Annotated in this window: 45 protein-coding genes and 5 pseudogenes (1 of these 50 running past the window's edge); 25 read left to right on the top strand and 25 right to left on the bottom strand. The window is 62.1% G+C overall.

Features of this window, described 5'->3' with window-relative positions:
* The 5 genes and pseudogenes from INT12_RS14730 to INT12_RS14750 form a co-directional block, all read left to right on the top strand.
* A pseudogene (locus INT12_RS14730) lies at positions 1 to 176 on the top strand (4-hydroxy-2-oxovalerate aldolase); the annotation flags it as partial.
* Positions 177 to 260: 84 nt separating this feature from the next.
* Positions 261 to 1,466 carry a 3-(3-hydroxy-phenyl)propionate transporter MhpT gene (mhpT, locus tag INT12_RS14735; RefSeq protein WP_126586895.1) on the top strand — a complete coding sequence of 402 codons (1,206 nt, stop codon included), beginning with the start codon at positions 261 to 263 and terminating at the stop codon, positions 1,464 to 1,466.
* Positions 1,467 to 1,541: 75 nt separating this feature from the next.
* Positions 1,542 to 2,813, top strand: coding sequence for an OprD family porin (locus INT12_RS14740; protein ID WP_193058895.1), 1,272 nt, complete (start codon positions 1,542 to 1,544; stop codon positions 2,811 to 2,813).
* Between the two features lie 258 nt (positions 2,814 to 3,071).
* On the top strand, positions 3,072 to 4,133 hold the full coding sequence (locus tag INT12_RS14745; protein WP_046483772.1) for an aromatic ring-hydroxylating oxygenase subunit alpha: 1,062 nt from the start codon (positions 3,072 to 3,074) through the stop codon (positions 4,131 to 4,133).
* A gap of 29 nt (positions 4,134 to 4,162) precedes the next feature.
* Positions 4,163 to 5,113, top strand: coding sequence for a PDR/VanB family oxidoreductase (locus tag INT12_RS14750; RefSeq protein WP_193040954.1), 951 nt, complete (start codon positions 4,163 to 4,165; stop codon positions 5,111 to 5,113).
* A 6-nt stretch (positions 5,114 to 5,119) separates the two neighbouring features.
* On the opposite strand, the gene INT12_RS14755 is transcribed toward INT12_RS14750, so the two are convergent.
* The 6 genes from INT12_RS14755 to INT12_RS14780 form a co-directional block, all read right to left on the bottom strand.
* The gene (locus tag INT12_RS14755; RefSeq protein WP_017847928.1) at positions 5,120 to 5,833 is read right to left on the bottom strand and encodes a GntR family transcriptional regulator; all 714 of its coding nucleotides are present in this window, start codon (positions 5,831 to 5,833) and stop codon (positions 5,120 to 5,122) included.
* Between the two features lie 80 nt (positions 5,834 to 5,913).
* Positions 5,914 to 7,668, bottom strand: a complete 1,755-nt coding sequence (locus INT12_RS14760) for an acyl-CoA dehydrogenase family protein (protein WP_193040953.1) — start codon at positions 7,666 to 7,668, stop codon at positions 5,914 to 5,916.
* A gap of 42 nt (positions 7,669 to 7,710) precedes the next feature.
* Positions 7,711 to 8,952: a thiolase family protein gene (locus tag INT12_RS14765; protein ID WP_046483778.1), complete on the bottom strand. Its 1,242-nt coding sequence runs from the start codon at positions 8,950 to 8,952 to the stop codon at positions 7,711 to 7,713.
* Positions 8,949 to 10,823 carry a feruloyl-CoA synthase gene (locus INT12_RS14770; RefSeq protein ID WP_193040952.1) on the bottom strand — a complete coding sequence of 625 codons (1,875 nt, stop codon included), beginning with the start codon at positions 10,821 to 10,823 and terminating at the stop codon, positions 8,949 to 8,951. The genes INT12_RS14765 and INT12_RS14770 overlap by 4 nt, the downstream gene beginning before the upstream one ends.
* Positions 10,824 to 10,885: 62 nt before the next feature.
* Positions 10,886 to 12,334, bottom strand: coding sequence for an aldehyde dehydrogenase (locus INT12_RS14775; protein ID WP_046383962.1), 1,449 nt, complete (start codon positions 12,332 to 12,334; stop codon positions 10,886 to 10,888).
* Between the two features lie 108 nt (positions 12,335 to 12,442).
* Entirely contained in the window at positions 12,443 to 13,273 is an 831-nt protein-coding gene (locus INT12_RS14780; RefSeq protein ID WP_017847933.1) for a p-hydroxycinnamoyl CoA hydratase/lyase, read from the bottom strand.
* Between the two features lie 213 nt (positions 13,274 to 13,486).
* On the opposite strand from INT12_RS14780, the gene INT12_RS14785 reads away from it, so the two are divergent.
* Positions 13,487 to 13,975, top strand: a complete 489-nt coding sequence (locus tag INT12_RS14785; RefSeq protein WP_193041207.1) for a MarR family winged helix-turn-helix transcriptional regulator — start codon at positions 13,487 to 13,489, stop codon at positions 13,973 to 13,975.
* 4 nt (positions 13,976 to 13,979) lie between these two features.
* Here the strand turns inward: INT12_RS14785 and INT12_RS14790 are convergent, their stop codons facing one another.
* Entirely contained in the window at positions 13,980 to 15,305 is a 1,326-nt protein-coding gene (locus INT12_RS14790) for an OprD family porin (protein WP_193041206.1), read from the bottom strand.
* Between the two features lie 312 nt (positions 15,306 to 15,617).
* On the opposite strand from INT12_RS14790, the gene mhpT (INT12_RS14795) reads away from it, so the two are divergent.
* Positions 15,618 to 16,847, top strand: coding sequence for a 3-(3-hydroxy-phenyl)propionate transporter MhpT (gene mhpT, locus INT12_RS14795; protein ID WP_017847936.1), 1,230 nt, complete (start codon positions 15,618 to 15,620; stop codon positions 16,845 to 16,847).
* On the opposite strand, the gene INT12_RS14800 is transcribed toward mhpT (INT12_RS14795), so the two are convergent.
* The 3 genes from INT12_RS14800 to INT12_RS14810 form a co-directional block, all read right to left on the bottom strand.
* Positions 16,844 to 17,791 carry a transporter gene (locus INT12_RS14800; protein WP_193041099.1) on the bottom strand — a complete coding sequence of 316 codons (948 nt, stop codon included), beginning with the start codon at positions 17,789 to 17,791 and terminating at the stop codon, positions 16,844 to 16,846. The genes mhpT (INT12_RS14795) and INT12_RS14800 overlap by 4 nt on opposite strands.
* A gap of 81 nt (positions 17,792 to 17,872) precedes the next feature.
* The gene (locus INT12_RS14805; protein ID WP_057005578.1) at positions 17,873 to 18,640 is read right to left on the bottom strand and encodes a coniferyl-alcohol dehydrogenase; all 768 of its coding nucleotides are present in this window, start codon (positions 18,638 to 18,640) and stop codon (positions 17,873 to 17,875) included.
* A gap of 57 nt (positions 18,641 to 18,697) precedes the next feature.
* Positions 18,698 to 20,173 carry a benzaldehyde dehydrogenase gene (locus tag INT12_RS14810; protein WP_193041100.1) on the bottom strand — a complete coding sequence of 492 codons (1,476 nt, stop codon included), beginning with the start codon at positions 20,171 to 20,173 and terminating at the stop codon, positions 18,698 to 18,700.
* A gap of 270 nt (positions 20,174 to 20,443) precedes the next feature.
* Here INT12_RS14810 and INT12_RS14815 point away from each other — a divergent pair, with 270 nt between their 5' ends.
* Together INT12_RS14815 and INT12_RS14820 are read left to right on the top strand one after the other, a co-directional pair.
* On the top strand, positions 20,444 to 22,216 hold the full coding sequence (locus tag INT12_RS14815) for a sigma-54-dependent Fis family transcriptional regulator (RefSeq protein ID WP_193058896.1): 1,773 nt from the start codon (positions 20,444 to 20,446) through the stop codon (positions 22,214 to 22,216).
* Between the two features lie 98 nt (positions 22,217 to 22,314).
* Positions 22,315 to 22,926 carry a TetR/AcrR family transcriptional regulator gene (locus tag INT12_RS14820; protein WP_017847941.1) on the top strand — a complete coding sequence of 204 codons (612 nt, stop codon included), beginning with the start codon at positions 22,315 to 22,317 and terminating at the stop codon, positions 22,924 to 22,926.
* 26 nt (positions 22,927 to 22,952) lie between these two features.
* Here INT12_RS14820 and INT12_RS14825 read toward each other — a convergent pair whose 3' ends face one another.
* The 4 genes from INT12_RS14825 to INT12_RS14840 all read right to left on the bottom strand — a co-directional run bounded on the left by INT12_RS14825 (position 22,953) and on the right by INT12_RS14840 (position 29,207).
* Positions 22,953 to 24,056 carry a polyamine ABC transporter substrate-binding protein gene (locus INT12_RS14825; protein WP_017847942.1) on the bottom strand — a complete coding sequence of 368 codons (1,104 nt, stop codon included), beginning with the start codon at positions 24,054 to 24,056 and terminating at the stop codon, positions 22,953 to 22,955.
* Between the two features lie 40 nt (positions 24,057 to 24,096).
* The gene (locus INT12_RS14830) at positions 24,097 to 25,434 is read right to left on the bottom strand and encodes a hypothetical protein (RefSeq protein ID WP_046383971.1); all 1,338 of its coding nucleotides are present in this window, start codon (positions 25,432 to 25,434) and stop codon (positions 24,097 to 24,099) included.
* A gap of 116 nt (positions 25,435 to 25,550) precedes the next feature.
* A complete protein-coding gene (locus INT12_RS14835) occupies positions 25,551 to 26,813 on the bottom strand; it encodes a serine hydrolase domain-containing protein (RefSeq protein WP_104903486.1) in 1,263 nt (420 codons plus the stop codon).
* A gap of 183 nt (positions 26,814 to 26,996) precedes the next feature.
* Positions 26,997 to 29,207 carry a TonB-dependent receptor gene (locus INT12_RS14840; protein ID WP_193040895.1) on the bottom strand — a complete coding sequence of 737 codons (2,211 nt, stop codon included), beginning with the start codon at positions 29,205 to 29,207 and terminating at the stop codon, positions 26,997 to 26,999.
* A 116-nt stretch (positions 29,208 to 29,323) separates the two neighbouring features.
* On the opposite strand from INT12_RS14840, the gene INT12_RS14845 reads away from it, so the two are divergent.
* From INT12_RS14845 to INT12_RS14875, 7 genes are all read left to right on the top strand, one after another.
* Positions 29,324 to 30,568: an MFS transporter gene (locus tag INT12_RS14845; RefSeq protein ID WP_193040894.1), complete on the top strand. Its 1,245-nt coding sequence runs from the start codon at positions 29,324 to 29,326 to the stop codon at positions 30,566 to 30,568.
* A gap of 135 nt (positions 30,569 to 30,703) precedes the next feature.
* A complete protein-coding gene (locus INT12_RS14850; protein WP_026140148.1) occupies positions 30,704 to 31,219 on the top strand; it encodes a sigma-70 family RNA polymerase sigma factor in 516 nt (171 codons plus the stop codon).
* The gene (locus INT12_RS14855) at positions 31,220 to 32,197 is read left to right on the top strand and encodes a FecR domain-containing protein (protein ID WP_193040893.1); all 978 of its coding nucleotides are present in this window, start codon (positions 31,220 to 31,222) and stop codon (positions 32,195 to 32,197) included. It begins immediately after the preceding gene.
* 114 nt (positions 32,198 to 32,311) lie between these two features.
* Positions 32,312 to 34,687, top strand: a complete 2,376-nt coding sequence (locus tag INT12_RS14860) for a TonB-dependent receptor (RefSeq protein ID WP_193058897.1) — start codon at positions 32,312 to 32,314, stop codon at positions 34,685 to 34,687.
* 20 nt (positions 34,688 to 34,707) lie between these two features.
* Positions 34,708 to 35,877, top strand: a complete 1,170-nt coding sequence (locus tag INT12_RS14865; protein ID WP_193040116.1) for an ABC transporter substrate-binding protein — start codon at positions 34,708 to 34,710, stop codon at positions 35,875 to 35,877.
* Positions 35,874 to 36,935, top strand: coding sequence for a FecCD family ABC transporter permease (locus INT12_RS14870; RefSeq protein ID WP_046383977.1), 1,062 nt, complete (start codon positions 35,874 to 35,876; stop codon positions 36,933 to 36,935). The genes INT12_RS14865 and INT12_RS14870 overlap by 4 nt, the downstream gene beginning before the upstream one ends.
* Entirely contained in the window at positions 36,929 to 37,684 is a 756-nt protein-coding gene (locus INT12_RS14875) for an ABC transporter ATP-binding protein (RefSeq protein ID WP_017847952.1), read from the top strand. Before INT12_RS14870 ends, INT12_RS14875 begins: the two co-directional genes overlap by 7 nt.
* Positions 37,685 to 37,807: 123 nt before the next feature.
* Here the strand turns inward: INT12_RS14875 and INT12_RS14880 are convergent, their stop codons facing one another.
* From INT12_RS14880 to INT12_RS14895, 4 genes are all read right to left on the bottom strand, one after another.
* Positions 37,808 to 38,509 (bottom strand): VacJ family lipoprotein, encoded by a 702-nt coding sequence (locus INT12_RS14880; protein WP_193040125.1) that lies wholly within the window; start codon positions 38,507 to 38,509, stop codon positions 37,808 to 37,810.
* 86 nt (positions 38,510 to 38,595) lie between these two features.
* Positions 38,596 to 39,990, bottom strand: a complete 1,395-nt coding sequence (locus INT12_RS14885) for an efflux transporter outer membrane subunit (protein ID WP_193058898.1) — start codon at positions 39,988 to 39,990, stop codon at positions 38,596 to 38,598.
* Positions 39,987 to 43,121, bottom strand: a complete 3,135-nt coding sequence (locus INT12_RS14890; RefSeq protein ID WP_046383980.1) for an efflux RND transporter permease subunit — start codon at positions 43,119 to 43,121, stop codon at positions 39,987 to 39,989. Before INT12_RS14890 ends, INT12_RS14885 begins: the two co-directional genes overlap by 4 nt.
* 2 nt (positions 43,122 to 43,123) lie before the next feature.
* Entirely contained in the window at positions 43,124 to 44,308 is a 1,185-nt protein-coding gene (locus INT12_RS14895) for an efflux RND transporter periplasmic adaptor subunit (RefSeq protein WP_046383981.1), read from the bottom strand.
* 144 nt (positions 44,309 to 44,452) lie between these two features.
* On the opposite strand from INT12_RS14895, the gene baeS reads away from it, so the two are divergent.
* Together baeS and INT12_RS14905 are read left to right on the top strand one after the other, a co-directional pair.
* Positions 44,453 to 45,838 (top strand): sensor histidine kinase efflux regulator BaeS, encoded by a 1,386-nt coding sequence (baeS, locus tag INT12_RS14900; protein WP_046383982.1) that lies wholly within the window; start codon positions 44,453 to 44,455, stop codon positions 45,836 to 45,838.
* A gap of 3 nt (positions 45,839 to 45,841) precedes the next feature.
* Positions 45,842 to 46,525 (top strand): response regulator, encoded by a 684-nt coding sequence (locus tag INT12_RS14905; RefSeq protein WP_193040118.1) that lies wholly within the window; start codon positions 45,842 to 45,844, stop codon positions 46,523 to 46,525.
* A gap of 86 nt (positions 46,526 to 46,611) precedes the next feature.
* Here the strand turns inward: INT12_RS14905 and INT12_RS31280 are convergent.
* The 4 genes and pseudogenes from INT12_RS31280 to adhP all read right to left on the bottom strand — a co-directional run.
* Positions 46,612 to 46,850: pseudogene (locus INT12_RS31280) on the bottom strand (short-chain dehydrogenase); the annotation flags it as partial.
* A gap of 145 nt (positions 46,851 to 46,995) precedes the next feature.
* Positions 46,996 to 47,175 (bottom strand): annotated as a pseudogene (locus INT12_RS14910) (transposase); the annotation flags it as partial.
* Positions 47,176 to 47,223: 48 nt separating this feature from the next.
* Complete coding sequence (locus INT12_RS14915; protein WP_046383985.1) at positions 47,224 to 47,841, bottom strand: LysE family transporter; 618 nt, start codon at positions 47,839 to 47,841, stop codon at positions 47,224 to 47,226.
* Between the two features lie 178 nt (positions 47,842 to 48,019).
* A complete protein-coding gene (gene adhP, locus INT12_RS14920) occupies positions 48,020 to 49,030 on the bottom strand; it encodes an alcohol dehydrogenase AdhP (protein ID WP_017847956.1) in 1,011 nt (336 codons plus the stop codon).
* A gap of 489 nt (positions 49,031 to 49,519) precedes the next feature.
* Here adhP and INT12_RS14925 point away from each other — a divergent pair, with 489 nt between their 5' ends.
* The 3 genes and pseudogenes from INT12_RS14925 to INT12_RS14935 all read left to right on the top strand — a co-directional run.
* The gene (locus tag INT12_RS14925) at positions 49,520 to 50,911 is read left to right on the top strand and encodes an NAD-dependent succinate-semialdehyde dehydrogenase (RefSeq protein WP_046383987.1); all 1,392 of its coding nucleotides are present in this window, start codon (positions 49,520 to 49,522) and stop codon (positions 50,909 to 50,911) included.
* Between the two features lie 46 nt (positions 50,912 to 50,957).
* Positions 50,958 to 51,410 (top strand): VOC family protein, encoded by a 453-nt coding sequence (locus tag INT12_RS14930; RefSeq protein WP_017847958.1) that lies wholly within the window; start codon positions 50,958 to 50,960, stop codon positions 51,408 to 51,410.
* A gap of 212 nt (positions 51,411 to 51,622) precedes the next feature.
* A pseudogene (locus tag INT12_RS14935) lies at positions 51,623 to 51,775 on the top strand (erythromycin esterase family protein); the annotation flags it as partial.
* A gap of 17 nt (positions 51,776 to 51,792) precedes the next feature.
* Here the strand turns inward: INT12_RS14935 and INT12_RS14940 are convergent.
* The 3 genes and pseudogenes from INT12_RS14940 to INT12_RS14950 form a co-directional block, all read right to left on the bottom strand.
* Positions 51,793 to 52,452, bottom strand: a complete 660-nt coding sequence (locus tag INT12_RS14940) for a dienelactone hydrolase family protein (RefSeq protein WP_026140150.1) — start codon at positions 52,450 to 52,452, stop codon at positions 51,793 to 51,795.
* Positions 52,453 to 52,498: 46 nt separating this feature from the next.
* A pseudogene (locus INT12_RS14945) lies at positions 52,499 to 52,795 on the bottom strand (phosphoribosyltransferase family protein); the annotation flags it as partial.
* A gap of 56 nt (positions 52,796 to 52,851) precedes the next feature.
* Positions 52,852 to 53,748, bottom strand: coding sequence for a universal stress protein (locus INT12_RS14950; protein WP_193040119.1), 897 nt, complete (start codon positions 53,746 to 53,748; stop codon positions 52,852 to 52,854).
* A 416-nt stretch (positions 53,749 to 54,164) separates the two neighbouring features.
* Between INT12_RS14950 and INT12_RS14955 the strand changes: the two genes are divergently transcribed.
* The 4 genes from INT12_RS14955 to INT12_RS14970 form a co-directional block, all read left to right on the top strand.
* Entirely contained in the window at positions 54,165 to 54,731 is a 567-nt protein-coding gene (locus INT12_RS14955; RefSeq protein WP_193040120.1) for a phosphoribosyltransferase family protein, read from the top strand.
* A gap of 583 nt (positions 54,732 to 55,314) precedes the next feature.
* Entirely contained in the window at positions 55,315 to 56,133 is an 819-nt protein-coding gene (icmH, locus tag INT12_RS14960) for a type IVB secretion system protein IcmH/DotU (RefSeq protein WP_046483801.1), read from the top strand.
* 29 nt (positions 56,134 to 56,162) lie between these two features.
* Positions 56,163 to 56,420, top strand: a complete 258-nt coding sequence (locus INT12_RS14965; RefSeq protein WP_026140151.1) for a PAAR domain-containing protein — start codon at positions 56,163 to 56,165, stop codon at positions 56,418 to 56,420.
* Positions 56,421 to 56,445: 25 nt separating this feature from the next.
* Positions 56,446 to 57,671: the 5' portion of a type VI secretion system Vgr family protein gene (locus INT12_RS14970; RefSeq protein ID WP_193040121.1), read on the top strand. It continues 1,141 nt past the right edge of the window; only the first 1,226 of its 2,367 coding nucleotides appear in the window; its start codon is at positions 56,446 to 56,448; the stop codon falls past the right edge of the window.

The following is a 57,671-nucleotide window of genomic DNA, read 5'->3' on the forward strand; positions in this document are numbered from 1 at the left end:
CCCTGGCGCTGGGGTATGCCGGGGTCTATTCGAGCTTCCTGCGCCATGCCGAAATCGCTGCGGCCAAGTACGGTTTGAAGACCGTGGACATCCTCGTCGAGCTGGGCAAACGCCGGATGGTCGGTGGTCAGGAAGACATGATCGTCGACGTCGCGCTGGACCTGCTCAAACGCTGAACCGTGCATCTCCCCGTCCGGTCGCCCACGCAGCGGCCGGACGGTTTTGCTGTGCCCATTACAACAATAAAACGGGTATTTCCCATGACATCGCTAAACGTGCTGACACCGTTGTACATGGCGCGGACCATCGGTCTGTGCTTCCTCGTCGCCCTGATGGAAGGCCTCGACCTGCAAGCCTCGGGCATCGCCGCCCAAGGCATGGCGGCAGCGTTCCAACTGGACAAACTACACATGGGCTGGGTCTTCAGCGCCGGCATTTTCGGCCTGCTGCCCGGAGCGTTTCTCGGCGGTTTGCTGGCTGATCGCATCGGCCGCAAACGGGTGTTGATGGCCTCGGTTGCGCTATTCGGATTGTTCTCGCTGGTCACGACCATGGCCTGGGACTTCAACAGCCTGCTGGTTGCGCGCTGCCTCACGGGCGTCGGCCTGGGCGCGGCATTGCCTAACCTGATCGCGCTGACCAGTGAAGTGGCTGGCCCGCGCCTGCGTGGCAGCGCCGTGAGCCTGATGTATTGCGGCGTGCCCCTGGGCGCGGCGCTGGCGGCCAGCATTGGCATCGCGCAACTGGCCGGCGGCTGGCAAGTGGTGTTCTACGTCGGCGGTATCGTGCCGTTGCTGATCGTGCCGCTGCTGGGGGTTTATCTGCCGGAATCCGCGGCGTTTCGCAGCGTGCGCGACGCCGCGCCGATCAGTGTGGCCAGCGGGCTGTTCCGCGGGGGCGCGGCATGGCCGACCGTGATGATCTGGGTCAGCTACTTCTTTACGCTCATGGTGGTTTACATCCTGATCAACTGGCTGCCGAGCCTGTTGGTCGGCCAGGGCTTCAGCGGTTCTCAGGCCAGTTGGGTGATGCTCGCGCTGCAATTTGGCGCGGCGGCCGGCACGTTGTTGCTGGGCTGGGTCATGGATCGCCTGCCGGCCTGGGCGTTGTCGGCGCTGATTTACCTCGGCATCCTCGCGTCACTGACTGCGCTGGGCATGGCCACCCAATTGCACAGCATGCTGGCGGCCGGCTTCGTCGCCGGTTTCTTCGCCACGGGCGGGCAATGTGTGCTGTATGCCTTGGCCCCGCATTTCTATCGTCCGTCAATTCGCGCCACGGGCGTCGGCAGCGCCGTCGCCATTGGCCGGTTGGGTGCGATGAGCGGCCCGTTGGTGGCCGGCAAGATGCTCGCACTGGGCACGGGCACCACGGGCGTGATGATGGCCTCGGCACCCGGCATTGTCATCGCCGCGCTGGCGATGTTTTACCTGTCGGTACGCCGCAACCGCTGCCCGGCTGACTGAGCGCCAATCCGTACTCGCCTTCCGCGCCACGATGGCGCGGGGCTTACCCCTACAACAATAAAAGTGAACACTGCCATGCTCAGGAACTTCTTTCGGGGCGTCAGCGCCTGCACCTGCGTTTTTTTCGTAGACCAGGCCTGCGCCGCCGGTTTTGTCGACGACAGCCAGGCCGATCTGGTGATACGCAACTATTACTTCGATCGCAATTACGTGAACGCCACGCCGCAGGCGGCTGCCCGCGAGTGGGCGCAGGGCTTCATTCTCAACATGCGTTCGGGCTATACCGAAGGGCCTGTCGGCTTCGGCCTGGACGCCCAGGGTTTGCTGGGCGCACGTCTGGACTCCTCGCCCGCACGCCCGGGCACCGGCCTGCTACCGTACAACCACCAGACCCGTGAACCGGCCAGCGAATATTCGGAGCTGGGCCTGACCGCCAAGGCCCGGGCCTCGAAGAGCGAGTTGCAACTGGGGACCATCAGCACGTTTCTGCCAATCGCCTTCGCCAGCCCTACCCGCCTGCTGCCGCAGACCTTCCGCGGCACGTACCTCAAGTCCCAGGAGATCGACAACCTGACCCTGCACGTCGGCTGGCTCGACCGCATCAACCTGCGCGACTCCACCCACTACCAGAAAATGTCGGTAGCCTCGCCCAACGGCCGCTTCAATGGCGCCGCCGAATCCGACCGTTTTACCTTCCTCGGCGGCGACTATGCCTGGTCGCCGCAACTGACGCTCAAGTACTACCACGCCGAACTGGCTGACCTTTATCGCAAGGATTTCTACGGTTTCGTCGACAATCGCCCGATGGGCCCCGGCCGCCTGAAAAGCGACGTGCGCCTGTTCGTCACCGCTGAAAACGGTGCCGCCAAGGCCGGCCCCGTGGACAATCGCAACGCCGCCCTGATGCTGACGTACAGCCTGGGCGCGCACAAATTCGGCGCCGGCTACATGCAACTGACCGGCAAGACCGCCATGCCTTACCTGTTCGGCACCGAGCCGTTGGTGATCACCGAAGGCACGCTGAGCTCGGAGTTTCTCAACCCCAAGGAGCGCAGTTGGCAGGTGCGCTATGACTACAACTTTGCCGCGCTGGGCTTGCCCGGGCTCAATGGCATGCTGCGTTACGTCAGCGGCGACAACATTGAGTTACCCAAACTGGGCGGCAGCAACCTGAAGGAAAGCGAAAAAGATATCGAACTGAACTATGTGCTTCAGAGCACGCCCCTTAAAGGCCTGAATCTGCGCGTGCGCAACGCATGGTACCGCAATGATTTCGCCGCCCAGGCCAGCCATCGGGATGACAATGAGCTACGGGTGAATGTCGATTACACCTGGAAGCTATGGTGAATGACCGCCCAGTGATTCACCTGGGCTGGGCGGATCGTTCAAATGTGGCCGTCGCATAGGCCTTCTGGAGCAACACAAACCCGGCCTCGGGCCGGGTTATCAGCCGACAAAAATGCAATCAGTGGATCCATAACAAACAGATGATCGATAATCGCCCAAATAAAACGCAATAAAACCGCAGATCATGTTGACTCAAAGTGACGCACTTCATTTAATGGATCCATTAAATAAGAACAATCACTCGCCTGGAGAGTCACCATGTACCCCAAGAACACGTGGTATGTCGCCTGCACCCCCGATGAAATCGCGCAAAAGCCGCTGGGTCGGCAGATCTGCGGGGAAAAAATGGTGTTTTATCGCGGGCTGGAAGGCGCCGTCGTGGCTGTCGAGGACTTCTGTCCGCACCGCGGCGCGCCGCTCTCGTTGGGCTATGTGGAGAACGGCAAGCTGGTCTGCGGCTACCATGGCCTGGTCATGGGGGACGACGGCAAGACCGTCGAAATGCCCGGGCAGCGGGTGCGCGGGTTTCCCTGCAACAAGACCTTCGCTGCGGTGGAACGCTACGGTTTCATCTGGGTGTGGCCCGGCGATCAGGCCCTGGCCGACCCGGCGTTGATCCACCACTTGGAATGGGCCGTGAGCGACCAGTGGGCCTATGGCGGCGGTCTGTTTGACATCCAGTGCGACTACCGCCTGATGATCGACAACCTGATGGACCTGACCCACGAAACCTACGTCCACGCCTCCAGCATCGGCCAGAAGGAAATCGACGAAGCGCCGCCCGTGACCACGGTCGAAGGCGATGAAGTCGTCACCGCCCGCCACATGGAAAACATCATGGCCCCGCCGTTCTGGCGCATGGCCCTGCGTGGCAATAACCTCGCCGATGACGTGCCGGTGGACCGCTGGCAGATCTGCCGCTTCACCCCGCCCAGCCATGTGCTGATCGAAGTCGGCGTGGCCCACGCCGGCAAGGGCGGCTACCACGCCGCGCCCGAGCACAAGGCCGCGAGCATCGTGGTGGACTTCATCACCCCGCAAACCGAGACATCGATCTGGTACTTCTGGGGCATGGCGCGCAACTTCAACCCTCAGGACCAGGCACTGACCGCCAGCATTCGCGAAGGCCAGGGCAAGATTTTCAGCGAAGACCTGGAGATGCTTGAACGCCAGCAACAGAACCTGCTGGCCCACCCGACGCGCAATCTGCTCAAGCTCAATATCGATGCCGGTGGCGTGCAGTCACGCAAGGTCCTCGAACGGCTGATCGCCAAGGAGCGCGCCCTCGCGCCGCAACTGATCACCACGACCCGCGCCTGAACCGCGCGCTAACGCTACGAGGACTGAACATGATCGATGTGGTGGTGGTATCCCGCAACAACGAAGCCCAGGACATTTGCAGCTTTGAATTGGCCCGCGTCGATGGCCAGGCGCTGCCGGCCTTCAGCGCTGGCGCGCATATCGACGTGTGCCTGCCCGACGGCGTGGTCCGTCAGTATTCCCTGTGCAATCATCCGGAAGAACGGCATCGCTACCTGATCGGCGTGCTCAACGACCCGGCCTCCCGTGGCGGCTCCCGTTGCTTGCACGAACACATACAGACGGGCGCCCGCCTGCAGATCAGCGAACCGCGCAACCTGTTCCCGCTGGCGCACGAAGCCCGACGCAGCCTGCTGTTCGCCGGCGGCATCGGCATCACCCCGATCCTGTGCATGGCCGAGCGCCTGGCCCATGTCGGGGCTGACTTCGAACTGCATTATTGCGCCCGCGCCAGTGAACGCGCCGCTTTTGTGCAACGCCTCAAGGACTCATCGTTCGCCGAGCGCGTGTTCCTGCATTTCGACGAGCAGCCCCATACGGCAATGAACACCGCCCAGGTGCTGGCGGCGCCCGACGCCAACGTCCACCTGTATGTGTGCGGCCCCGGCGGTTTCATGCAGCATGTGCTCGACAGCGCTCGGGCCCAGGGCTGGCAGGAGGAATGCCTGCACCGCGAATACTTCGCTGCGGCGCCGCTGGACAGCAGCCTCGACGCGGGGTTTTCGGTGAAGCTCGCCAGCAGCGGCCAGGTCTTCGACGTACCCGCCGACCGGAGCGTGGTCCAGGTCCTGGAAAGCCACGGTATCGAGATTGCCGTGTCGTGCGAACAAGGGATTTGCGGAACCTGCCTGACCCGCGTGCTCGAAGGCATACCGGAGCACCGCGACCTGTTCCTCACCGAGCAGGAACAAGCGCTGAACGACCAGTTCACCCCCTGCTGCTCGCGCGCGAAAACCCCGCTGCTGGTGCTCGATCTCTGAAAGGCGTCACGCCGTGGGCAAAATGACCTTCATCCGCGCGTTGGCGGTCGCGGAACCGAAGATCTCGGCATAGCGCAAGGTCGCGTTGGCGTGCTCGCGCATGATCGCTTCGGCCCGCGCGCCCTGGCGATTGACCAGGGCATCGAAGACCGAGTGATGTTGCATGTGGGCATAGTTGAAACGCCGGTATTCGCGGACCATGTCGTCGCGATCCACCGCCAGCGCGGTGACCGATGCGAACGGCAGGTGATCATTGCGTGCCAGTGCGTCGGCGATCGCCGGGTTGTGGCTGCCTTCCACAATGACGCGGTGAAAGCGCATGTTCAGGTCGTGATAGACCTCAAGGTCGTCCTCGGTCACGTACCCTTTGTCGAACAGTTGATCGCCTTCCACCAGGCAGCGCTCGAGCGTGGCACGCGCCGCGTCGGACAACCCGCGCTCGGCGGTTTGACGCGCAGCCAGGCCCTCGAGCACGCCACGCACTTCGACGGCGCCGGCAATGTCGTCCGGGCTGACCGAACGCACCTGATACCCACGCCCGCCAAACGGCACCAGCAGCCCTTCCTGCTCAAGGGTACGGAACGCCATACGCACGGGCATGCGTGACACACCGAACAGTTGCGCCGTGGGAATCTCCATCAGCCGCTCGCCCGCCGCCAACTCGCCGCTGGCGATCATCTTGCGCAGTGCAACCAGCACCAATTGACCGGGTTTACTCATCCAGGCAACTTCCAGAAAACGTGGGTCGCCATAGTACCGCTAGTAGTACCGCAAGTAGTACCGTAAGCATCCGCCCCCCGTCAGACGAACGCCAACGCCGCGCGTGCCGCGTCTATCGCGCCCAGGTGCTGCGCCAACCGGGACGGCAGGTAATCGAAAAAGAACCCGGCGCTTTGCAGCTTGGCGGCGCGCAACGGATCGTCCTCGGGCAATGCCCGGGAAACCCGAGCGGCCCGCGCCCATGCCAGGGCCAGCAGGGCCACGCCGCATAACTGGAGAAAGTCCGGCGCGGCCCGATAGGGGTACTCGCTGTCTTCCAGCGCCCGTTCACGTATGGCCTCGACCACACGGGCCAGTGCGTCACACAGGTTGCCCAGCGCTTCGGCGAAACCTGCACACGCGGCGCATTGGTCGCCCTGCCCGGCCTCGGTGCGCAGCACTGCCAGCAGCAAGTCGAAGGCTCGCCCCTCATCGCCCAGCACCTTGCGCAGCAGCAGGTCATTGGCCTGGATCTCGTTGCTGCCCTCATAGATCATCGCGATGCGACTGTCGCGCAGCGTTTGCTCGATGGCGAACTCGGCGACGTAGCCGTAACCGCCGAAGACCTGCAAGGCATTGCTCGCCTGACGAAAACCCTGCTCGGTGAAAAACGCCTTGATGATCGGCGTCAGCAACTGCGCCAGTTGACCGGCGCACGCTCGCGCTTGCGGGTCCGGGTCGTGCTCGGCCTGATCGAGTAAATGCGCGGCCCAATAACCGATGGCCCGCATCCCCTCGCTGGCCGTGCGCAACTCCAGCAACACGCGGCGCATCGCCGGGTGATAACGGATAGGGTCAGCCGCTTGGGTCGATACCCCTTGCGGCCTCGACGGCGCACGCATTTGCACGCGCTCGGCGGCGTATTGCGCAGCGTTCTGCCAAGCCGCCTCGACATGCCCCAGGCCTTGCAGGCCGACATGCAGGCGCGCCGAGTTCATCATCACGAACATCGCCGCCAGGCCGCGGTTGGCGTCGCCGATCAGCCAGCCTTGGGCGCCGTCGAACACCAGCGAGCACGTGGCGCTGCCCTTGATGCCCATCTTGTGTTCAATGCCGTCGCAATGCACTGCGTTGGCCTGGCCGTCGTCCAGTCGCTTGGGCACTAGGAACAGTGAAAGGCCGCGACTGCCCGGCGGCGCATCGGGCAGGCGCGCCAGTACCAGGTGCAGGATATTGGGCGTGAGGTCGTGCTCGCCGCCGGAGATAAACAACTTGTTACCCTGCAGGCGATAACGGCCATCGCCCTCGGGGGTCGCGCGACAGCGCAGCAACCCGACATCGCTGCCGGCCTGGGGCTCGGTCAGGCACATGGTGGGCAAGGCATGCCCACTGACGATCTCGGGCAAGTAACGCGCCTGCAACCAGGGCGCGGCGTGGGTCTTGAGGCAGAGGTAGGCGCCGTGGGCGATCCCGGTGTACATGGCCCACGCGTGGTTGCTGGCGTAGAGCATCTCTTGCAGCGCCGCGTCGAGCAGTTGCGGCAACCCCTGGCCGCCCTGCCCTTCGGCGCACGCCAAGGCCGGCCAGCCACCATCGACATAGGCGCGATAGGCCTCGGCGAAACCGTCCGGCGTGCTGACCTGGCCGGCGTTCCAGCGACAGCCTTGACGATCGCCGCTACTGTTCAGGGGCGCCAGCACCCCCTGGCTGAAGCGCGCCGCTTCCTCCAACACTTGAACGGCGAGAGACATGTCCAACGCTTCGAACGCCGGAACATGGCTCCACGCCTGGGGGGCTTGCAGCCAATGTTCAAGCACAAATTGCATATCGCGCAGCGGCGCCTGATAGCTCCACATGGCAAACCTCATCGAATAAAAAGGAGTTACACCGTTGAACGCTCAACCGCGATAGGCCGGGTTCTCGATCAACAACGCCATGCCCTGCCCACCGCCGACGCACGCAGCGGCAATCCCGTAGCGCAGGTTGTGCCGGCGTAATTGCCCGGCCAGCGTCATGACCAAGCGCAGGCCGGTGGCAGCCAATGGATGCCCCACCGCCAGCGAACCACCCTGGACGTTGAGCCGGGTGCTGTCCAGCTCCAGTTCCTGGGCCACCGCCAATACCTGGGCCGCCTGCGCTTCGTTGATCTCGAAACGGCCGATGTGATCCAGGCTCAACCCGCTGCGATGCAGCAGCAAGCGGATCGCCGGCGCCGGACCGATGCCCATGAACTCCGGCGCCACACCGACCACCGCGCTGGCCAGCAGCCGGGCCAGGGGCGCACGCGGGCAGGCCGAGGCGCGCCCGACCAGGGCTGCCGCTGCACCATCGACCACCGCGCAGCTGTTGCCAGCGGTTTGCACGCCATTGGCATGCACGGCGCGCAAGCGTGCCAGGGCCGCAAGGTCGGTGGGCCGTGGGTGGCTGTCCTGGGTGACGGCAGCGGCGCGGCGTGCCAGGCTGATGCCACGCGGCTGATACCCCTCCAGCTCGAACACTTGGTTATCGACCGTCACGATCTCTTCAGCCCACGCACCGTCACGCTGCGCCTGCAACGCACGCTGATGGCTCGCGCAGGCGTAACGGTCCACAGCCTCGCGGCTCAGGCCATGGCGGCGCGCCAGGTGGTCGGCGGTGGCGATCATGTCCAGCCCCGGAGCCGGGTCGTATAGGGCTTCCCAGAGAAAATCCTTGAATTGCACTTCGCCACCGAGACGAAACCCATCCCGGTGGGTGTAGGCCGCAATCGGGTTGCGGGACATCGACTCACTGGCCACGCACAAGGCCAGTTGCACCTCGTCGCGCAGTTGCTCAGCGGCCTGGCGCAACAGCTCGAAACCCGTGGCGCAGATGCGCTGCACCCCCAGCGCCGGCACCGATTGCGCCACGCCGCTGTACAACCCGACATGCCGCGGCAGCAAATAGGCATCGAAGCTGGCCTGGGCCATGGAGCCGGCCAGCACGCTGTCCACCGCCAGCGGGTCGATACCGGCACGGGCCAGGACTTCACGGCCGACCTTGATCCCCAGGTCGATGGGCGAGACCAGGGACAAGGCGCCACCGAGGTCGACCCACGGCGTGCGTAGCGCCTCGTAAATCGCCACGTCGGCAAACGCCGAATACTGCCCCACGCCGCTCAAGGCTTGGGCTCGGCACGCAGGATCGCAGCATCTTCACCGCGATACAGCGCCTCGACCTTGGCCGCGCGCCATTGCAGTACTGCACGCTGGTTGATCGACCCCTTGTCGGTAATTTCCCCACGGTCGATAGACGCCGGCTCGTCGAGCAAGGCAATCCATTCCAAACGGCTGGCATTGCCGGTGGCGTCGCGATTGAGGCGCTGCAACCAGTCGCCGAACCATTGGCGCACCGGCGCGCTGGCGAGTACGTCGGCGTCGCTCGCGTCGGCGTTCAAGCCCGCCAGCCGGCGGCATTCGTAGAGCCTGGGGAAGACCAGGGCGCCCAGGCATTCGCGGTCCGGCGCGGCAATCACCAGGTCCTGCACATACGGCGAGCCTTCCAGCACCGCGCGATTGCGCAACGGCCCGACGCTGACAAACACCCCGGAGGACAGTTTGAAATCCTCGGCGATGCGCCCGTCGAACATCAGCCCCAGTTGCGGCCGATTCGGGTCGGCGAGCTTGATCGCGTCCCCTGAACAATAGAAGCCGTGCGGGTCGAACACCTCGGCGGTTTGTTCCGGTGCCCGCCAGTACCCCGGCATGATGTGCGGCCCGCGGAAGCGCCCTTCGAACTTGCCGTCCACCGGCACCAGGCGCACCTCGCAGCCCGGCGCGGGCAAGCCGATATAGCCGGCCATGGACAACGGCCCGGTGGTGAAGGTGCAGGATGGCGCGGCTTCGGTCATGCCCAGCCCCGCCATCATGCGGATGCGTTCTCCGCAGTGCTGTTCGGCCACCCGGTCGAGGCGGTCCCAGACACTTTGCGACAGGCCCGCGGCGGCGAAGAAAAACAATTTCATTCGCGCAAAAAAGCACTCGCGCAACTCGGCATCCTGCTCCAGGGCGCTGACCAATTCTTCCCAGCCCTTGGGCACCGTCAGATAGGCCGTGGGCGACACCTCCTTGAGGTTGCGCAGGGTCTCGGCAAACCCCTGGGCCGTGGGCTTGCCAGCGTCGAGGTAAAAGGTGCCGCCGTTGTAGAGCACGATGCCGACGTTGTGGCTGCCGCCGAAGGTGTGATTCCACGGCAACCAGTCCACCAGCACCGGCGGCTCTTCGCCGAACACCGGAAACGTCTGCAACAACATCTGCTGGTTGGCGCAGAGCATGCGTTGCGTGGTGATCACCGCCTTGGGCAATTTGGTCGAGCCCGAGGTGAAAAGAAACTTGGCGATGCTGTCCGGGCCGGTGGCATTGAACGCCTGATCGGCCGCACTGCCGCCCGGGGTTTGCAGCAGGCTCGCGAAGCTGACCTGGGTGCGTCCCGGCACATGGCCGCGCACGCAGATCAGCGGCGTCTCGGCCGGCAATACCGCGTCGAGCGCGCGCTGGTAGGCCGCCGCATCGCTGACGAACACCAGCCCCGGCTGCAGCAGGTCGCATACATGCCGCAGCTTGGCGAAGTCCTGGGACAACAACGAATACGCCGGCGACACCGGGCAGTAAGGGATACCGGCGTACATCGCGCCGAGGGCCAGTTGCAGATGCTCGATGTCGTTGCCCGACAGCAACGCCAGCGGCTTGTCTGCTGACAGGCCGTAACTCAGCAAGGCCTGGGCAATCGCCCGCACGCTCTCAAGCATCTGCGCGTAGCTGACGCGACGCCAGTCACCATCGGCCTGGCGTGCGGCAATGAAGGTCTGCTCGGGACGCACCCGGGCCCAATGCACCAGACGATCGAGCAAGCGCGCCGGCAACTCGGCCAATGGCTCCAGGGAACGCATATGCAGCACGCCCTGCTCTTCAGTGACCGCCACCGGGGCGTGGCCGATGGAGACCTCGCGGTAGCGCGGTGCGGGCTGGGGTTGCGGTCTGAATTCGGAACTCACAAGGGTGTCCTCCAGCAAGGCGGATCACAGCCGCCTTGTTATTGTTATGTCGCGACGCCTGCTCAGATCGGGTAATGCCGCGGCCCGTTCTGCAAGGTCACCCAGCGCAATTGCGTGAAGTGTTCAATCGACGCCTTGCCGCCAAAGCTGCCGTAACCGCTGGACTTGACCCCGCCAAAGGGCATCTGCGCCTCGTCATGCACGGTCGGCCCGTTGATGTGGCAAATGCCCGACTCCACCCGCTGCGCCAGCGCCAGCGCACGCCCGGTGTCGCGGCTGAAGATCGCCGCCGACAGGCCGAACTCGGAGTCGTTGGCCAGGCGCAGCAGTGCTTCATCACCGTCACCGCGCAGCAACACCGCCACCGGGCCGAAGGATTCTTCGCGGTACAAGCGCATGTTCTCGGTGACGCCATCGATCAGGGTCGGCTGCAGGATGCTGCCCTCCAACTGGCCGCCCGCGACCAGCCGTGCGCCCTTGTCCAGCGCATCGTCGATCAGGGCCTTGATGCGCGTACCGGCACTGGCATCCACCAGGGAACCCAAGACCGAATCCGCCGCCGCGGGGTCACCGGCGCGCAGGCTGGCGACCTTGGCGGTCAGCTTGGCGATAAACGCATCGGCGACCTTGGCATCGACAATCAGGCGCTCGGTGGACATGCAAATCTGCCCCTGGTTGAAGTAGGCACCAAACGCTGCCGCGGCAACCGCCGCATCCAGGTCGGCGTCGTCGAGCACCAGGAGCGGCGCCTTGCCGCCCAACTCCAGCAAGGCCGGCTTGAGGTGACGCGCCGAGAGTTCGCCGACAATCCGCCCGACATGGGTCGAGCCGGTGAAGTTGACCCGGCGCACCGCCGGGTTGGCGATCAGCCGTTCGACAATCGCGGCGGCATCGGCCGGTGCGTTGCTGATGACGTTGACCACGCCATCGCCCAGCCCGGCATCCTGCAAGACCTGGCCAATCAGGCGATGCACTGCCGGGCTTAACTCCGAAGCCTTGAGCACCACGGTATTGCCGCAGGCCAGCGGCATGGCGATGGCGCGCGTGGCGAGGATGACCGGGGCATTCCACGGCGCAATCCCCAGCACCACGCCGCACGGCTGACGCAGGGCCATGGCGAAACTGCCGGGGACATCGGAGGGAATCACTTCGCCCGTGATCTGGGTGGTCATCGACGCCGCTTCACGCAGCATGTTGGCCGCCAGGCGCACGTTGAAGCCATACCAGTTGGCCATGGCGCCGGTTTCGCCAGCGGCGGCAATGAATTCGGCGCTGCGCGCCTGCAAGTGTTCGGCCGCCTTGAGCAACCGGGTGCGGCGTTCGTTCGGCGCCAGCGCGGCCCAGCCGGGGAACGCCGCCTGGGCTGCGGCCACGGCGGCGTCGGCATCGTCCAGGGTCGCGGCGGCAACCCGCGAAACCACTTCACCGGTCACCGGGTTGCGACGCTCGAAGGTTCGACCGTCACGGGCGGGGCACGACCGGCCGCCGATCAACAGGGGCACGTCCAGCATGGTGATTCCTCTTTATTGTCTTTATGGGGAATGCATTCAAGCGATGTCACAGTAGCGCCAGGGTGAGGCGGCGAACAGCGGGATGCGCCCGCCATTCGCCAGCCAGCCTCAGCGTTTGTACGTCTGCAGGCCGGGCTTGATGCTCTTGTCGTCGAGGAACTGCTTCATGCCCTGCTCGCGGCCGCCTTCGGTGTCGAGCAAGCGCGACTGATCGAGCTTGGCGTAGAGGTAATCCTCGTTCTGCTCCCAGGTCAGTTCGCGGCAACGCTTGAAGCCATGCTTGGCCGCCCGCAGCACCACCGGGTTTTTCTCCAGCAGGTTGCGCGCCAGTTCGATGGTCACTTCGCGCAGTTGCGCCAGCGGTACGCTTTCGTTGACCAGGCCCATCTCGGCGGCCTTCTGCCCGCCGAAGGTCTTGCCGGTCATGATGTAGTACAGCGATTGACGATGGCCCACGGTGTCGGCCATGGCCTTGCTCACCAGGTTGCCCGGTGGGATGCCCCAGTTGATTTCCGAGAGGCCGAAGGTGGCTTCGTCGGCGCAGATCGCCAGGTCGCACGCCACCAATGGGCTGAAGCCGCCGCCGAAGCACCAGCCATTGACCATGGCGATGGTGGGCTTGGCGTACATGCGCAGCAGTTTCCATTGCCATTGCGAGGCTTCGCGGCGGATTTTCTCCTGGAGGATTTCCGGGCCGGCATCCACTTCGCGAAAGTATTCCTTGAGGTCCATGCCGGCGGTCCAGGCTTCACCGGCACCGGTCAGTACCAGTACGCCGGCGTCGGGGTCCTGCTCCAGGGTTTCCAGGACGTCGATCATTTCGCGGTTCAGGGTCGGGCTCATGGCGTTGCGTTTTTCCGGGCGATTGAGAATGACCCAGGCAATGCCTTCCTCGATTTCAACCTTGACGGTGGTCCAACGGCCTTCGTAATTGCTCATGACGGTACGCTCTTGTTCTTGGTTGGAAGATGATTCGAAATTAAACCGCAAATATAGTTATGTCAATTAACTATTAACCTTGATAACCAATATTTTCCCCTTGTAAAACCTAAGCCGCTCGGGCGTTATGAAAAGCCGGCATAGCCATGGCTCGCGAACCTCGGCAAACTAGATAGCTTTCTTAACCTCCACCTTCTGAGGATTGCACTGTCAATGGCCAAGCCTTCCAACATCGCCGACGCCAACCTGGCCCTGCCCGACATCACTGAGGGGCGTGCGCCGCTGGATTCGGCCCTGGACGACCTGATCGGTTACGCCATACGGCGCGCCCAGCTCAAGCTGTTCCAGAACCTGATCGGTCGGCTTGCCGAGCACGACCTGCGCCCCGCTCAGTTCTCGGCCCTGGCGATCATCGAGCAGAATCCCGGCCTGATGCAGACCGACCTGGCTCGCGCGCTGGCGATTGAGCCGCCCCAGGTGGTGCCGTTGCTGAACAAGCTGGAAAGCCGCGCCCTCGCCGTGCGTGTGCGCTGCAAACCAGACAAGCGCTCCTATGGGATCTTCCTCAGCAAGACCGGCGAAACCCTGCTCAAGGCGCTCAAAGAGATCGCCGTCCAGAGTGACTTGGACTCCACCGCAGCCCTGGACGCTGAGGAACGTGCAGAGCTGCTGCGCTTGCTGAAGAAGGTGTATCAGGACTGACGGCTTACCAGAGCGCCACGGTGTAGAGCACCAGGAAACGGGTCTGGTTTTCATCGCGAAATGCTGCGCCAGCCGGGAAGTCATTGCGATAGATCGACTTGCGCGCCAGCAGCCCGACGTTCTTCAGCGGGCCGCTCTGGATCACGTAGCCCAGCTCCATCTGGAACTCGCGCTCCTTGCGATCCTCGGCGTTGAATGCCGCCAGCTCGATGTTATCGCCGCGCACGTAACGCAGCCGGCCCTTCAGGCCCGGTAAACCGGAAGCCGCGAAGTCATAGTCGTAGATCGCCTGCCAGGTGCGCTCCTTGGCGTTGAGAAAGTCCGAACTCATGGTCAGTTCGCTCATGCCCATCAGCTCCGTCCCGGAGATATAGGGCGTGGCCGTCTCCCCACTGGAATGCATGTAGCCCAGGCTGAATTTGTGACCGCCCAGGCGGTAGCCAAACAACGCCGAGAGGTTGCGGTTATCCACGTTCCCCGCCTTGGCGCTGCCGTCCTCGCGACTGAAGAAACTGCGCAAGTCGCTGGTGAGCACGCCATCGCCCACGGGCAGATTGTGCAGCAACGCCAGGGTGTCCTGCTGGTAGAGGTCGGCTATCTGCGAGTGATAGGCGCGCAGGCTGAGGTCTTTGTTGACCTGGTAGTCACCGCCGACGTAAGCCAGGTGCGAGGTGGTGGCGGTGGCGTTGAAACGCCGGTTGGGCGAGGCGATGGTCATGGCCTGGTAGCTGGTGGAGTCGCGTTTGTTGATGCGGTCGATATAGCCGGTATTGAAGGTCAGGCCGTCGATGTCCTTGGAGCTCAAGGTGGTGCCGCGAAAGGTTTGCGGCAGCAGGCGCGACGGGCTGGCAAAGGCGAACGGCAGGAAGATCGACACGTCACCGGTCTTCACGGTGGTTTGGGCAAACCGCAGCTTGGCGGTCGGCGCCAGGCGCGAGTACTCATCGGCGGCACGCTTGTCGCTGGCCGACACCGGCAACAACTCGGTGCCGCTGCGGTCCGGCGAAGAATCGAGCTTGACCCCCATCAACCCGCGCACATCCAGGCCAAAGCCCAGCGGGCCCGGGGTGTACCCCGATTCCAGGTTGAGGATGAACGCCTGGGCCCATTCTCGCGCAGCGGTCTTTGCACCGTCGTCCTTGTAGTCGCGATCCAGATAGTAATTGCGCAGGGTCAAGGTGCCGTGGCTGTCGTCGATAAAGCCGGCCGCCCACAGCTGGGAGGGCAACACGCTCAAGGCCAGCAACGCCATGACCAGGCCTGGCTTGCGGTTCGACACACAGGAGACGGACACCACTGCAACGGCGTCCTCCATCGGGAGTTTTGGCATGTTCGTTGTCCATTTTTTGTTGTTGTTTTTGGGGGTGGCACACGCTCGGCCCGTTCGGCTTCGCCAATAGAGAATGGAAACAGCCGACGGCACTCGTCAACAGCGACTGACCGATAATCGAACATTAATAAAGCTATCTATTTTTATGATGAACACTGACACGCATCACAACACCATGAATTTAAAGCACTTATTTACTGTTTTTAGCATTTTTAATACGCCCTTCATTTTTTAGTTATCTTTGTTATCTTAATCAGCAGCAGCCACTTGCGCTCGCCACCACAACAAAAACAACAACAATGAGGTTTGCCCATGGACAGTCCATCGCGTCGTTCGACGCTGACTATCGCGTTGTGCTTTATCGTTGCGCTGATCGAAGGGTTCGATCTGCAAGCCGCCGGAACCGCCGCCGCGGGGTTGCGCCAGAGTTTTGCCCTGGACCCGAAGATGCTCGGTTGGGTGTTCAGCGTCGGGATCATTGGCCTGCTGCCGGGGGCGTTCTTCGGCGGCTGGGTCGCCGACCGAATCGGGCGCAAGAAAATCCTGGTGATCGCCGTGCTGCTGTTCGGGCTGTTCTCGCTTTGCACCGCGTTTGTCGAAAGCTACTCGAGCCTGCTGTTGGTGCGCTTTCTGACCGGCCTCGGGCTGGGTGCCGCGCTGCCCAACCTGATCGCGCTGTGCGCCGAAGCGGTCAGCGAACGCAGCCGGGGCACCGCCATCAGTGTGATGTACTGCGGCGTGCCGTTGGGCGGCGCATTGGCGGCGGTGGTGGCGATGTTTTCCAGTGAACACTGGCAGACCACCTTTATCATCGGCGGCCTGGCGCCCTTGCTGGCCGTGCCGTTGATGATCCTGCTGCTGCCCGAGTCCAATGCCTTTCGCCAACAGCTCGACAATACCCTCAGTGCCCGCCCCTCCACTCGCCAGGCACTGTTCGGCGAAGGGCGCGCAGGCACCACGCTGGCCTTGTGGCTCAGCTACTTCTTCACCCTGACCGTGATGTACATGCTGCTCAACTGGCTGCCGTCGTTGTTGCTCGAACAAGGCTTCAGCAAACCCCAGGCGGGCATGGTGCAGATGCTGTTCAACATCGGCGGCGCCCTTGGCTCGCTGCTCGGCGGTGTCCTGCTGGACCGCTGCAATGCCCTCAGAGTGGTGCTGTTCGTGTATGCCGGATTGCTCGCGGCCCTGGCCGGGGTCGGGCTGTCGGTGGGCATCGTGCCCATGGCCATCGCCGGTTTCGCCGCGGGCTTGTTCGTCATGGCCGCGCAGTTGGTGCTCTATGCATCGGCACCGCCCTCCTATCCAACGGCGGTGCGCGCCACCGGCGTCGGTGCGGCCGTGGCCATTGGCCGGCTGGGCTCGGTGGCCGGACCGCTGGCGGCGGGACAACTGCTCGCCGCAGGTGCGGGCACCACAGGCGTCCTGCTGGCGACCTCTCCCGGGTTGGCGATCGCGGCGCTGGCCATCATCACCGTCATGGTGCGTAAGGCGCCACTGAACCTGTCCACCCCGGAAGCGGCCGGGCACACCAAAGCCTAGAACTTGTGCAGCCAATTGAGCACCAGTTTGTTGCCCTCGGTGCGGTTCTCAGCCTGCTGTTCAAAGTAGGCGTTCACCGATAGCACGTTCTCCTTGTTGAAGGCGTATAACAGGCCTGGGCCCATGGCCCAGACCTTCTCCCGGCGCCCGCTCACGGCGTGCCCGTCCACCTGGGTGTCGGTGATCTGCTTCAACCAGTAGCCGTTCACCCCCACGCTCAGTTGCTGGCTCAAGGCATATTGCACGGTCAGGTTGGCATGCAACGCCTGGCCGGCCTGGGTATCGGAAACATCCCCAAAACCGGCCTGCGGCTCATCATTCTTGCCATTCCACAGGTACATGAAACGCCCGCTCGCCGACCACTTCGGGCTGAACCAGTACGTTGCCGCGTAATACGGGTTGAATGACCAGAAGTTGCTGCCTGGGTTGATCGAGCGCTTGCGGTCATAGGCCCCCACCGGCACCGAGATATCGGCTTCGACACGTTGGGTCAACAACGGGCTGCCATCGGCGCGGCCCAGGGTCGGCAGTTGCAGGAAGGGCCCCACAGTCACATCACCAAACCCGGCGCGAGAACTCAGCGCCGCATTGTTCAAGCCATCGTCGACATCTGCGTGGACCAGGGAGGTGTTGATCAGGGTGAGTCCCGGCATCGCACCATTGGCCAGGGGTTGCCCGAGGTAGATGATCTGCGTGGTGGGCGCCACCACGTCCAGGTCCTGCCTGGGCAACGCCAGCTTGTGACCGTTGGCGTCATTGAAGCGGCTGGCCCGGGAGTACGTCAGGTATTCCTCCAGGTACCAGCCAGGGCCGGCCGGAGCCGGTGAGCCGTCGTAGAAACTGGTGCTACCGAGGTTGAGCCCGGGCAGGTCGTAAGCGTGTGCAATCGATGACAGTGCGACAAAAGGCATGGCCGCAACCGTGCGCAAGATAGGCTTGAGCATCTTGGATGTCCTGTATTTTTGTTGTTGTTCAAGACCCCCGGCGCGGAGGCGCCGCGCCGGGGTTTAGCGCCGCTGCAAGCGCTACACGTAGGTCGCGGCCAAGCCACCGTCCACCGGCAGATTGACCCCGTTGACCCAGCGCGCAGCGTCCGAGCAGAGGAAGGCAATCACCGCTGCCACCTCATCGGCCAGGGCTGGCCGGGTCATGCGCTGGCTGTCTGCGGCCACCCGTTCCGGCCCGAGCATGCTGACGAAATCGCCGAGGATCGGGGTAAACACCGGCCCCGGCGCGACGCAGTTGATGCGTACCGAGTGATCGCGAAACCAGCCCTGGGATTGCTGGAAGCTCCACACGATCAGCGCTTCCTTGAAGTACTGATAACAGTTGTCCTGCTCCACCGGGTTGGCCGCCAGCCACTGCTGCCCTGCCTCGAAGCTTGGCGTCGCGGCCAGGGCCTTGTGCCGCTCCAGCCGTTGCGGCCATTGCGCGCCGAGGACCGAGGCGACATTGACGATGCTGCCGCCCGCCGGCATGCGTGGCAGCAGCGATTGAGTCAGGTGCCGCAGCCCCAGGTAATTGACCGTGGCCACCGCTTGCAAGGGCGCCGTACCGGGCACGCCGGCAATGTTGCACAGCCCATCGATGCGCGCCGGCAGGCGTGCCACCAGCGCATCGATGCTGGCAGGGTCGCCCAGGTCAGCCTGGACGAAGCTATCCAGGGTCAGTTGCGGTGCATGGCGATCAACGCCGATCACCGTGGCCCCCTGGAAGCGCGCAAGCCGCGCCAGCTCGGCGCCAATGCCGGAAGCGACGCCAGTGACGATCAAGGTTTTGTTCTGCAGGTTCATGTTCAAGCCCTCTTGTTTTTGTATAGGCATGGGTGGATCAAACCGATGAGCCAGGGCTCAGAACGGATAGGCAGGCGGTGTATTTTTCAGCGTGACCCACTGCCACTGGCTGTACTCGTCCCAGTCGGCCGGCCCGCCCACGCTGCCGCCATTACCGGAGGCGCCGCGCCCGCCGAACGGGTTGATGCATTCGTCGGCCACGGTCTGGTCGTTGATGTGCAACAGGCCGCAGTCAAGCCGCTCGCCGATGGCCATGGCGCGCCCGACCGACGGCGAGATGATGGCGGCCGACAGGCCGTACTCGGTGCGGTTGGCCAGTTCGATGGCCTCCTTGTCCGTGGCGAAGCTGACCACCGTGGCCACCGGGCCGAAGATTTCATCCTCAAACGCGCGCATCCCCGGACGCACGCCACTGAGCACGGTGGGCTGGTAGAACAACCGGTCATATTCGCCGCCCGCCTCCAACCGCGCGCCCGCTTGCAGGCTGTCGCTGACGATTGCGTGTACGCGCTGCAATTGCCGTTGGTTGATCAATGGGCCGAGCGCGGCCTCACCCCGGGCGGCATTGCCCACCGTCAACGCCCGGGCCTTGTCCACCAACTTGCGCGTGAGGCGTTCGGCGATGGATTCATGGGCGAGAATCAAGCCGGTCGCCATGCAGATCTGCCCCTGGTGCATCCAGGCGCCCCAGGCGGCATTGCTCGCGGCCAGGTCGAGGTCGGCGTCTTCGAGAATGATCAGCGGGTTTTTGCCGCCCAGTTCCAGCGCGACTTTTTTCAGGTGTCGCCCCGCCACTTCAGCGACTTTGCGCCCCGCCGCGGTGGATCCGGTGAACGCAATCATCCGCACATTCGGATCGCGGCACAGCGCCTCCCCCTCCGGCGCAGCGCCGGGCAACACCTGCAGCAGGCCCTTGGGCAAACCCGCCTCTTCGAACAGCCGGGCGATGAGAAAACCACCACTGACCGGCGTCTGCGGGTCGGGCTTGAGCACCACCGCATTGCCCGCCGCCAGCGCCGGCGCCACCGAGCGCAGCGACAGGATCAGCGGAAAATTGAACGGCGAAATCACCCCGACCACGCCATGGGGCTGACGCCGCGCATAGGACAGGCGCCCGGCTTCACTGGGCAGCACCACCCCGTGCGGTTGGGACAACAGCCCCGCCGCCTGATGCAGCAGCACTATCGCTTCGCGCACTTCGTGTTCACCCTTGAACAACGCGCCGCCGGTTTCCCGCGCGACATACAGCGCCAGTTCCGCGAAGGACTGCTGAGCCAGGTCCGCCGCCTTGCGAAACACCTCGGCACGCTCCCGAGGGCCGAATGCAGCCCATGCCGGCTGCGCCAGGGCCGCGTTGCGGCAGGCGATGGCGATGTCGGCCGGGGTGGCCATGGCGCAGCGCATCAGGGGTTCGCCGGTGGCGGGTTCGATCACTGGGATCACGGACCCCGAGGCGGGTATCCAATCGCCGTTGAACAGGCATTCGGACGCAATGGCCCGCTGTAGAAAGTGAGTGGTTTCAGACACTGACATGGCAACTCCGAGTTCTTGTAATTGTCATCGCCTGCACAGGGTGCAAACGCCGCATCAAGCCTTGAGCAAAGGCTGTGCCGCTTGCGCGCAAAGCTGCTGACGTAACACGTCGACGGCTCTGGATCGCGGCCCGCCGCGCTGCGCTCACACCCCACCGAGCGGTTGCCTGCAAGAACCGGGGCCCTGCCACTTGTTCAATTGATAAGGTTATGTTTAATAACTATCTGAGCAGTTACTCATATCGTTCACTCGCTTTGCAGGGGCATAACAATGACTAATCCCCCCAGTGCGCTGCCCGACGACCGGGTGGCCAACGCGGCCTTCCATCCGCGCGGCGACAGCCGCCAACTCAGCGCCGGCAGCTCGCCCACACCGGCGGAACTGACCGACTGCCTGTTTTTTTCTCCCGAAGACGGGCGTATCTGGCTCAACGATCAACGCATGTTGTTGCTGCACAGTTCGTCGTTCGGCGCCCTGCGCGGGGAGGTCATCGAACGCCTGGGCCTGGAGCAGGCGCGCGGCCTGTTCACCCGCACCGGTTATGCCTCCGGCGCGCGGGATGCGCGGTTGATACGCGAGCGCTGGCCACAGGCCGATGCCGCCGCGGTGTTTCGCGCAGGGACACACCTGCACACCCTGGAGGGCATGACCAAGGTCGAGCCGCTGCACTTCAAGTTCGATGCCGATTCGGGGTTCTATGAAGGTGAGTTCCTCTGGCACCACTCCTGCGAGGCCGATGAGCATGTGCGCGCCTACGGCATCGGCCAGGACCCGGTGTGCTGGACTGAAACCGGCTATGCCATCGGTTTCGTCAGTGGCCTGTTCGGGCAAATGGTGATTTTCCGCGAAGTGGAATGCCGTGGCATGGGCCACCGCAGCTGTCGGGTGATCGGCAAGACGGCCGAGCAATGGGGTGACGTCGAGCAAGACCTGCGCTACCTGAATGTGTCCCAAGCCGTCACCAGCACCACGCTCGCGCCCACGCCCGAGCACCCGGTGAGCCACAGCGCCAGGGCCAAACCGCCGCAAACGCTGGTGGGCGCCAGCGCGGCGTTCAACGCCGCGACACAAGCCCTGCAACGCGTCGCGCTGACCCCGGCAACGGTGTTGATCAGCGGTGAGTCCGGGGTGGGCAAGGAGATGTTTGCGCGCCAGTTGCACCAGCTCAGTCACCGCCATGACGGCCCGTTCGTGGCGCTCAATTGCGCCGCCATTCCGGATAACCTGATCGAGGCCGAACTCTTCGGCGTCGAACGCGGTGCCTATACCGGCGCGACGCACTCGCGCCCTGGGCGTTTCGAACGGGCCCAGGGCGGCACGCTGTTCCTGGATGAAATCACCAGCCTCAGCCTGGGCGGGCAGAGCAAGTTGCTGCGGGCCTTGCAGGAACGGGAAGTCGAACGGGTCGGCGGCGTGCGCGGTATCAAGGTGGATGTGCGCGTGGTCGCCGCCACCAATATCGACCTGCGTAAAGCCGTGGCTGACGGTACGTTTCGTGAAGACCTGTTCTACCGGCTGAATGTCTACCCCATCGCCCTGCCACCGCTACGCGAACGCAGGGACGACATCCCGCTGCTGATCAACGCATTCCTCACACGCTTCTGCCAGGAATACGCGCGAACGCCAGCGGGCCTGACCATGCGCGCCCTGAAGGTTTTGCTGCGCTATGACTTCGCGGGCAATGTGCGCGAGCTGCAAAACCTGATCGAACGCGGCCTGATCGCCAGTGACGAAGGCCAAGCGATTGACCTGGTGCACCTGTTTCGCAACGAGCCGATGCCCGCCGATCCCTATGGCCTGGACGACCACGGCAGCCTGTCAAACAGCGGGCCGCAGCTAACCACCACAGCGCCCCGCCCTGCACTGCTGGACACCCTTGGCCAGCTGGACCAGGGGTTTTCCATCGACGGCCTTGAATCGCGCCTGATCAATGAAGCGCTGCAACAAAACGCCGGCAACCTGGCCGCCGCCGCCAGGCTCGTGGGGCTCAGCCGCGCTCAATTTGCCTACCGATTGAAGAAGCATCAGCGGCAAACCCCTTGAATGGCAATTAGTGCTTTAAAAGCTTTACCCAATTAAGTATTTTGCAGGGATACCGGGGCGACAAGCGCCCCTCTTTTTACTCATGACAAGGATCTCCTGTGAGCGGACTGCGTGAACGTCAGAAAGCCGAACGCCGGCAAGCCATCAGCAAGGCCGCGATCGAACTGTTTGAACGCCAGGGTTTCCAGAACACCACCATCGAACAGATCGCCAGCCAGGCCGGGGTGTCGCCGCCGACGGTGTTCAAGTACTTCGGCAACAAGCAGGAAATCATCCTGGAAATCCTGCACCACGCCGATCAACGCGCGATCATCGACACCCGCAGCCGGATCCACGAAATAGACGACCCGGTCGAGGCGCTCTGCCACCTGGAACGCCTTCTTACCGGCTATGCGTTGGAAGTCATGCACCCCAGCCTGTGGCGTGAACTGCTGCCGCTGATTCTCTTCGGTGGCAACAATGAACTGCCGGCAGGCTATCGGGCCATGAACGATGCGCTCAGGGCCGAAATCAGCGAATTGCTGCGGGAATTGCAACGGGCTGGCAAGCTGCGTCCGCAGCTCGATGTGGAATTGGCCGCGTTCCTGTTGAACGACTATTCGCACCTGCAACTGTTCCGACTGGTGAACCAGGAACACCCGGATATCGACGCGCACTCTACCCAGGTCAGGCGCATCACCGAGTTGCTGTTTTACGGCATGCAGGCCTGACCCATTACGGGGTCAGGCCATACCGATCAGCGGTTACTCTTGATGGCGGTCCAGGTGCGGGTACGGATGCGCTCCACGGCGGCCGGGATCGGCTCCAGGGCGAACAGGGTCTTGCGCGCTTCCTCCGGCACATACATGTTGGGGTCGTTGCGGATGCTGGCGTCCACCAGCGCAGTGGCGTCCTTGTTCGGGTTGGGGTAGCCGATTTTGTTGCTGATGCGCGCAATCACGTCCGGGCGCAGGATGTAATTGATGAACGCATGGGCCTCTGCAGTATCGGGCGCATTGGCCGGGATCATCATCACGTCCGCCCACATCGGCGCGCCTTCCTTGGGCAGTGCCATCTCGACCTTGACGCCCTTGCCGGCGGCATCTGCCAGTCGCGTGGCCAATGCGACACCGCCGGACCAGCCCACGCCCACACAGATATCACCGTTGGCCAGGTCCATGCCGTAGCGCGACGAGTTGAAGTAAGTGACGTAAGGGCGGATCTTCATCATCACGGCCTGGGCTTGCGCATAGTCCTCACGCTTCTGGCTATTGGGGTCGAGGCCCTTGTAGTGCAAGGCAATCGGCAGGATCTCGTTGCCGGCGTCGAGAAAACCCACGCCACAACTGGCGAGCTTGGCGAGGTTTTCTTCCTTGAAGATGATGTCCCAGCTGTTCATCTGCACGTCGGCGCCCAGGGCTTTGCGCACCTTGTCGACGTTGTAGCCGATCAATGTGGTGCCCCATAGGTACGGCACGGCGTAGCGATTGCCGGTGTCCCCCACCGCTTCCAGGGATTTCATGAACTCGGGGTCCAGGTGCTGCCAGTTCGGCAACTGCGCGCGGTCCAACGGTTGGACGGCACCGGCGGTGATCAGGTGCCCCAGGTTGGCGGTGCCCGGGAATACCACGTCATACCCGGAGTTTCCCGTCAGCAGCTTGGACTCCATGGTTTCGGCGCTGTCGAATACATCGTAGATCGGGCGGATTCCGGTCTCTTCCTGGAAGCTCTTGAGCACTTCCGGCGGCAGGTATTCGATCCAGTTGTAGATCCTTACGGTTCGTTCTTCGGCCAGACAAAAACCGCTGATCAACAACGAAGCGACTGTGCCCAGCAGGGTATTACGCAAAAAACTGTTCATGATAAAAACACTCCAGCGCGGCCGCAAAGGCTCGCGGCACTTAATAGCGATAGGTGAAATACAGTTCCAACGCACTGAAGGTCTGGTCGTCACCGAACACCTGCTTGGCGGCGGCCAGTGGCTTGACCCAGTTATAGGACAGCGACGTATAGAACGACGGCGTGGGCGTCCAGTCGAGGAATATCACGCTCTCATCGGCAAAGCGCCGATCGCGGACCGCCGCGCCCATGTAGTTTTTCTCATCGAGCCAGAACTGGTAGTGAATGGCGCCGAGGGTCAGGGTCTCGTTGAGGTGGGTCTTGAGCGAGAACTGTTGGACATTTTCGTTGCTGTTGAACAGCAGGTAGTTGCCGACCACGTCGCCGACGAGCCACGTACTCCAGTCGACGAAGCCCTTGCTCAACGGGTCCCAGGCTTTCTGGCGGTTATCGCTGAGGTTGTCATCACCGGAAAAGCTCGCGTAGCGATAACCGATGACGGGCGTCAACGGCAACGTGCTGAAGGCATAGTCGGCCTGGCCGTACCAGGCGTTGGCATCGTAATCGACCCCCTCGCCGCTACCGCGCTCCAACGCGTACTCCGCATTCAGGGTCAGCGCCGGTACGCCGGGCACCTTGGCATTGAGCGCCCGCAGGTTGTACACCTGCATGCCGTCGCGACGACGAGGCAGCGTGCTGCCTTTGGGCCCCAGGGCGTTGACCCGCATGGCCATGGCGCCCAGGGTCACTTGGTCGTCGAGGTTGTAATCGAGGTTGACGCCGGTCATGCGGAAATCACCCAGGTCATCGTCGGTGCGCAGGGTGAATGCCTGAGACTTCAAGGCGCCATGTTCCCAGGCCAGGATCGCCGAATCCTTGAAGGCGGTTCGAGGGCCCAGCCAGTAGGCGCCGTCCTTGAGCTGGTCCAGGTTGCCGTCCATGACGATGAACCCCGTACCGACCATGTAGTTCTGGCGGCCAGCCGTGAACTTCCACTCACCGGCACGGAACCCGCCGTACAGTTCTTCAGCGGCAACCTTGCCGTCGGAACTGCGGGTAAAGCCGCCCGCATCGCCGTCGCCGAACGTGCTTGCCGCGACCAGGGAACCGCCGGCCAGCAAGCTGAAATCGGGTTGCAACGCATACTCGAGTTTGACCCCGGGTTTTACGTAGAACTCTTGCCAGTCGATCTTGGTGCCGCCATTTTTACCGTTGCGCGCATCGACCCGGCCGCTGCCAAAGTTGACGCCGCGGGTTGATAGCGTCGCGCCCCCCGCGGTGAGGTTGACTTCGCCCTTGAGATCGCCGTCCTCAAAGGTGTAGCCCGCCAACGCGACGTGGGTGGTCAAGGGTAAGCCGACCGCGATGAGCGCTCGAGAGAAACGCTTGATGAAAACCATAAGAAGCTCCTGTGTGATTATTGTTGTTACAGGGCAGTCAATGGCGACGCAAAGCGCCGCCAACACATGGCAAAGCCAGGTGAATAGAACGCAAGACTCTTATTTTTCGGGGTGTGTCAGTGACTCAGGTGAGCGCTGATAGCGCGCAGCATTCGCACGCTATCGGCATCGAACGGGCCGACCGCATCGGTCAGCGACGATTGCTTGACGATCACGACGCCGGAGGGCTTGTCGATGAACAGGTACTGGCCGTGGATGCCACCGGCCATCAGGGCCTGGCTGTGATCGTTGAACACGTACCACTGGCTTCGATAGGACGCACCTGGTGTCCAGCCGGAGAACTCGGCATTTTGCGCGTAGATCGCCGGATCCCCGCCGCCGGCGATACGTGCCACGGTCTCGGGCGACAGCAGCTCAACCCCCTCGTGACAGCCATCGTTGGCCAGCAGACGGCCGAAGCGCGCCATGTCTCTTAACGTCGCACTGAAACCCGCCCCGGCAACGTTACGTCCCCAGGGATCAGCCATGAAATAGCCGTCGCGATCACAGCCCAGCCGGCTCCAGATTTCTGCTAACAACTGGCTGCAGGCCTTGCCCGAGGCGCGCTCCATGACCCAAGCCAAGGCTTCGGTGGTCGCGGTCACATAATGGAAAAAGCCACCGTGGCTGGCGCGCTTTTTGAGGGATGGCAGGTACTGGTACAACGACTCGAATTGAGCGTATTGCGCCGGTGCCGGTTGAAACCCGCAGGCGTAACCGTACTGCGAGCTCTCCGAGTTGGGATCGTCATACACCTCGCTGTAGTCGATGCCCACCGCCATATCGAACAACTGGCGCACCGTCGCATCGCCAAACGCGCTGCCCACCAGTTCGGGCACGTAGTACGCGACGGGTAACCCAGGCTCGAGCACACCACTGGAAACCAGCTGTTCGCCAAGGGTGCCGATCAGCGACTTGGTCACCGAAAACATGATGTGCCGGTCGCAGGCCTGCTGACCGTTGAAGTAGCGCTCGAACAATACCGTGTCGCCCTGCATCACCAAAAAGGCGTCGGTCTGGCTGGCCTCGAGGTGATCGATGACGCTGATGCTCAGCCCACACTCACTGTCGAAACACAGCTGGTCCAGCGCATTGGGAGCCTGCTTGAGCATACCGACCGGCCCTGGGCCCGCCGGTACGTCAATGGTGGGGCGCAAGCGCGCCAGGTTGCGGAACCCCCACTGGCTGAAGGGCGGACGCATCCAGTTGTGCCACGTGACTCGGTGTTCCGGCTCGGCGGGAAAGCCACGCATCAGCAAAGGGGCCGCGCAAGTGGCCGACGACGATTCAGTGGCCTCGACGTAAAGCGTCGCAAGAAAAGACGGGTTTTTATGACTCATCGGGAGATGACCCTGGAGATGACTCTGCATGAGAGCAGATGCGCAGAAATCATTACCCGATATTTATATTTAGTCAATAAAACTTTTTATTCGATAACACTAACTCCGCTATCGCTGCATCGAGCCGTTAGCCGGCGGTGCGTGGCACATTCGCCGTCATGAAAAGCACACTCCACACCGACCTCAGAAATCAACCGTGGCCGACAACTGCAAGGTGCGCGGAGATCCCGGGGAAAAGGCGCCGTAGGAGGCGACGCCCGACCAGTACTCACGGTCGAATACGTTCTGCACGGTGGCGCGGAACGTCGTAGGTCGCCCTTCTATCTTCGTGGCATAACGCGCGCCCGCATCGATGCGAGTCCAGGCGTCCAGTTCCTGGGTGTTGGCCTGGTTGACGTATTGGCTGTCGGTGTAGATCGCGCCGCCGGTCAAGGTAAAGCCTTCCAGCCATGGGGTATCCCATTCGGCCCAGAGGTTGGCCTGGATGTCGGGTACGCCGACCGGTTTGTTGCCCCGGTTGGCTGCGGTGGCGGACTTCGTCAACTCGCCGTCGAGGAACGTCACGCCCCCCATCAAGCGCGTGCCCGGCGCGACTTCCCCGTACAGGCTCACCTCCACGCCACGGTTGCGTTGCTCCGATTGCACGGAATACACATTGTTGGCACCCAGCTCGCCGCTGGGTTTTTCGATCTGGAACAACGCCACGGTCGTGATGAACGTGTGGTGTTCATACTTCACGCCGAGCTCGTGCTGTTTGGACACATAAGGGGCGAATGTCTGGCCGCCGTTGTTCGCGGTGCCTGGGGCGGTATCGCCCTTGCTCAAGCCCTCGACATAGTTGTAATACAAGGACACGTCATCCCAGGGCTTGACCACGACGCCCAGCAACGGCGTCGTGGCAGTGTCTTTGTTGCGGGAGCTGACAGCCCCGGCGGCATTGTAGTTACGCGACTCGATCGCTTGCCGGCGCAGGCCGAGGGTCAGTTGGAGGCGGTCGTCCAGCATGCCCAGGGTGTCCGTCAGTGCGACGCCGGACAGTTCCGTCTCCGAAATGCGCAGCACCTTGGGGGCGTCGAGGTATTGCTTGGGCGTATCCACCGGGTGATAGATGTTGGAGCGGATCTCCTTACCATTGGTGATGCCTCGGGACAGTTCGTCCCGGTAACGGGTCGCCATCAGCGTGGTCATGTGCGTCACCGGCCCGGTGGCGAACAGCCCGCGAAGGCCCACATCGGCGGTCGAACGGTCGACGTTGAACTTGTAGTAACCCGGGATATTGCTGGTATCGCCGGCGTCGTTGAGGATCCTGGGCACCTGGTCGGACAGGCGCTTCACGTCCGACTTGCCCCCGCCAGCATGGGCGAACACGGTCAGCGCATCGCTCAAGTCATACTCGCCGCCGAGCAGTGTCGACTGTTCCTTGGTGTCCGACCACCCCCATTTTTGCGGCAGGCTGGTGCGGCCATTGGCGGCAGATGGCACGTCGACGCCCGTTGCGACGGTGAAGGGGCGCGAGGCGCCGTCAAAGTTTTCTTTCTGGCTGATGTAGTCAAGGTTCAGGCGCAACCGCTCGCCGCGATAATCCAAGGCAATGGCCCCGATATCCACCTCGCGCTTCTGATTATCGACGGCGGTGTCGCCGCCCTGGAGGCTGCCGTTGAAGCGCAGGCCAAACTGGTTTTCTTCACCAAAGCGCCGGCTGATGTCCAAGTGGCCGCCCACTTGGGAGTCCGATGCGTAACTGCCGGTAAAGCGCGTCAGGTCTTCATCCAGCGCCCGTTTCGGCACGATGTTGATGACGCCGCCAACGCCGCTGTTCGGCGAGACACCGTACATCAGCGCACCGGGCCCTTTGAGCACCTCGATGCGTTCGGCGTAGTCGGTGAACGTCCGGTAGTTCGGCGCCACACCGTACACGCCGTCATAGGCCAACTCGCCAAGGTTGCCTTCGCCGATGGCAAACCCACGGATGAAAAACGAATCGACGATACCGCCCGTCTGCCCCGTGGACCGCACCGAAGGATCGCGTTCCAGGGCGTCGGCCGCCGTCACTGTCTGCAGGTCGGCCAGGGTTTTGGCGGTGTAGCTGGTCACACTGAACGGGGCGTCCATCACATCCTTGTTGCCCATCATCCCCAGGCGCGCGCCACGGGCGACCTGCCCGCCGGCCAGCACCGGCGGCAATGCCGTGGGGCCAGCCTCGCGGGCGTCGATGGTGGTGGTGTCGAGGATCAGGCTCTGCGCGCTGTCAGGCGTTGACGCGTCGCCCGCTGCGGGCTGTGGCGCAGCCGCCGAGGCATTGGCGCTGCATGCGACCAAGACGACATTCAGCATGGCGCTCCGAATCGCGAGGGTTAACACACGTTCACCATAGGGACGACAGATAACGGGCATGACGAGAGGATCCTTTCAACGTAGGAAAATGGGAATCACTCCTAATGCCAGCCGACTTGCGAAAAAGTATCATCCCTCCCTGTTTTTTTACCGGGTTCATCCGCCGAGGCCGTCTCATGTCCCATGCAGGTGTCATTCAGGGTTCAAGTGTCAGAACCCTTGTTTATCTTTTGTTCGCGATCCAACTGGTCTCCATGGGCGCGATGGAAATGAGCGGGCCGTTCTGGCCCGTACACCTGCGCGAGCTGGCCTCTTCGGAGGCGCTTTTCAGTTTCGCCAGCATCGCTGTGTACGTGGGACCGATGCTGGGCATCATGCTGACCAGTGCGTTCTGGGGCCGTATCGGCGATCGATACGGGCACAAGTTGATGATGATCCGCGCGCTCGCCGGGTTGTCCTTGACCCAGCTCGGCCTGGCGTTTTTCAGCGACATCTGGGCGATCCTGGCCCTGCGTTTCCTGCAGGGTGCCTTCGCGGGCTACATTGCCCCGGCGCAGGCCTACGGCGTGAGTATCGAAAGCCCGTCGCGCCGGGCCCGGCTGTTCGCGATTCTGCAGATCTCGACCAACGTCGGCTCGTTGCTGGGCGCCGTGCTCGGCGGCCTGATTCTCGATTACGCGACGTTTTTCTGGATCAATATCGTGGCCTCGGTGTTATGTGCCGCCTGCACGGTGATCGCCGCCATGACACTGCCGGACGTCCCCCCCGTGGAAAAAACCACGCCGGTAAACACCTCTGCCCCCGCCCAGGCCAGCGGCGCCGGCTGGCGTGGCTCGCCCCTGCTGTCGCTGTTGGGCATCATGGGGATTCTGCTGTTGGCGCGAATGCTGCCCCAGACTTCGTTCTCGCTTTACGTCAGTTCCACATTCGATGTCAGCCACTCAGTGGTCGGCCTGTGCTACGGGCTATTGGCCCTGGGCTTCATTCTTTCGGCGACGGCATGGTCGCGCTACTTCGAGCAGCGCTCTCTACGCCAGACGCTGCAGCGCATCACTTACGTGGTGATCGGTTGCATCGCGCTGACCGCCGTGGCGGGCATTACCCGCAACCCCGTGGTGTTTATCCTGACCTACTTCGTCTGGGGAGTACTGCTGGGTGCCACGACGCCAGTGCTGATGGCCCTGATCTCGACCACCGCCGACAGCGCCCGACAGGGCTATGTACTGGGTATCGCGCAAAGCACCACGCAGTTTGCCTCGATTGCCGGTATCTGCATCGGGGGCTTGCTCAGCCAAGCGTATGGCCTGCCCTACACGTATCTGTTCGTTTGCCTGGCGTATGCGCTGGCGCTGGTGCTGATCGTCGCTCTGCGTTATTGGCCCGCGGGCAAGCAACCCCACCAAGTCGCGGGTCGGGATTGAACCGGGTGCCTGGCGATGAAGGACACGCCAGCACAGGGGATCGCACCGATCGCGGGGCACTGATCCCCCCTTGCTTTTCAAGCATCTTGTCAACTAGCATTGGGAATACTTCTCAATTAGATGCACGCCCGCGCCATGAGCCAAACCCACTCCGCGAACCACCCGAGTCACCTGCGCGCGATTGAGGCCCTGTACAGCGGGCATCACAGCTGGCTGTACGCGACGCTGAAAAGAAAACTGGGCAACGCCATGGATGCGGCGGATCTGGCGCAGGACACCTTCACCCGCATCCTGGCTTCACAGGTCACGGTAATCGAGCAGCCTCGCGCCTACTTGAGCTGCGTGGCCAAGGGCATCCTGATCAACTGGTACCAGCGCAAGGCGCTGGAGCGCGCCTACCTGGAGGCACTCGCCAATGCGCCCGCGCAGGATGTGCCGTCGCCTGAATCGCACTTCATGGTGCTGGAAACCCTGCACGAAATCGACGCCATGCTCGATGCCCTGCCGCCGCTGGTGAAGCGGGCGTTCCTGCTGTCGCAGATCAACGGGCTGAAATACGACGACATCGCCAAGCAACTGGACGTCTCGCTGATCACCGTCAAACGCTACATGAAGCAAGCGTTCCTGCACTGCATGATGATGGTCGAATAGATGCGCTCGCTGCGCAGAGAGCCACCGCTGAATCCCGACGTGCTTGAAGAGGCCGCCGAATGGCTGATGCGTTTGAGCGACAACGGGTTGAGCGACAACGAGCGTGCCGAGTGGGAGCGCTGGAAGGTCAGCAGCCCCGAGCGCGATCGCGCGTGGTCGCGGGCGCAATTGCTGCAAAGCAAGCTGGGCGGCTTGCCGTCTTCCCTGGCGATGTCGGCGCTGGATCGGCCAAGCAATCCGGAGCGGCGTGCGGCCCTGGGTAAATTGGCCCTGCTGCTGGCGGTGATACCGGCGGGTTGGGGCAGCTGGAAGCTGGTGGAGTCAGGCCGATGGTCGTCCGACTACCGCACTGCCGTGGGCCAACGACGCGAATTGACCCTGGCCGATGGCTCACGCATCACGTTGAATACCGACACCGCCATGGATGTGCTGTTTGATGGCCAACAGCGGCTCATCCATCTGCGCGAAGGCGAAATACTGGTGCAGACCGCACCGGATACCGCTTCCGTCCCCCGCCCCTTCCTCGTCATCACCCGACAGGGCCGCATGCAGGCCCTGGGCACGCGCTTTACCGTGCGTGAACTGGGCCCGCGTACCCAGCTCGCCGTACTGGAAGGCGCAGTGAAAGTGGAACTGGCCGAAAACCGCCAAACCGCGCCGCTGATCGTCAACGCCGGGCAGCGCACCGACTTTTCCTCACAGACCTTTGGAGCGCTGACTGCCGCCGGTCGCTACGTCGGTGCCTGGGCCCAGGGCATGCTGATGGCGGACAAGATGCGCCTGGCGGATTTCGTTGCCGAGCTGGCGCGTTATCGTCGTGGTTTTGTGCGCTGTGATCCGGCCATTGCCGACCTGCGCGTCTCCGGTGCCTTCCCGATCAGCGATACCCAACGCACCTTGAACATGCTGGTGCAAACCTACCCGGTGCTCGCCACCGGCCATTTGAACGGGTATTGGGTCACGCTGTCGCCCGCCTGACGCCGCGAAGGCAAACCTCGCAAAAAAATAAAGCGTTGCCAGGCTGATACTTTTTTTGATCTCAACTGGCAATGAAGGAACAGCCACTTCCTCTCGCCACAGGGCCCCCCATTGATGCCGGTCATTCGCAGCGCGTTGCTCAGCCTGACCCTGATCGGTGCGGCCTGCCCTTTGGCCCGGGCGGACGCGCCGGTGCAGCTGGATTCAGTGACCGTGCGCGCGTACAACCTTGCCCCCGGACCGCTCGGCGCAACCTTGTCGAGCTTTGCCGTGGAAGCCGGCATTGCCTTGTCCTTCGAGCCGTCGATCACTGAAGGGTTGATCAGCCCAAGGCTTTCTGGAAATTACTCGACCCAGGCGGCAGTCGCGCATTTGCTGGCCGGCAGTGGCCTGGACATGCTGCTGCGCAACGACGGCAGCTACACCTTGGCGCTCCGCAGGGTCACCCTGGCGCAGACCACGATCAGTGGCCACGACCAGCCGGCCGAGACCTTGCCCCCGGTGTATCCGGGGGGCCAGGTGGCCGCGGGAGGACGCCTGGGCATGCTGGGTAATACCGATGTAATGGACGCCCCCTTCAGCGTCAGCACTTACACCTCGGCGCTGATCAAGGACCAACAGGCAACGACCGTGGGCGACGTGCTGGAGCGCGATTCGTCGGTCCGTGCCACCGGGCAGACCGGCGGGATTGTCGATTCTTTTTTTATCCGTGGGTTTCCGGTCGGCGAAGGCAACCTCGGTGAGCTGGCCTTCGACGGTGTCTATGGCGTGGCCTCCAACTATCGGGTGTTCACCGAATACGCCGAACGCATCGAGGTCGTCAAAGGCCCGAGCGCACTGCTCTACGGCATGTCGCCCAACAGTGCCGTCGGCGGGGTGATCAATGTGGTGCCCAAGCGCTCTCTGGATGAAGACTTGACGCGGTTCACCGCCAGTTACGCCCAGGATGCGCAACTGGGGAACCATATCGACATCAGCCGGCGCTTTGGCGAGGAACGCCGATGGGGGGTGCGGGTCAACGCCAGTGTCCAGCAAGGCAACACCGTGATCGACGACCAATCGCGCGCCGTCGGGCTCGGTGCCGTGTCCCTGGACTACCGGTCCGATCGCCTGCGAGGCAGCCTGGACCTGATCTCCCAGCAAGAAAAGTTCGACGCGGCATCTCGACCGTTCCTGATCGACACGGGCGTGGAGATGCCTTCCGCCGCCAATGGGCGGACCAATGTGAGCCAAGACTGGGGCTGGTCCGAAACCCGTGATAAATCCGCGTTGCTCAGCGGTGAATACGACCTCACCGACGCCTTGACCGTCTTCGCCCATGCCGGTGGCGGCAGGTCGGCTGTCGCGCGCATGTCCGACCAGACCCCAACCCTCCTCAACGCCGCCGGCGACACCGCCTCGACACCCGGCTATTACAAGTTCAACGTGCAGCGCTACACCGTCGATGCGGGCACGCGCCTACGCTTCGACACCGGGCCGGTCGGCCACGTCACGGCCCTGCAAGTCTCGCGTTATCGCGATGAGTTGTCCCGTGGCATCACATCCGGCGCGGTCATCCTGTCGAACATCTACCACCCGATCGATCAGCCCAAGCCCTCGATTGCCGAGCCGGATACGCCAAAGGTCTCCGCGACGCAATTATCCGGCATCGCCATCGCCGACACCCTGTCGGTGCTCGAACAACGCCTGCAGGTCACCTTCGGCCTGCGCAGACAGCATATTGAGTCGAGCAACTACAACGCCTCCGGTACGCTGAGCACGTCGTATGACGGAGGCAAGACCACGCCGCTGTTCGGGGTGGTGGTCAAACCCTGGGACCATGTGTCGCTCTACTACAACTACCTTGAGGGCCTGAGCAAGGGCGACGTCGCCCCGGCCAACGCCGCCAATGCAGGCCAGATCTTCGCCCCTTACGTTTCCCGGCAGCAGGAGATCGGGGTCAAGCTCGACTACGGCACGTTCATGTCGACCCTGGCGCTGTTCCAGATCAAGAAGCCCAGCGGCGAGTTGTCGGGCGGGACGTTTTCGGTGCAAGGCGAACAGCGCAATCGGGGCATCGAGCTGAACCTGTTTGGCGAGGTCGCCCCAGGCGCGCGCCTGCTCGGGGGGGTGACGCTGCTGGATGCGCAGTTGACCAAAACCGGCATTGCCGCCAACCGGGGCAACACCCCGGTCGGCGTGCCGGATGTACAAGCCAACCTCTGGGCCGAATGGGACATCCCCTGGGTCGAGGGGCTGACGTTCACCAGTGGCGCGATCTATACCGCCCGCCAGTACGTCAACCAGGCCAACAGCCAACAACTGGATCCCTGGACTCGCATCGACCTCGGCGCACGTTACACCACGCGTATCGCACAGCGGCCGACAACGTTCCGCGCCACGGTGCAAAACCTGTTCGATCGCGAGTACTGGTCGGGTGTCGCCTCTTATGGAGCGTTTTCCCAGGGCTCGCCACGCACGCTTTTACTCTCGGCCACGGTCGACTTCTGACACCTGCAAAGGCTTTAACCATGGTTACCATCGTTCGACGCAGCCACGCCTTCGCGGCGCTGTTAGTGGCTGGCTTGCTCGGGGCTTCACTGCCCGCCCCCGCCGCCGAGGCGGATACCGCGCGCCGTACCGTCACCGACCTGCTTGGCCGCGAGGTCAAGGTCCATCTGCCGGTCAGGCGGATGATTCTCGGGGAGGGTCGCCAGCTGTACCTGGTCGCCGCCCTGGATACGCAAAACCCTATCGAACGCATCGTCGGCTGGCGCAAGGATCTGATCCAGTCGGACCCGGACACCTACGGAGCCTACCTGCGCAAATTTCCCGCCATTGCCAGGATTCCCACCTTTGGCGGTTTTGAAGACGGGACCTTCGACATCGAACAAGCGATCGCCCAACACCCCGACGTGATCATCCTCAACATCGAGGCGCAGCATGCCACCGAGGATGCGCGCTATATCGAGAAGCTCGATGCCCTGGGCATACCGGTGGTGTACGTCGACTTTCGCAATCAACCGATGCAGAACACCGAGCCGACCATGCGCCTGTTCGGCCGGCTGTTGGGCAAAGAAGCGCGTGCCGAGGCTTTCATTGATTTTCGCAACCGGCAGATCCGCCGGGTGACCGACGTGATCGCAGCGCAGCAGCCTGTGCGCCCCGCGGTGTTTATCGAACGCATCGGCGGTTACACGGACGATTGCTGCCTGAGCTTCGGCAACGAAAACTTCGGGCTTTTTGTCGACATGGCCGGTGGCGACAATATCGCCAGAGGCATTATCCCCGGCACCTTCGGCCAGTTGAATCCCGAACAGGTCATCGTCGCCAACCCGGCGCAGGTGGTAGTCACCAGCGCCAACTGGGAGGCGTTCGCCCCTGGCGGCCATTGGGTCGGCGTCGGCCCGGGCGCCGACATGACGCAAGCCCGGCACAAACTGGCCTGGTACACCCAACGGCCAGCCTACGCAGGGATCAAGGCGCAGGACAACCAGGCCTTTCATGCGATCTGGCATCAGTTCTACAACAGCCCTTACCAGTTCGTGGCCATCCAGCAATTGGCCAAATGGTTTCATCCCACGCTGTTTGCCGACCTGGACCCCGAGGCCTCCTTTCGCGAGCTGCACGAGCGGTTTCTGCCGGTACCTTACGAGCCGGGCTATTTCGTCAGCTTGCGCACCCCCGAGGTCAAGCCATGAGCGCACCGAGCGACACCCTGGTGGTGCAGCGCGAGACCTACCGTCGCCTGGTGCTGCGCAAGCGGCTGATCCTCGCCGGGCTGATGACGCTGCTGCTCTGCAGTGTCCTGCTTGACCTGGCCCTGGGCCCGGCGAGTTACAGCCTGCGCGAAGTACTCGGCGCACTGTTTTCGCCGGACGACGCTTCGGCGCAGGTGCGCGTGGTGATGTGGGATATCCGCCTGCCTGTCGCCCTGATGGCGGTTGCCGTGGGCGCGGCATTATCACTGGCGGGCGCGCAGATGCAGACCATCCTCAACAACCCGCTGGCCAGCCCCTTCACCCTGGGCATTTCTGCCGCCGCCAGCTTCGGCGCGGCCATGGGCCTGGCGTTTGGCGTGGCCCTGTTCCCATTGGCGGCACAGTACATGGTGCCGGTGAACGCGTTCGTCATGGCCATGCTCTCTGCCTTGCTGATCCACTTCCTGAGCATGCGCCGCGGTGTCACCGCTGAAACCATCGTGCTGCTGGGCATTGCCCTGGTGTTCACGTTCAACGCGTTGTTGGCCCTGGTGCAGTTTTTTGCCACCGAGCAAGCCGTGGCGGCCGTGGTGTTCTGGACCATGGGCAGCCTGACCAAAGCCACCTGGCCCAAACTCGGAGTGATCTGCCTGGTGATCGTGGTCACCCTGCCGATTTTCGCCAGGCGCGCCTGGGCCCTCACAGCCCTGAGGCTGGGCGATGACAAGGCCGCCAGTTTTGGTATCAACGTGCGCAGCCTGCGCTTTCAGACGTTGATCATGGTCAGCCTGCTCGCCGCGTTTCCCGTGGCCTTCGTCGGCACCATCGGCTTTATCGGGCTGGTCGGCCCGCACATTGCGCGGATGTTGATTGGTGAAGACCAGCGGTTCTTCCTGCCGGCGTCGCTGCTGACCGGCGCACTGATTCTGTCCGTCAGTTCGGTGGTCAGTAAGACCCTGATTCCGGGCGCGATCTTTCCGATCGGCGTGGTCACATCGTTGATCGGCGTGCCGTTCTTCATATCTCTGATTCTCAGCGGGAAGAAAAACTCATGGTGACGATCCAGCTGGAGAACCTTGGTGCCCGCTACGGTCAGCGCACGATCATCAGCGGTGTCACCACCGGCGCATTTATGGGTGGCCAAGTGGTCGCGGTGGTCGGCCCCAATGCCGCCGGCAAGTCCACTCTGTTCAAGCGTATGGCAGGCTTGATCGACGGCCCCGGCCGGGTGATTCTGCAGGGCTCGAAAAAGGGCGTGCGGGGCATCAGCTACATGCCGCAGGGCTTGAACGGCAGCGCTCGATTGACGGTGTACGAATCGGTGCTTCTGGCACGTAAACAACTGTCGCCCGGCTGGGTCGTCCACGATGATGAGCTGACGCTGGTCGACGAGATATTGCAGGCGCTGGGGATCACCGGCCTGTCCTTTCGCAACCTCGGCGAACTCAGCGGCGGGCAGCAACAGCTCGTGTCCATCGCGCAGACCTTGGTGCGCGAGCCGGAGATCCTGTTGATGGACGAACCCACCAGCGCCCTCGACATGCACCGCCAGGTCCAGGTGTTGGACTTCATGCAGGCATTGGCCCGCCGGCGTCGGGTCATTGTGTTCATCGCCATCCATGACCTGAACCAGGCGTTACGTTTTGCCGATCAGGTGCTGGTGATTGCGGACGGTACCGCACAAGGCAGTGGCGCGAGCCGTGAGGTCATTACAGAACAGATGCTGCGCACTGTGTATAAGGTCCAGGCGCGCATTGAACAGTGCAGTCGCGGGCAGCCTCATATCCTGATCGACGATATTGTTTGAGGGCCGCGAGCACTCCAGCCTGCTATTCCACGGCCGCGCCGGCCATCAGTGCCTGGGCTTCGATGGGCGGCGCATCCGGATAGTGTCAACGGGTAACTTGATCCCGAGGTCGAACCGCGCTGATCAAAAGTCGTCCTTTATGTTTCCATCGTTGATCTTGAACTCCCGGTGTTGCAGATAAACACTTCGAATGAAGTTGTATTTATCCCCGGTGATGAGCTTTTCAGATTTCATGTATTGAGCGCGTCCGTCGATCATGCCCAGGCCGTACAGGCTATTACGCGTCGGAACGTCGCCGATGTAACGAACCGGGTTGGCGTAGATATCGGGAAAGATGGCCGGCGCATCGCGAAGTGTGCTGGGCCCCAAGAGCGGCAGCACAAGATAAGGACCACTACCTACCCCCCAGTAACCGAGGGTTTGACCGAAATCTTCGTCATTGCGCTGCAGCCCCATGGGCGTCGCGACATCGACCAATCCTCCCAGGCCAATGGTGCTGTTGAGTAAGAAGCGGCTCGTATCAACCCCGGCGCTATAGAACTTGGCTTGAAGTAAGTTGTTCGCCAGGTTCTTGACCTCCCCCAGATTGTTGAAAAAATTATGCACGCCGTCTTGCGCAATGCGCGGGGTGACAAATTGATATCCCTGGGCAAGGGGTTTCAGTGCGTAGGTATCCAGCGTGTCATTGAATGAGAAAATGGGTCGGTTGATACGCTCCCACGGGTCCTTGTCGGAATCCGCCTGGCAAAGGGCTGAAAGCGTTATGAAACTGGCGCAGGTCAGTACCTGAGCGCAACGGCTTAAAGTGGAACGAGATGCACGCATGTTGATTTCCCATTGAATGAAGTCAGCCGATTTGACGCGCGCCAGCCGTTCCATCGCGGCGATTGTGTGTGCAAGAGACAGGGCCATTAATTCCAACCGCCTCCCAACACTTTGTACAACGTGATGCGGTTACTCTGCTCGGTCAGACGCAGGGTGATCAGGTCCTGCTCGGCGCTGTAGAGCGAGCGTTGTGCATCCAGGGCTTCCAGGTAGCTTTGCGACCCGCCCCGGTACAAGGCGTCCGAGAGTTCGAAGCTCTTGCGGCTGGCGTCGGTCAGCGCCTGTTGCGCGGCGATCCGGCGATCCAGGGTGCTGCGCACGGCCAGCGCGTCGGCCACTTCGCGGAACGCGGTCTGCAGGGTCTGCTGATAAGTCTGTATCTGGATGTCACGCTCGACCTTGGCCGAATCCAGGGTCGCGCGGTTACTCCCGGCGTCGAAAATCGGCACGCTGATGCTCGGGGCAAAGGTCCAGGCACCGCTGCCGGATTTGAACAGGCCGGCCAATGCCGAGCTGGACGAGCCGGCGTTGGCGGTCAGGCTGATGCTGGGGTAAAACGCCGCACGGGCCGCGCCGATGTCGATGTTCGCCGACTTGAGCGTGTGTTCCGCCGACAGCACGTCCGGGCGTTGTTGCAAGAGGCTCGACGGCAGGCCCGCCGGTATGTCCACCAGCACCGCCGCCGACGCCAGGTGCGTGCCCGGCAAGAGTGCCTCGGGAAGGTCGCTGCCGACCAACAGGCGCAAGGCATTGCGATCCTGCAGAATCTGGCTCTCGTAGGACGCCACATCGCCGCGCGCCGACTCGACCGTGGTCTGGGCTTGCGCCACGGACAGCGCGGAGGAGCCGCCCAGGGCATAGCTGCGCTGGGTCAGGTCGTAGGTGGCCAACTGGCTGGTCAGGGTTTGCTGGGCCAGCAGCAGCCGTTCGTTGTCGGCGGCCAGGGTCAGCCAGGCGGTGGCCACTTCGGCCACCAGGCTGATTTGCGTACTGCGTCGGGTTTCCGTCAGCGCCAGGTAGTCTTCCAGCGCCTCATCCCGCAGGTTGCGTAGCCGGCCAAACACGTCCAGTTCATAACTGCTCAAGCCCAATTGCGCACTGTAATCGTGAGTGGTGGCCGCCGTGCCGGTGCTGGACAACGACCCTGGCGTGCGGCTGTGGGTGCCGCTGACGCTGGCATCGATGGTGGGAAACAGGTCCGCGCGCTTGATGCGGTACTGCGCCTGGGCCTTTTCGACATTCAGGCTGGCCAGGCGCAAGTCGCGGTTATTGGCCAGCGCCAACGCCTGCAACTGTGCCAGGCGGCTGTCGGTAAAGAACTGCTGCCATTTGACATCGACCCCCGCCTGCCCTTTCGGCAGGCTGGCCGTCGGCAGCCATTGCGCGGAAACAGGCGCTTCCGGCCGCTCATACTGGGGCGCCAGGTTGACGCAGCCACCCAGGACCATGGCGGCCAGCAAAGGCCAATGTGACTTGATCATGCATCACCTGTCGGGGCAGATTGACGAGTACTGCGCTCGCTGCCGAAACGGCGGCGGATCAGCACAAAAAACAGCGGTACAAAGAAGATCCCCAGCACCGTGGCGCTGAACATACCGCCCAGCACGCCCGTACCGATGGCCTGACGCCCGGCGGAGCCTGCGCCGCTACTCAAGGCCAGCGGCAACACGCCGAACATGAAGGCCAGGGACGTCATCAGGATCGGCCGCAGGCGTTGGCGCACCGCGATCAGCGTCGCATCGATCAGGCTGTTGCCCTGCTCTTGCAGGTGCTTGGCGAACTCCACGATCAGGATCGCGTTTTTCGCGGCCAGGCCCACGGTGGTCAACAGCCCCACCTGGAAATACACGTCGTTGCTCAACCCGGCGACACGGGTCGCCAGCACTGCACCGATCACCCCCAGGGGGACCACCAGAATCACCGAAAACGGCACCGACCAACTCTCGTAGAGCGCGGCCAGGCACAGGAACACAAACAATACGGAGAGTGCATAGAGCAGCGGGGCCTGGGAGCCGGATAGCCGCAACTGATAGGACTGCCCGGTCCATTCGTAGCCGATGCCCTGGGGCAATTGCCGGACGATGGCTTCCACCGCGTCCATCGCGTCGCCGGAGCTCACGCCTGGCGCGGGGTCGCCCACAATTTCCAGGGAGGCGTTCCCGTTATAGCGTTCCAGCAAGGGCGAGCCGTAACTCCAGGTGCTGCTGGCAAACGATGAGAACGGCACCATTTCATTGCTGCTGTTGCGCACGAACCAATGATCAAGGTCCGCGGCCTGCATGCGCGCGGATGCCTGGCCCTGCACGTAGACTTTTTTCACCCGGCCCTGGTTGAGAAAGTCATTCACATACGTACCGCCCAACGCCGTCGACAAGGTGGTGTTGATGTCGCTGGTACTCAGGCTCAGCGCTCCGGCCTTGCGGTCGTCGATGCTGACCTTGAGCTGCGGCGCATCGTCCAGACCGTTGCTGCGAACGCCCAGCAAGCGCGGGTCTTTTCTGGCCAGCTCAAGGAACTGTTCGCGGGCCGCCACCAGCGCATCATGGCCCAGGCCGGCGAGGTCCTTGAGTTGCAGGTCGAACCCCGAGCTCTGGCCCAGGCCGCGCACCGTCGGTGGTTGCATGACGAAAGCGTCGGCATCGCCGATGCTGGAGAGCGCCATGGTCGCCCGTTGGGCAATGGCCGCCGCACCCTGGCCGGGCCCACCGCGTTCGTCCCAGTCCTTGAGGCGGATAAACGCGCGCGCGGTGTTCTGGCTGTTACCCCCCATGCCCAGCCCGCTGATGCTGATCATCGCTTCGACTTCGGGCTGTTTCAGGATGTAGTCCTCGAACTGCTTGATCACAGCTTGCGTGCGGCTGTCCGTCGCCCCGACTGGCAACTGGATCTGTGCCATGAGGATCCCCTGATCTTCGTCCGGCAGAAACGACGTGGCCAGGCTCATGTACCCCACCGCCATGACCACCAGCACCGCGCCATAGAGCAACAGGCTGCGCCCCCAACGCCGCAGCACCACGCCCACCCAGCGCTCGTAACCGGCGCTGGCACGTTCAAAGGTGCGGTTGAACCAGCCGAAGAACCCGTGCTGAGCACCATGCCCGCGGCCATCACGCGTTTTGAGCAACGAAGCGCAGAGCGCCGGGGTCAGGGTCATCGCCACCAGCACCGACAGGACCATGGCCGAAACAATGGTCACCGAGAACTGCCGATAGATAATCCCGGTGGAACCGCCGAAAAACGCCATGGGGATAAACACCGCGCTCAGCACCAGCGTGATGCCGACCAGTGCGCTGCTGATTTCACGCATTGATTGACGCGTGGCCGCCACGGGCGATAGCCCCTCGCCCATCAGCCGCTCAACGTTTTCCACCACCACGATGGCATCATCCACCAGCAAGCCGATCGCCAGGACCATGGCAAACATCGTCAAGGTGTTGATCGAATAGCCAAACATCGCCAACACGCCGAACGTGCCCAGCAGCACCACCGGTACGGTAATCGCCGGGATCAGCGTCGCGCGCAGGTTTTGCAGGAACAGGAACATGATCAACACCACCAGCACGATGGCCTCGCCCAAGGCCTTGACCACTTCCTCGATGGACAGGCTGACAAACGGCGTGGTGTCGTAGGCAATCACGTTTTTAAGCTGCATTTCAGTCGGGTAGAACGGCTCCATCTCTTTGAGCTTGGCCTTGACCGCCTTGCCGACGCTCAGCGCATTCGCACCTGCCGCCAGTTGCACGCCCATGGCCGCGGCGGGCTTGCCGTTGAGGGCGCTGCTGATGTCGTAGCTTTCGCTGCCCAGCTCCAAGGTCGCGATATCGCCCAGCAACACCACGGCACCGTCGCTGCTGGACTTGACCACCACGTTGCGAAACTCTTCGACGGTCTGCAGTTTGCTGCGGGCGCTGATCGTGGCGTTCAACTGCTGCCCCTTGATCGCCGGCAAAGCCCCCAGCTGCCCGGCGGAGACTTCGGTGTTCTGCGCCTCCAGGGCACTGCTGACGTCCGAAGGCATCAGCGCGTACTTTTCCAACAGGGCCGGGTCCAGCCAGATACGCATGGCATAGCCTGATCCCAGGGTCTGCACATCGCCGACGCCGTCTATGCGGCTGATGGAGTCGAGCAAGGTGGTGGAAATGTAGTCGCCGATCTGAGTCCCGGTAACGCTGGGGTCATCCGATGCCAGGGCGACAATCATCAGGAAGTCCGAGCCGCCCTTGGTCACGGTCAGGCCTTCGCTTTGTACCGATTGCGGCAGTCTCGACTCGGCTTGTTGCAGCTTGTTCTGCACCTGCATCTGGGCCACATCCGGGTCGGTGCCGGCGGTAAAGGTCAAGCTGATGCTGGCGCTGCCCGCCGAACTGCTGTTGGCCGACATGTAGGTCAGGTTATCCAGGCCTTTCATCTGCTGTTCGATGACCTGGGTCACCGAGTCTTCCACGGTCTTGGCCGAGGCCCCGGTGTAGGTCGCGGAAATCTTCACCGTGGGCGGCGCGATGTCGGGGTATTGCTCCAACGGCAACTGGCTGATGGACAGGCTGCCGCCGAGCATGATCACGATGGCGATGACCCAGGCGAAAATCGGTCGATCAATAAAAAACTGCGCCACGCTTAACCCTCCTTCACAGGGGTGGACGGCGTGGCCGCCTGAGCATTGGCGTCCTGCACCTGGACGGCGGCGCCGGCACGGACTTTTTGTCCGCCTTCGACGACCAACTGATCACCCGCCTTCAGGCCCGCGGTGATCCACCACTGATTGCCCACCGCGCGATCGATGGTCAGCTCACGCTGTTCAACCTTGCCGTCGACCACCAGCAACGCAGTGGTCACCCCGCTGGCGCTGCGGTTCACCGCTTTTTGCGGGATCAGAATGGCCTGGTCATCGCGCGCCTGTTCCAGCACCGCGCGGACATACATGCCCGGCAACAGCAGGTGGTCCGGGTTGGCGAATTCGGCACGCAGGGTGACGGTGCCCGTGCCCTCGTTGACACTCACCCCGCTGACCTTGAGCCGCCCTTGCTGGTTGTAGGTGGTGCCGTCGTCCAGCTTCAGGCTGATGCGCGCCTCGCCGTTGCCATTGGACTGCAACACGCCGCTGGCCAGGTCACGCTTGAGGCGCAGCAGTTCGGTGGTCGATTGGGTAACGTCCACGTAGATCGGATCGAGTTGCTGCACGGTGGTCAATGCGCTGTCCTGATTGGCCACCACCAGCGCGCCCGGGGTCACCGTGGATGTTTCAATGCGCCCGCTGACCGGCGAGGTGATGCGCGTGTAAGCCAGGTTGATGCGGGCGGTTTGGACTTCAGCCTCGGCGACTTGCACGTCGGCGGCGGCCGTCAGCAAGGTGGCCTGAGCGTCTTCGTTAGTTTGCTGACTGATGGCATTGATCTTCACCAGTTCGGCGTCGCGCCTGGCGGTGGCCTGCGCCGATTTAAGGGTGGCGCGGTACTTGGCCAGGCTCGCCTCGGACTGCGCCAGGGCGGCGGTATAGGACGCCGCATCCAATTGGTAGAGCGCTTGGCCGGCCTTGACATCCGCCCCCTCGACAAACAGCCGCCGCTGGACGATACCGCCGACTTGCGGGCGAATCTGCGCCACCATGAAGGCTTGGGTACGCCCCGCCAACTCGGTGGTCAGCACTTGGCTCTGGGGTTTTATGCTGATCACCGAGACTTTGGGAGTGATCGCTTGAGGTGCCGGCTCGCCGCCGGAGCAACCGCCCAGCAGGACCAGAATGAACAAGGACAGGCAAACCGCGGCGGTTACCAGGTATTTGGCGAAGATTTTCGTCGACATAGCGGCCTCTACAAGACGGGATGGCTTGAGTCAGCGCCATCGTGCAAGGCAAATGTGCAGGAAAATTGAAGATTGCCCGGCCGGGTTGAATCTTTTCTTCGCCAGGGCCTAAATGGCCCAATCCATTCTTAACGGCCCACCTCCATGAAGTTGAGTATCTCCACCAAACTGTTTATTGCGGTACTGGCCGGCGTGCTGCTGGTCATCCTGAGCATGGGGGTGGCGACGAGCTGGAGTTTCGGGCGGGGCTTTCTCGGCTATCTCAATGAGCAGGCGCTGGAGCGCATGGCCCCCGTGCTGCCGCGCCTGGCCAGCGCCTATGCGCGCGAAGGCAATTGGGAGTTCCTGCGCAACCGGTCGGATCGCTGGTTCGACATCATGCGGCCCGAGGTCGGCGAAGATCCGGCGAAGAACGATTTGCGCACGCCCATGGCATCGGACCTGACAGGCGCGCTGTTTCGCATCGCCTTGCTGGATGAACACAAAAAACGCGTGAACGGCTACCCGGATATCGGCAACGATGCGTTGTTGCGCGCGATTGTGGTGGCCGATAAAACCGTTGGCTGGCTGGCCGTGACCCCGTTCCAGAGCGTGACCGAAGCCGGCGGCGAACGGTTCCAGCAATACCAGTTACGCACCAGCCTGGTGATGGGCGCCTTTTCGCTGTTGCTGGCGATGCTGATTGCCTGGTGGATCGCCCGCACGCTGTTGGAGCCAGTGAAAAAGGTGGCGGCGGCGACCCACCGCCTGGCAAGCGGCGACTACGGCAGCCGGGTGGCCGTGGCCTCCAATGACGAAGTGGGCCAATTGGCGCGGGACTTCAACCAACTCGCCTACACCCTGGAGCGCAATGAACAGATGCGGCGCGAGTTCATGGCCGATGTCTCCCATGAGTTGCGCACCCCGCTGTCGGTGTTGCGCGGTGAGCTGGAGGCCATCGAGGATGGCGTTCGCACCCTGAACCAAGGGTCGATGAAGTCCTTGCAAGGTGAGGTCAGCATGCTCAGCAAACTGGTGGATGACCTGTATGAACTGTCCCTGGCGGATGTGGGCGCGCTGACCTACCGCAAGAGCGCGTGCAGACTCGATCAACTGCTGCAAGCCAGCGTGTCGATGTTTCAGGAGCGTTTGAACGACCGGCATCTGCGCGTCGAACTGGAGCTGCCGTCGCAGCCCCTGGAATTGTTGGCCGACGCCAGCCGCCTGCAGCAATTGTTTTCCAACCTGCTGGAAAATGCCGTGCGCTACACCGACCCGAACGGGCTCATCCGCATCCGCGCCGTCGTCGATCGCGCGAATGTGTGCATCGACTTCATCGACTCTGGCCCGGGGGTCTCGGCCGAGCAACTGCCGCGCCTGTTCGAGCGCTTCTATCGCGGCGAATCATCGCGCAACCGTGCCAGTGGCGGTGCCGGTCTGGGCTTGGCGATTTGTCACAACATCGCCCTCGCCCACGGCGGCAGCCTCAGCGCCGCTCACTCGCCCCTCGGCGGCCTTTGGCTGACCCTGCGCTTGCCACGGGATATCTGAACCATGACCGACAAAAGCCCGATCCTGATTGTCGAAGATGAACCGAAGCTGGCCGCCTTGATGCAGGATTATCTGGTCGCGGCAGGCTACTCAACCGTGTGCCTGGACAACGGCTTGCAGGTGGTGCCGACCGTGCGTGCGCAAACACCGCGCCTGATCCTGCTCGACCTGATGCTGCCCGGGCGTGACGGCATGCAAATCTGCCAGGACCTGCGCGGTTTCAGCGCCGTGCCGATCATCATGATCACCGCCCGCGTCGAAGAGGTGGACCGCCTGCTGGGCCTGGACCTGGGGGCCGACGACTACATCTGCAAGCCTTTCAGCCCCCGGGAGGTGGTGGCCCGGGTCAAGGCCATCCTGCGCCGCGGGCCCCAACTGCTGGCCAGCTCGGCGCCGCGACTGCTGATCGACGAAGCGCAATATCGCGCCTCGATAGACGGCATCGCCCTGGACCTCACCCCCCTGGAACTGCGACTGCTCAGCACCTTTGCACGTTCCGCCGGGCGGGTATTTTCCCGTGACCAACTGCTCGACAAGATCTACTCCGACCACCGCGTGGTCACCGACCGCACGGTGGACAGCCATATCCGCAACCTGCGGCGCAAGCTGGAGCAGGCGTGCCCAGGGGAAACGCCCATCGAATCGTTGTATGGGGTCGGTTATCGGTTTCAGCTTTCCGAGGCCTGATACCTCGGAATAACACACATCGGCACCGTCAACGAGGCGCAAGCGGAACGCCTGCAACCATCTCCAGATACCGGAGCACGCTAAACCTAGGTCAGATTCAACCCGCCGTCTGAGAGGAGTATCTCGCCGGTCAAGTCGTCCGACTCGACCAGCATTACAACTACCGCATAGGGAATAGATGCGCCCTTAGGACGGATACCGGCATGCGAACTGATGTTTACGACGCAACCTGCTCGACGGTAACAGGCGGCATCGCGCAATGCCGACTCGGCAACGCGACTAGGTGGAACGGCGCCACGACATTAACCTCGTTAAGTTCGTGCCACCACTAACGGGTCCGCAGCTTCCCCTGGGTCAAGTTTTTTGACGGGGACTAAGCCTCCAAAAAGCCAGCGACCACTGTCCAGTAAGATCAGTGTAGAACGCAGTATTTCTAATCCAATGAGCCGCGGAGCGCCGGGGAGGCGGTTTTTTAGTATGGATTTTTCTCGCTCAAGCCAGGCGATCCGAGCTTCCAGCTCCTGAATGTTCTGCTGCTCTGGGGTCAGCGTCTTGCTCTGCGGCGTGACGCCTTGGCGCCCTTTCTGAACCTGGTCAACCCAGCGGCGCAGCGCTGACTCACCAATGCCGAGTGAGCGGCTGGCTTCGATAAGACAATGGTTTTCAGGTTGCTGACAGGGTAAACCAACGGCTCGTATTTAGCGCATGGCGACCAGCTTGACGCCGAACCCCAGCAGGCAAACGCCGGCCAAGCGCTCCAGCAGATTGGCGATGCGCGGGTTGGCCCGCATGCGCTGAGCGAGCTTGTGGGTCAATAGGACGGCTATCAAACCATAGAGGAACGTCACCACCGCTACGGTCGCGGCCATGAACGCGAATGTCACTATGCCCTGATGCTTCACCGGATCGACAAACAACGGGAAAAAGGCCATGTAGAAGATGATCGCCTTGGGGTTGAGCAACGTGATCATCATGGTCTGACGCAGGAAATGGCCGTTATCCATCCGGCTCTTGCGCGGCGCGGCCCCAGCCTGACTAAACAACATTCGCAGGCCCAGCCACGCCAAGTACGACGCACCCAACCATTGAATGAGATGGAACGCTGCCGGATACGCGGCCAGCAGGGTTGCAACGCCAGCGACCGCCAGCCATAAGAGCACCTGGTCACCGAGTATCACTCCGCATGTCGCAGCCAAACCCGCTTTTATCCCGCCTTTGCCGGTCGCCGTGATGAGGGCAAAATTGCCGGGGCCAGGAATGGCCAGGACGATGATGAAGGCGATGATGAAAGCGCCATAGTCGGTCACGCCAAACATCGGTTATCTCCCGCGCAGGATGGTTTGGGACGCAAAACCTATCATCAACCTCGCCTCAATATCTAGCGATGCAGGTGAGAAAACCATCCAGAAACTATCGGCAAAAGCGATCAACTGCGCTTCTCGTCGCGAGGAGCCAACGGTATTGGCAGCCGCCCGAGCGACTGCCAATGGCCCGTCAATGACTCAAATCAATCACCATGCGGCCTTTGATTTTCCCTTGCTGCATTTCATCGAAGATCTCATTGATATCTTCGATCGGACGCAGTGTCACCTTCGGCACCACCTTGCCTTGCGCGGCAAACTCGAAGGCTTCTACGAGGTCTTGTCGAGTACCGACCAGCGAGCCGACCACCTCGATCCCGTCAAGCACCAACCGAGGAATATCGAGGCTCATGGCTTCAGGCGGAAGCCCAACTGCGACCAGGCGTCCACCGGCACGCAGGGCATCCACCGCAGAGTTGAACGCGACCTTGGCGACGGCCGTCACGACAGCCGCGTGAGCTCCGCCGACCTTCTCCTGGATAACTTTTGCGGCATCCTCGTTGCGGGAGTTGATGACCAGGTCAGCGCCCATTTCCCTGGCGAACTGCAGTTGATCATCGTTGATGTCCACGGCGATCACTCGGGCGTTGAATACATTTTTTGCGTACTGCAACGCCAGATTCCCCAGGCCGCCCAGCCCGTAGATCGCAATCCATTGCCCGGGGCGGATATTGGAAACCTTCACGGCTTTATAGGTCGTTACGCCAGCACAGGTCACGCTGCTCGCCGCCGCAGAATCAAGCCCATCAGGCACTTTCACCGAGTAGTCGGCGACGACAATGCACTCTTCGGCCATTGCACCATCCACGGTGTAGCCGGAGTTTTTTACGTTGCGGCAGAGTGTCTCGTTGCCGCTGTTGCAGTATTCACAGTGCCCACAGCCCTGGAAGAACCAGGCTACGCTGGCACGGTCACCGGGCTTCAGAGAGGTGACGCCTGGTCCTACCTGCTGCACGATACCGATGCCTTCATGGCCTAGGATCACCCCGGTTTTATCACCGAAATCGCCGTTCTTGACGTGCAGGTCAGTATGGCAGACCCCGCAGCACTGCATTTTAAGGAGAGCCTCACCATGTTTCAGAGGCCGTAATGTTTTTTCGATCACATTCACGCGTTGCCCTTGGGCAACAACAGCAGCTTTCATGCTTATCTCCTTGTATCCGTGAGTGAGCTTGCGTTACAGCGGGCCCAACAAATGCCAAAGCAGTACAGCACCACCCTTCCAGCGCTCCGAAGTCTGGCGCAATGCCCGCCACCCGGCCCCAGGGTCGGGGAGTCAATGGATGCTATTGCTGCGCCATCGGGTCGCCAACGCTACCGGTCTTATGGCACAAGTCGCGCAAAAGGGGGATGCCTATTAGTCAGGCAACCCGCGCAAGGACGCCTCTTCTTTGCCTTTCTATGACAAAGATCAACAGGAGACGCTGATCGGCAGATCATCGTGACCGCTTTCAGTGACCGTCGCCGCCGCCCTGAACGTCAAGTGAGCTCCCCGATCTCTCGGGCCTGGGTGGGCCTGCGACCTTTGGCTCCATGTTTGAAACCTGTTCCTCGTGTACCTTCGGCAGGCCCGGCATATGCACTCAGCGGCGGGTTGGCCATTTAGTCGAAACGGTTCTGGAGTAGCTTTTACATGGCATACGCAACAATCAATCCCTATACGGGCGAGACACTGCAAACCTTTCCCGATGCGACCGATGCAGAAGTCACCGCGGCCATCGGCAAGGCCCATGAGGCTTTCCTGGCGTGGAAGGACACCTCTTTCGCCGAACGTGCGCGCATCCTGCAGAATGCGGCCGATATCCTGCGCAAGGACAGCGACGCCTTTGCCAGGGTACTGACGCTGGAGATGGGCAAGCTGTTTGCCGAGGCGAAAGCCGAGGTCGAGCTGTCGGCAAAAATCTTCGAATACTATGTGCGCAATGCCGAAACCTTGCTCAAGCCGGAGAAACTCCCGGTCCTCGACCCTGCCGAGGGCGAGGCGGTTCTCGTCTGCGAACCGCTCGGCGTGCTGCTGGCGATCGAGCCGTGGAACTTCCCTTATTACCAGATCGCCCGCATTCTGGCGCCGCAGCTTTCTGCCGGTAATACCGTGCTTCTCAAACACGCAGCGAATGTGCCGCAAAGCGCCGCTGGCTTTCAAAAGCTGATGAAGGATGCCGGCCTGCCTGACGGCGCCTTCCGTAATCTGTACGCCACGCGTTCGCAGATCGAGCTGATCATCAACGATGCCCGCGTGCAGGGCGTTGCCTTGACCGGCTCGGAAGGCGCCGGTGCAGTGGTTGCGTCGCAAGCGGGTAAAGCGCTGAAAAAATCCACCCTGGAACTCGGCGGCGCCGACGCCTTCGTCGTGCTGGCCGACGCGGACCTGGCGAAAACGAGCAAATGGGCGGTGTTCGGCCGGCATTGGAATGCCGGGCAGGTCTGCGTGTCCTCCAAGCGCATGATCGTGGTCGATGCGGTCTATGACGACTTCCTCGCGCTCTATCGCAAGGGCGTCGCGGAGTTGGTGGCCGGCGATCCCTTCGATGCGAAGACGACCCTGGCACCGCTCTCCTCGCAAAGCGCGGCCAATGAGGTCAAGCAAAAGATCCTTGAAGCCGTGAAGCTTGGCGCCAAGGCCGAAGAAGTCGGGCCGCCCGTGCCTGTCGATGGGGCATTCGTGCAGCCGACGATCCTGACCGATGTCGCCGAAGACAACCCCGCTCGCTACTGGGAGTTCTTTGGCCCGGTGTCCATGGTGTTCCGCGCCAAGGATGAAGACGATGCAGTGCGTATCGCCAACGACTCGCCGTTCGGCCTCGGCGGTTCGGTATTCACCTCGGACACGGCGCATGGCGCAGAAGTCGCGAAGAAAATCTCCACCGGCATGGTGTTCGTCAACCATCCGACCAAGGTCGAAGCCGATCTGCCTTTCGGTGGCGTGCGCCGCTCGGGGTACGGCCGCGAGCTGATCGGTCTCGGGCTCAAGGAGTTCGTCAACCACAAGCTCATTGTCGTGGTCGATATCGACGCCCCGTTCTGAGTTCAACAGCGCTCTTTGTCCCAAGAAACCGAGGAGACCTGACAGGATGAACGTCATCGGGATAGACCACTTGGCTATTCGTGTCAGTGATCTGGACCGCTCCAGGGCGTTCTACGATCAGGTACTCGGTTTCTTGGGATTCACCATAGAGTGGGAGTTCGACCGGGTTATTGGTTGGACCAATGGCGAAACCCTGTTCTGGATCACCGAAGCCGATGCCCAGGGGCGCAAACACAAGCACCGGACCGGCGATGTGGGCTATCACCACTATGCATTCGAGGTTGCCGCGCGCGAGGACGTCGATGCGCTATACGCGTTCCTGCTGGATCAGGCGGTTACGATTGTCGACGCGCCCGCTGACTATCCGGATTATGGCGAGGGCTACTATGCGGTTTATTTCCTCGACCCCGATAATCTGAAGCTCGAGGTGATGTTCTTCCTGGAAAAACAAAAGCGGCGCTTGCTTGGAAAATCGCGAGGAAGTGATCGCCGGGAATAAAATTTCTTCATCGGCATACACGCTTGAAGAGATTGATAAAACGAGCGTGCCAGGCCAGTACCCGCGTAACGATATTGTCTATGGCTGACATAGTCCTTGATCGCGTTCTGTTCGCCTTGCCCGGCACCGCGCAAGAATGGCTTCAGCTCAGGTAGCAAACGAGTATTGAGCACGTCATGGGGCTCCAGCCAGGCTCGACGGGCCTGAGCGACCCCGAAACCGAGCGTTTCAGTCACTACTTCGAGTCCGTGCCAGCAGATCAATTCGATGCCATGATCTGGATTGAGCACACCAAGCCGGTTGCCGCGCTGCCGTGGCCGAAAACCCAACACCTGGAACCAGAAACCTATCCGTTTGGTGTGTGATGCTGAATGCAGCCCTCTCAGGGGTGCGGGGACTGCAGGTATTTTTCAAACCATTCGCCAGCGAGTCGGGCGACTGTCTCCAGGGCGCCAGGCTCTTCGAATAGATGCGTGGCGCCCTCCACGACTTCCAGTCGTTGCTCGCACCGCAGGGCCCGGCTGCTTTGGCAATTCAAGTCGAACACCACCGGGTCCTGTGCGCCGACAATCTGCAAGGTCGGTGCCTTCACCCGGGCCAGCGCCGGTCCCGCCAGGTCGGTCCGCCCACCCCGGCTGACCACCGCCCCGACCACCTGCGCACGCTCGGCCGCCGCCACCAGTGCCGCGCCAGCGCCGGTGCTCGCGCCGAACAGTCCAATCCGCAGCAAGCGTAATTGGGGGTCCCGAGCGGCCCAGTCGATGACATCGATCAAGCGTCTGGCCAACAGCGGAATATCGAAACGCAGCTCCCCGGTCAAGTTATCCAGGCGCTGCTCCTTTTCCGTGAGCAGGTCAAACAACAGCGAACCCAAGCCCCGATGGGCCAGTACATCGGCCACGTATTGATTACGCGGGCTCAAACGGCCACTACCGCTGCCGTGTACGAAAACGACCAAGGCGCGGGTGTTGGTCGGCAAACGCAAATCGGCGTCCAGTTCAACGCCCGGCAGGTCCATGGATCGTGATATTGGTTTAAACATCAAGATGCTCCGTCCGCGAGCCTGGCAGCGGCAATCCTCGACCGGCTCGATCGATCGACTGCACCCGCATCGCGTCGTCATTAAGGATTTGTATACCTCCGCTGGCAATGGCGCCCATGGCATATTCCGGGTGTGAAGGCACGCCGAGCTTGCGTACCAGCATCAGGTCCAGGCGAACCTTCAGGGCTGTGGCGACTTCATAAGCCACCGGAACACCGCCTCGGGGCAACGCGAGAATGATGACGTCAGACCTGTTGGCGTATTTGAGCAAGGGTTCCACCAGTCGTCGACCAGCCTCGACGCGGTTTGGCAAGAGGGTTTGCAATGAGGGACTAAGGATCACGAGGACCTCCTCCGACGATAACGCCTGTGATTTCGGAATAGGCGGCCCTCGCCGCGCTAGATAGCCAGAATGCTGCAGGACACCTGATACAGGAGATGTTCGGTGGTGCTGCCCAGCAGCTTGTCCAGTCCGTGGGACTGGACCTTGCCCATCACAATCACATCCATATGCTGCTCATCGGTGAACGCATTGAGCACCGCGACAGGCTGCCCTTCGATGAAATGCCGCCGGTCGGCAGGCACGCCATAACGGTCGGCCAGTTCGAGGAATGACTTTTCATGACCTTTGCGCAACTGCCTGCCAAGGTCTGAAATTGTCAGGCCCCCGCCGCCCATATCGCCCAGGTACACCATGGAAATGTCGCAGGCATACAGCAAGTGCAACTCGGCCTGACACTGGATGGCGAGACTGGAAGCCTGCTGGATGATCCGTTCATTGAGCTCGTTGTCCTGGGCAAGGGTATTGGAGGCATCGACCGCCGCCACGATCTTGCGCGGCAAGGGCAGGTCGTCTTCGCTGAGCAGATAGACCGGTATCGGGCAGTGACGCAGTAAACGCCAATCCAGCGGGGTGATGAATGCACGCTTGAGTGCCGGTTCGCGCTGCACCTGTTTGATCAGCAGGTCTGGCTGCATTTCTGCGACGTAATCGAGAATCTCCTGCTGAAGGTCGTCGGCCCACTTCGCTTCAGCCGTCACTTCGATACCTTTATTACTATCACGCAGATGAGCCGCCTGGTATTTGAGCCAATCGCGATGATCTTGCAGATAATTTTCGCGAGCTTTTGCCCGGTCACCCTCTTCGAGCAGCGACAACAGGTTCCAAGTAGGGATCAAGGCAGCAATGTGCAGGCTCGCACCGCTGACCTTGGCCAGAGCGGCAGCATGGTTCATGGCTTGAGACCGGCGCAGCGCCGGGTTGATGATCAGCAATAACCGTTGATACTGGCTCATGATCGGACTCCATGGGCTTGCACGTTTGTCATTGCCCGCAATGGCGGACAACTGTCGTGTTCACCGCCGAACCGAGCACCTTCTTTATGAACTCAGAATCCTCCGTCGATGCGGCCTTGGAGTTGATTTATATCAAGTGCCCGGGCAAGCAATACATTCACTCGCGACAGCTTGTGCCCACACCTCTGGCGCCACCGCCGATTCGCGTCGGTTGAAAGGATCGGGCGTTGGATTGATCGCGATTGATCAATATCAATCTTGCCAGGGTCAGCCGGTCTACATTGACCCAACATGCACTCGCAAGGGTGCGGCGCCTCAGGAGTTCAGACTCGCCGATTGCACACGTATCTCATGGCATACGCCTGCTGCCGTAGCCGGCACCGCATGACCCCATGTTTCCCGAGCAGGAGAAAGCAATGACGATCCTAGTGGCAAGTCAACGGTTGCGCCTGTATGACAGTGATGAGCTGGATGTTGTGTTGCAGACGATGGCGCGCAAGGCCGCCACCCTTCTGCCACCGACGCATGCGGCACTGATAGGCATCGAACGCAGGGGCCAGCCCCTGGCTCAACGGTTGCGCGAGTACATTGCGCGTCAGACCGGCCGGCCGGAACTCGCTGTTTACCCGCTGCAGGTCAAGCGCTACGCCGACGACCTGCAAGTGCTGCATACCTACACGCAATTGACCGAAAACCCGGCCCTGGGCAGGTTGGATCTGGCCAATACCACGTTTCTGGTGGTCGATGATGTGCTCTTCGAGGGCCATTCCCTCCTGCGCACTTGTGCATATCTGGCACAACTGGGGGCTCGTCGGGTCCATACGGCGGTACTGGTCGACCGGCATGTCCGCCAGCAGCCGATCCGGGCCGACATTGTCGGTATACACCTGCAAGTCGCCGCCACTGATATTGTCGAATGCAACGTACCGCCCTACGAACAGGCCTTTTGCATAGAAGTGGTACGACACGGCGCCGCCCGCTGACGGTGGAAGCGTTCAGGGCTTCGCCGAGTCACCGGACTTGAGCGGTGGAGAACGCTCGGCGCCAACAATTCAGGGCTTAAAAGCACTGGACGGTGCTGGATGTCAGTGGTTCCCGCCGGAACGAAAAAAGGACCCGGAGGTCCTTGTTTCGATCGCTGACAGAATTCCACTGAATTCTGTAGCGCTACGTTTGGAGCGGGAAACGAGACACTCGTTTCCCGCGCAATTCGTTGATTCCAAAGAGGTTTTAGGTACGCCTCGTTGGTTGACGGGCTACGTTGTGTACTACTTCGGCAAAGCTGGCAACCCCTACCTGAAAGGCCGATAGCCAGCAGTGCAGAGATGTCCGTGGAACGCTGCACGGAGTATGCCCAACCCACTCGCAAGACCTCTAACCACATCCACCGCCGAAAGACGCCCGCCAAAGACAGTCAAAACTGACAGATTATTACACCAGCAGTTGTAGGACGTCTCTTGATCGTCCACGCCCTATTGAAGCGCCAAATCTTGTCTGCCTAGAGTGGCGACAGCTGTAGGACTGGCGTTGCAGCTCTCAACCAATATAGATAGAAGAGTGCACGCGATGAGTGGCGCCATTTCGAACAGAGCCACCCACACAGAACCAACACCTATCGCCTCGCCCGAAAACACCCTTGAATCGACGCCTACTGGCACCAAACCTGAACCGCTGCTTGCAGATCCCGAATTCGACCTGCGCGGCGTGGCCTGGAACCCGCTGTGCGATGCCGCCACGCCGCTGATCGGCCTAGTAATTCGCCTGCGTCGTTTAGACCGGCACGACGATGTGTCCGCACTGTACCAAAGCGTCAGCAACCAGATCACCACGATCATGGAAGAAGTCAACCAGCTCGACTACGACGCCGGCATGCTCAAGGCCTACTCCTACAGCCTGTGCCTGCTGTTGGATGAGGTAGTCATGAGCACTACCTGGGGCAAGTCCTCCACTTGGAGTGCACGCTCACTGCTCAGTCAGTTTCATGAGGAAACATGGGGCGGCGAAAAATTCTTTACCGTCATGAACAACATGATCCCCGAAGCGGCCAGGTACCAGCATGTGCTGGAGTTCATGTACCAGTGCCTGATCTCCGGTCTCAAAGGCAAATATGGCGCCCATGCCAAGGGCGATGACGAAATACAAAAAATCATCGACCAGCTGCACGGTCTGTTGCGCCCCCTGCGCGGCGAAACACCCAAGCGCCTGACCGACCCGTTGACCAACGTTGTGCCACGTAACTACCGGATCAAACGTACGTGGCCATTGTGGACGCCATGGGCACTGGCCGCCGCCGTACTAGTCACGGCTTACACGATCTATACCCTACGACTGAACGCCATCACCCAAGAAGTCCTTGCCTCACTGGACAAAATTCTCAAGCTCTAACTCCCATGTGAAAGCCATAAGGAGGCTCTATGCCTACCGTCGTTTTGGTCGGTCACGACCATGCTTGTCCAACGTGTGGCCCAGTCACTGTCGCCAGTGGATCAGGGAGCTTCACTGTCAATGGCCGGGCTGTTGCCCGCGCTGGCGACACACTCAGTTGCGGTGCCGTGATCATCAGCGGCTCGCCGTCAATGATCATCAACGGCAAAGCCGTGGCCCGCGTCGGTGACACCACCGACCACGAAGGCGTGCTGGAAAACGGCGACGACAGCTGGTTGATCAACTGACCCACACTCACCACAAGGAGGTTTCATGCCCCGTCAAAGCGACCTGCGTTACACCTTCCAACCGCTGCGGGGCGATCCCTTCGAAGTGGTCTCGTTCACCCTTGAAGAAGGCCTCTCCCAACCCTTCAAACTTGAGCTGGAGCTGGTCAGTCATCACCCCGCCATCGACTTCTACCGCATGCTCGACCTGGCCGCCGTGTTCACCATTTGGCGCGACGACACCCCGGTGCGCTACGTGCATGGTTTGGTCAGCCTGTTCCAGCAGGGCGACACCGGCTTTCGCCGCACCCGCTACACCGCCGTGGTCGAACCGACCCTGAAGCGTTTCGATCTACGCTCCGACTGGCGCATCTTCCAGGCCCAGACCGTGCCCGACATCATCACCAGCATGCTGGCCGAGCAGAAACTGACCGACATCCGCAGCGAAATCTGCTTCGAACACCAACCCCGTGAATACTGTGTACAGGCCGGCGAAACCGACCTCGATTTCATCGCTCGCCTCGCCGCCGAAGAAGGCCTGCTCTACACCTTCGAACACCGCGCCGACGGCCACATCCTCGTTCTTACCGACCGCGTCGGCGGCCTGGGCACCATCGGCACGCACACCGATTGCCCGGTGATCTACCAGCCCATGAGTGGCGGCGACGCCCTGGAACCGGCATTGACCCGCTTCCACTACACCGAACAAGTGCGCACCGCGCGCCAGGTGCAGCGCGACTACACCTTCACCCACCCGCGCTACAACCAGCAGCACACCGCCACCGGCGACCAGGACCTGAACAACCAGCACAAGGACTACGAACGCTACGACTATCCGGGACGCTACAAACGCGACATTGCCGGCAAGCCCTTCACCAAGACGCGCCTGGCCGCACTGCGCAACGACGCCAAGCTGGCCCATGTGGAAGGCGACGATGAGCGCCTGCAACCGGGATTGGCCTTCGACCTCAACGATCATCCCCGTGAGGACTTCAATGATCGCTGGCGCACCATTGCCATCAGGCATGAGGGCAAACAGCACACCAGCCTGCAGGAAGAATCCTTTGGTAGCGGCCTCGGTACGTCTTACTCGTTGAAGGCCAGCGCCATCCGTTGGACCTCCGATTGGAAGGCTCCGCTGCGTCCCAAACCCTGCATCGACGGCCCACAGATCGCCACGGTGGTTGGGCCTCCGGGGGAAGAGATCTATTGCGATGAATGGGGCCGAGTCAAGGTGCAGTTCCCGTGGGATCGCTCGGACAAAAACAACGA

Origin of the sequence: Pseudomonas sp. K8, from assembly GCF_014889455.1 — a bacterium.
Classification (GTDB): domain Bacteria; phylum Pseudomonadota; class Gammaproteobacteria; order Pseudomonadales; family Pseudomonadaceae; genus Aquipseudomonas; species Aquipseudomonas veronii.

Bases quoted from the DNA above. Each gene is read 5' to 3' on its own strand.
- mhpT (WP_126586895.1), top strand. From the start codon at position 261: ATGACATCGCTAAACGTGCTGACACCGTTGTACATGGCGCGGACCATC.
- INT12_RS14740 (WP_193058895.1), top strand. From the start codon at position 1,542: ATGCTCAGGAACTTCTTTCGGGGCGTCAGCGCCTGCACCTGCGTTTTT.
- INT12_RS14745 (WP_046483772.1), top strand. From the start codon at position 3,072: ATGTACCCCAAGAACACGTGGTATGTCGCCTGCACCCCCGATGAAATC.
- INT12_RS14750 (WP_193040954.1), top strand. From the start codon at position 4,163: ATGATCGATGTGGTGGTGGTATCCCGCAACAACGAAGCCCAGGACATT.
- INT12_RS14755 (WP_017847928.1), bottom strand. From the start codon at position 5,833: ATGAGTAAACCCGGTCAATTGGTGCTGGTTGCACTGCGCAAGATGATC.
- INT12_RS14760 (WP_193040953.1), bottom strand. From the start codon at position 7,668: ATGTGGAGCTATCAGGCGCCGCTGCGCGATATGCAATTTGTGCTTGAA.
- INT12_RS14775 (WP_046383962.1), bottom strand. From the start codon at position 12,334: ATGCTGGACGTGCCCCTGTTGATCGGCGGCCGGTCGTGCCCCGCCCGT.
- INT12_RS14780 (WP_017847933.1), bottom strand. From the start codon at position 13,273: ATGAGCAATTACGAAGGCCGTTGGACCACCGTCAAGGTTGAAATCGAG.
- INT12_RS14785 (WP_193041207.1), top strand. From the start codon at position 13,487: ATGGCCAAGCCTTCCAACATCGCCGACGCCAACCTGGCCCTGCCCGAC.
- INT12_RS14790 (WP_193041206.1), bottom strand. From the start codon at position 15,305: ATGCCAAAACTCCCGATGGAGGACGCCGTTGCAGTGGTGTCCGTCTCC.
- mhpT (WP_017847936.1), top strand. From the start codon at position 15,618: ATGGACAGTCCATCGCGTCGTTCGACGCTGACTATCGCGTTGTGCTTT.
- INT12_RS14800 (WP_193041099.1), bottom strand. From the start codon at position 17,791: ATGCTCAAGCCTATCTTGCGCACGGTTGCGGCCATGCCTTTTGTCGCA.
- INT12_RS14805 (WP_057005578.1), bottom strand. From the start codon at position 18,640: ATGAACCTGCAGAACAAAACCTTGATCGTCACTGGCGTCGCTTCCGGC.
- INT12_RS14810 (WP_193041100.1), bottom strand. From the start codon at position 20,173: ATGTCAGTGTCTGAAACCACTCACTTTCTACAGCGGGCCATTGCGTCC.
- INT12_RS14815 (WP_193058896.1), top strand. From the start codon at position 20,444: ATGACTAATCCCCCCAGTGCGCTGCCCGACGACCGGGTGGCCAACGCG.
- INT12_RS14825 (WP_017847942.1), bottom strand. From the start codon at position 24,056: ATGAACAGTTTTTTGCGTAATACCCTGCTGGGCACAGTCGCTTCGTTG.
- INT12_RS14830 (WP_046383971.1), bottom strand. From the start codon at position 25,434: ATGGTTTTCATCAAGCGTTTCTCTCGAGCGCTCATCGCGGTCGGCTTA.
- INT12_RS14835 (WP_104903486.1), bottom strand. From the start codon at position 26,813: ATGAGTCATAAAAACCCGTCTTTTCTTGCGACGCTTTACGTCGAGGCC.
- INT12_RS14840 (WP_193040895.1), bottom strand. From the start codon at position 29,207: ATGCCCGTTATCTGTCGTCCCTATGGTGAACGTGTGTTAACCCTCGCG.
- INT12_RS14845 (WP_193040894.1), top strand. From the start codon at position 29,324: ATGTCCCATGCAGGTGTCATTCAGGGTTCAAGTGTCAGAACCCTTGTT.
- INT12_RS14850 (WP_026140148.1), top strand. From the start codon at position 30,704: ATGAGCCAAACCCACTCCGCGAACCACCCGAGTCACCTGCGCGCGATT.
- INT12_RS14855 (WP_193040893.1), top strand. From the start codon at position 31,220: ATGCGCTCGCTGCGCAGAGAGCCACCGCTGAATCCCGACGTGCTTGAA.
- INT12_RS14860 (WP_193058897.1), top strand. From the start codon at position 32,312: ATGCCGGTCATTCGCAGCGCGTTGCTCAGCCTGACCCTGATCGGTGCG.
- INT12_RS14865 (WP_193040116.1), top strand. From the start codon at position 34,708: ATGGTTACCATCGTTCGACGCAGCCACGCCTTCGCGGCGCTGTTAGTG.
- INT12_RS14870 (WP_046383977.1), top strand. From the start codon at position 35,874: ATGAGCGCACCGAGCGACACCCTGGTGGTGCAGCGCGAGACCTACCGT.
- INT12_RS14875 (WP_017847952.1), top strand. From the start codon at position 36,929: ATGGTGACGATCCAGCTGGAGAACCTTGGTGCCCGCTACGGTCAGCGC.
- INT12_RS14880 (WP_193040125.1), bottom strand. From the start codon at position 38,509: ATGCGTGCATCTCGTTCCACTTTAAGCCGTTGCGCTCAGGTACTGACC.
- INT12_RS14885 (WP_193058898.1), bottom strand. From the start codon at position 39,990: ATGATCAAGTCACATTGGCCTTTGCTGGCCGCCATGGTCCTGGGTGGC.
- INT12_RS14895 (WP_046383981.1), bottom strand. From the start codon at position 44,308: ATGTCGACGAAAATCTTCGCCAAATACCTGGTAACCGCCGCGGTTTGC.
- baeS (WP_046383982.1), top strand. From the start codon at position 44,453: ATGAAGTTGAGTATCTCCACCAAACTGTTTATTGCGGTACTGGCCGGC.
- INT12_RS14905 (WP_193040118.1), top strand. From the start codon at position 45,842: ATGACCGACAAAAGCCCGATCCTGATTGTCGAAGATGAACCGAAGCTG.
- INT12_RS14915 (WP_046383985.1), bottom strand. From the start codon at position 47,841: ATGTTTGGCGTGACCGACTATGGCGCTTTCATCATCGCCTTCATCATC.
- adhP (WP_017847956.1), bottom strand. From the start codon at position 49,030: ATGAAAGCTGCTGTTGTTGCCCAAGGGCAACGCGTGAATGTGATCGAA.
- INT12_RS14925 (WP_046383987.1), top strand. From the start codon at position 49,520: ATGGCATACGCAACAATCAATCCCTATACGGGCGAGACACTGCAAACC.
- INT12_RS14930 (WP_017847958.1), top strand. From the start codon at position 50,958: ATGAACGTCATCGGGATAGACCACTTGGCTATTCGTGTCAGTGATCTG.
- INT12_RS14940 (WP_026140150.1), bottom strand. From the start codon at position 52,452: ATGTTTAAACCAATATCACGATCCATGGACCTGCCGGGCGTTGAACTG.
- INT12_RS14950 (WP_193040119.1), bottom strand. From the start codon at position 53,748: ATGAGCCAGTATCAACGGTTATTGCTGATCATCAACCCGGCGCTGCGC.
- INT12_RS14955 (WP_193040120.1), top strand. From the start codon at position 54,165: ATGACGATCCTAGTGGCAAGTCAACGGTTGCGCCTGTATGACAGTGAT.
- icmH (WP_046483801.1), top strand. From the start codon at position 55,315: ATGAGTGGCGCCATTTCGAACAGAGCCACCCACACAGAACCAACACCT.
- INT12_RS14965 (WP_026140151.1), top strand. From the start codon at position 56,163: ATGCCTACCGTCGTTTTGGTCGGTCACGACCATGCTTGTCCAACGTGT.